Source organism: Pseudomonas cistanchae (assembly GCF_054483635.1).
In genome coordinates, this window is record NZ_JBTLWN010000004.1 from 112257 (window position 1) to 168263 (window position 56007).

Here is a 56007-nt window from a genome sequence, read left to right on the forward strand (position 1 = left end):
CCGGCACCGTGCGGGTCGGCAAGCAGGTAATCAGCTGGGGTGAAAGCACCTTCATCGCTAACAGCATCAACTCGATCAACCCGGTCGACGTTGCGGCGTTCCGGCGCCCTGGCGCGGAGATCAAGGAAGGCTTGATCCCGGTCAATATGATCTACCTGTCGCAGAGCCTGACCGATCAGCTGAGTGTGGAGGCCTTCTATCAGCTGGAGTGGGACCAGACCATCCTCGATAACTGCGGCACCTTCTTCGGCTCCGACGTGGTGCAGGACGGTTGCGACAGCAATTACCACGCGGGTAGCAACGCGATTGCACCGTTGCAGGGCTTTGCGGCCGCCAACGGCATTGGTTTTGACGTGACCAGCGAAGGCGTGGTGGTGCCGCGCGGTGGCGACCGTGACGCGCGCGACTCCGGTCAGTTCGGCCTGGCGTTGCGTTGGCTCGGCGACGAGACCGAGTACGGCGCGTACTTCATGAATTACCACAGCCGCACGCCCATCGTGAGCACCCATACCGGTAACGTCTCGCTGGCAAATGCGGCAGGCGTCGCCGGTGCACTGATCGGTGCGGGCCTTCCCGCAAGCCTGACCGGCGGCATCCTGCAAAGTGCGGCACTGGGTAACGGCGAGTATTACCTGGAATATCCGGAAGACATCCAGCTGTATGGCGCCAGCTTCTCCACCACGCTGCCCACCGGCACGGCCTGGGCCGGGGAAATCAGTTATCGGCCCAATGCCCCGGTGCAGATCAATACCACCGACCTGACCCGTGCACTGCTCAACCCGCTTGCCCCTGGCACATCGCCGGTCGAGAGCGCGGTGAATACCGATAACCGTGGCTACAACCGCAAGGAAATCACCCAGGTCCAGAGCACCTTCACCCACTTCGTCGACCAGGTGATGGGCGCTGCTCGTCTGACCCTGGTGGGCGAACTCGGTTATGCCCATGTCGGTGGGTTGGAAAGTACCAGTGAATTGCGTTACGGCCGGGATTCGATCTACGGCACCCCGGACGACGCTGCTCAGCTGGCCGCCTATGGCACCCATGGTTACGTTACCGCGAACTCCTGGGGTTACCGCGCGCGCGCCATCCTCGACTACAACAGCGTGTTCGCCGGTATCAACCTCAAGCCAAACCTCTCCTGGTCGCACGATGTGGACGGTTACGGCCCCAACGGCCTGTTCAACGAAGGCTCCAAGGCGGTCAGCGTTGGTCTGGATGCGGACTACCGCAACACCTACACCGCCAGCCTGGCCTACACCGATTTCTTTGGTGGCGACTACAACACCGCAGTGGATCGCGACTTCCTGGCGCTGAGCTTCGGCGTCAGCTTCTAAGCCGCTATTCGGAACAATTGAGGATTGATGATGAAAACAACAAGAAATTTGATCGGTGCAATGGCGTTGTCGCTGCTCGCGGGCAGCGTGCTGGCGGCGGTCTCCCCCGAGGAAGCGGCGAAACTGGGCAGCAGCCTGACGCCGTTGGGCGCAGAAAAAGCCGGCAATGCCGACGGCAGCATTCCGGAGTGGACCGGCGGCCTGCCGGTCAACGCCGGCGCTGAAGACGCACGCGGCTTTCTCGCCGATCCGTTCGCCGACGAGCAGCCGCTGTTCGTGATCACCGCGAGCAACGCCGAGCAGTACAAGGACAAGCTGAGCGCAGGCCAACTGGCGATGCTCAAGCGCTATCCAGAAACCTACCGTCTGCCGATCTACAAAAGCCACCGCACCGTTGCGCTGCCACAGAAGATCTACGAGGCGGCCAAGATCAGTGCGTTGAACACCTCGCTGGTAGAGGGCGGCAATGGCCTGGCCAATTTTGCCAAGAGCCGCAACTACGCATTCCCGATCCCGCAGAACGGCCTGGAAGTGGTGTGGAACCACATCACCCGTTATCGCGGCGGCAACCTGAAGCGCACCATCGTCCAGGCGACGCCCCAGGCTAACGGCAACTTCACCCTGGTGCACTTCGAGGACGAAGTGGCATTCCCCAGCGGTATGCCTGACCTGGATCCGGAGAAGGCCGAAAACGCTTTGCTGTTCTTCAAGCAGCGGGTAACTGCGCCCGCGCGTCTGGCCGGTAACGTGCTGTTGGTGCACGACTCGCTCGATCAGGTCAAAGAGCCGCGCATGGCGTGGGTCTACAACGCCGGTCAGCGCCGCGTACGTCGCGCACCGCAGGTGGCCTATGACGGGCCGGGTACCGCTGCCGACGGCCTGCGCACGTCGGACAACTTCGACATGTACAACGGCGCGCCCAACCGTTACGACTGGAAGCTCATCGGTAAGCGCGAGCTGTACATTCCGTACAACAACTACCGCCTCGACTCGCCGAAAAACAAGTACAGCGACATCCTCAAGGCTGGCCATATCAACCAGGACCTGACCCGCTACGAGCTGCACCGCGTGTGGGAAGTGGAAGCAACCCTTAAGGAAGGCGAGCGCAACATTTACGCCAAGCGTCGTTTCTATGTCGATGAAGATTCCTGGATCATCGCCATGTCCGAACATTACGACGGTCGCGGTCAGTTGTGGCGTGTCGGCGAAGCGCAGCTGGTGCACAACTATGTGCAGCAGACCCCGGTGTATGCACTGGAAGCGCTGTACGACATCATCGGTGGCCGCTACCTGGCAATCGGTATGCGCAACGAAGAGAAGAAGCCATTCGTCTATGGAGCTGAAGCGTCGGCAGCTGACTTCACGCCCACAGCGCTGCGTAACGCTGGCGTTCGCTAAGCTTATGCGGTGATATTCAGGCGGCCTACGGGCCGCCTTTTTTCGTTGTCGAGGCGTAGGCTGGAGCATGCGCTTGCATGCTCGTAAAACAACAAGAAACGGGAGGCAGCTTCATGTCCAGGCTTTCTCAGTACCCAGAGAGCGGTAACCATGGCGGCAACGTGACCCCGCTCAAACCGCCGGCCCGGCAACTGCCCCGTCTGCCGGCACAGCACGTCGCCCGCGACCGCCTCAGTACCTCGTTGTTGAACAGCGACTGTCGCCTGCGCCTGCTCTGCGCACCCGCCGGCTTCGGCAAGACCGTGCTGCTGCGCGAGTGCATGCGCCATGTCCCGGCCGATACGCGGCTGGTCTGGCTCGACCTGGCCGGACGCCGAATGGACGCGGCGCAGTTGCTCGCCCGCCTGGGCGCGGCCTTAGAGATGCCGGTAACCAGCGAAGGCGACGCCAGCGAGGCGCTGCTGGCGTTGTTGCAGCGGCTCGACCAGCGTCTGTGGATCGTGCTCGACGACTACCCCCGCATGCCGGAGCGCGATGGCCAACTCTGTGAACTGGACGCCTGCCTGGATCTGCTGCTGGAGCAGGGGCCGAGCACGGTCTGCTGGTGGGTCAGCAGCCGCCGGCAGCCGGTGTGCAACCTGCCGCGGCTGTCGTTGCAGGGCGACCTGCTGGCGCTGGATGCCAGCGCCCTGGCACTCAATCAGGAGGAGTTCGAGCGGCTGCTGCACGGCTACCCGCTGCACTTGCCAAGCGCCCAGGCCGAGCAGCTGTTCCAGCAGTGCGCGGGCTGGCTGGCCGGTATCTGCCTGCTGCTGTTGAACGCCGATGAACAATCGCTGGCGGGTCGGCTGCGCAGCGGTACGGCGTTCTTTGATGACTATATCCAGCGCGAACTGCTGGGCCTGCTGGATGACGAGGTGCGCGCCGCCCTGGGGTTGCTGGCGCACATGCCGCGTTTCACGGCGGAGTTGTCCGAGCATGTGCTGGAAGCGCCGCATTCCCAAGTGTTCGGCGTGTTGCGTGACAGTCAGCTGCTGGTGCGGGCCGACGAAAGCGACGCGGAATGGCTGACCGTCTGGCGGCCGCTGGCATTGCTGCTGCGCCGCCTGCCCGATGCGGCGCCGGTCGCTCCGGTGCACCTGCGCGCGTGCCGCTGGTTTGCCGAGCGCGGCGAACTGCGCGAAGCAGTGGAGCACGCCTTGCTCGCCCATCAGCCTGAAGTTGCGGCCAACTACCTGCAGCGTTTCGGCCAGGAGCAATTGCTGATCGGGCGCAATGTGTCGCTGTTTCTGCAATGGCGTACCGAGCTGCCGCAAACCCTGTTCGCCAGCACACCGCGGCTGATCATTCTGCACGCGTGGGCGCTGCTGACGTGCGCCAGGCTCGATGAGGTCGAGCAGTGCATGACCGACCTGCGGCATTTCCTGCCACAGCCCGATGCGCGTCGGCAGCGGGTGTTGCTGGCCCATGTCCAGGCGCTCAACGGCGCCCTGTCGCGCCAGCGCGGGCAGCGCTCGGCCACCGAACATTGCCTGCAGGCGCTGGAGGTGCTGCCGGAGCAGGCCTGGTCACAGCGCGTGCTCTGTTATCAGGCGATGAGCCAGCAGGCCATGGCGGAAGGGCAACTAAGCCGCGGCGAGTATTACAACCTGGAAGGCATCAAGCTGGCGCGCCAGTGCGCCAGCGTAATCTACGAAAGCCTGTTGAGCGTGGACCGGGTGCACTGGCTGGAAATGGTCGGCGAAAGCACCCGCGCCCTTGAACTGGTCGAACACACCCTGCTACTGCTGCAGGCGAGCGTACGTCACAGCCCGGTGCTGGGCCGGCTGTTACTGCTGCGTGGGCGTCTGCTGGCCAGTCAGGGCCTGCTCGAGGAAGCGGTGGTGGCTTATCAGTGCGGCTTGGCCGAGGCGCAGGATTGCGAAGATGCCTACACCTTCTTCGGCTACCTCGGTCTTGCCGGGCTGGCCTCGACCCAGGGCCAGACAACCCAGGCGTTCCAGTGCCTGCGCGAGGCCGAGCGCCTGATGCAATGGCGGCATGTGCCGGAGGTGCGCTACCGCGGCGTGCTGCAGCTCACGGCGGGGTTGTGCTGGTTGCGCGAAGGAGCGTGCGAGAAAGCCCGCGAAGCCTTCGAACAGGTCCTCAGTCATTACCAGGCGGTCGACTTGCTGGCCCCGTCCGGCGCCTTCGATCTGCTGCCGCGCATCCACCGTTACCTGGCCATCTGCGACCTGCTGCAGGGCCGTTACAGCGAGGCACTGGCAGCGCTCGGCGAACAACTCGTCGCCGCCGAAGCCAGCGGACATGTGAGCCTTGCTTGTGAATGCCGCTTCGGCCTGGCTGAAGCCCTGTACGTCAGCGGTCAGGGCGAGGAGGCGAATGCGCAACTGACGGATGCATTGGCGGAAGCGGCGCGGCTGGTGCTGTTGCGTCCGGTGCTGGAGCTGCAGCAGCGCCACGGCCGCTGGCTCGATCAGTTTCTGCCACCGCAGGCGGGGGCGACCTTGCATGCGCGGTTGCTGCGTCAGTTCGGTGACGCGCCGCTCGAACCGGTTGCTGCTGCCTCGAGCGGGTCGCCATTGAGCGGGCGTGAGCTGGCGGTGCTCGGGTTGATTGCCCAGGGATTGTCCAATCAGGAAATTGCCGAGCAACTGTTCATCTCGCTGCACACGGTGAAAACCCATGCCCGCCGAATCAACGGCAAGCTCAGTGTTGCCCGTCGGACGCAGGCGGTGGCACGGGCCAAGGCGCTGGGGCTGTTGTAAACGTCAGGACTAATGCAGCGCCGGAATGGCGTTCAGCTGGCGCAGACGCTCACTGAGCAGCATGCGCTGGGCCGGGTCGTCGCACAGCAGCAGAGCGTGCTGTACATCGAAGCGCTCCGCTTGCGGACATTCCAGCCGCTGGTAGAGCTCGGCGCGGGCCAGGTGGTCAGTCATCGCCGGAGGACCGAGTTGCAGGACGCGCTCGGCATCCTTCAGCGCCGCAAGAAAGTCATCGTTGAAGTGATGCAGCTGGCGCAGGTTGCGCGACAGCCGCTGCAGCATGCTGCGCGCATCGCAGCTTTGCAGGTGCACGGCGCTCAACTCGGCATCGCCACCGTGGTGACGCTGCAACAGTTCGCGGCAGTCGCGGGTGTAGAGTCGGCGCCCGCCGCAGGGGTCGAGCAGGTGATCGGCACCGGGTACCCGCAGCATGAAGTGCCCGGGGAAATTGACCCCCTGCAAGGGAATACCCAGCCGACGAGCCAGTTCCAGGGCGATCAAGGCGAGCGACAGCGGTTGCCCGCGACGGCGTTGCAACACGCGGTTGAGCAACGCCACCTGCGGGCGCAGTGGCAGCTCGTCGTCTTCGTGAAAATCCAGTTCGTTGAGGCGACGCAACAGCGGTTGCGCCAGTTCCTGGGCGGGCAGTTCCGGCAGGCCGACGGCTACCTGATGCTGCAAGCCGCCAAGGTCGCGCAGCACCTGGGCCGGTTGCAGCGAGGGGTCATGTTCGGCAGCGATCCACAGCGCTGCCTCGAACAGCGCGGGTGGATCTTGTTCAAGACAGGCAAGGCAGGACTGACGCGCGTTCATGATCACCTCCGGACGTAACTGTTGTAACCGGCCGTTGTCATCGCGTCTAGCCCTGGCTCGCTGGAGCATGAGCGGTAATGCAAACGACCAGGCCCCTGAAAAGGGGCCTGGTGGTGAGGTGGGTTGAGTGAGCCAGTTATTCGGTTGCCGTCTCGCCCAGCTCGCTGAGTGCGTCCGGCTGATTCTTGAAGGCCTTGGCGAAGATCTCGCGGTTCTTGGCCATGAAGATACCGAGCTCTTCGCCTTGCGCCTCGTTCAGCGAAGGAACGGCTTTCTGCAGGACCTCGGTCAGCAGCTCGGCCAGTTCGAGCATCTTGTCGTGACGATCGGCTTCGGCCTTATCCATAAACAAGCGCTCCAAGTCTCGACTGCTGCGGTACACCACTTCGACGGCCATTCATCACCTCTACGCCTTCACGCTGATAGGTTGCAGGAAACTGTTTATATGTACAGTGTTGGCGAGCATAAAGAACTCGCGTGCATTTGACCAGCTGAACATATGACCAGCTGAACATAGCCGATTGTGCCGCAGTTGGCGCAGCGCCGGGCAGTGCGCCCGGGCTGCAGCCGCTTGCTCAGCGATCGCTGCGAATCGGGCCGAACTCGCTAGGCACCCAGGCATAACCCGCGCCCTCACTGCGAACGTGGCCAATACCGGGAAACGGCATGTGCGCGCCCGCTACCCAGAGCTTGTCACGGGCGGCGTCGGCAAAGATTTTCTTGCGCGTTTCCAGGGCCTTGGGGCTGTCGACGTCGAACTCGATCACCACTTCGGGTTTGGCGAACTGCACCGCATGGCTGTGCACGATATCGCCCCACACCAGCAGGCTCTGGCCCTTGGAGCTGAACAGGTAAGAGGTATGTCCTGGGGTGTGGCCATTGGTTGGCACCAGCGTCACCCCCGGGATCAGCGTGCTGTCGGCGGCGTAGGGTTTCAGCCGGTCAGCGGCGGCATAGGGCGCGATCGCGCTCTTGGCCATGCTGAACATGCCTTGCATGGCTTTAGGCGCCTTGCTGGCTACCTCGTCGCTCAGCCAGAAATCCGCCTCGGCCTGGGGCACGTGCACGGTGGCGTTGGCGAAGGCCGGCTTGCCCTCAGGGGTCAGCAGGCCGCAGGCGTGGTCCGGGTGCAGGTGGGTAAGCAGCACAGTATCGACCTGATCGAGGCGGTAACCGGCGGCCTGCAAATTGTTTTGCACCACGCCCAGGGTCGGGCCGAAGCACTGGGCGGCGCCGCTGTCGACCAGCACCAGGTTGCTGCCGGTGTTGATCAGGTAGGCGTTCACCGCGGTCTGCATGCCCTTGCTCGACTCGACGAACATCCGCGCCAGCAGGCTCTGGATGTCCTCTGCGCTGGCGCCCTTGAGGATGCTGCTGTCGAGGTCGACGTAGCCGTCGTACAGCGCCGTTACCTCGAAGTCGCCCAGGGCCATGCGATAGAAACCGGGAACCTGAGTCTGTTGTTTCGCCACGGGCGCAGCCTGCAGGCTGAGTGGCAGCGCCATGCTGAAAGTGGCGGCAAGCAGAGCCAGTCGGCTGCGGATCGAAGGTAAGGCCATTGCAGATCTCCATCGGGATAGGGACGGGGTTGACCGCAAGCAGCGCGGCCAGGCGTCGGTTATGCATTTCTGGCGGCCTGCTGTCCAGTACGCACGTGGTTGTCGCTTAGTTACGCTGCGGTAAGTACTGCCTGGGCGCCGGCGTTTTGCGGCCCCTGCGGCGTTTAGGCCTTGCGCTTGGTCTTTTTCCTGCATAACGCACCTGCTATAAGGGCGCGCACCGCCGCTCTCGGACGGTTTCAAGGAGTTTCACACGTGAATAGCAATTGGGCCGAGCGCACGCGCGAACGCATGCATGGACTGGCCGAGTCACTCGGCAATCTGCTGGTGGAAACCTTCCATTACCTGGCGCTGTTCGCCATCGGCGCGGTCACTGCCTGGGCCGCCATCATGGCGTTTCTGGGGATGGTCGAGACTGGCCACATATCGGTCGACGACATTCTGCTGCTGTTCATCTACCTCGAATTGGGCGCCATGGTCGGGATCTATTTCAAGACCAACCATATGCCGATTCGCTTCCTGATCTACGTGGCGATCACGGCATTGACCCGCCTGCTGATTTCTGATGTGTCGCACCATCACCGCCCCGATTGGAGCGTGGTGATGGTTTCCGGGGCAATTCTGCTGCTGGCGCTGGCGATTCTGGTGGTGCGCTACGCGTCGTCGCGCTACCCCTCGGTGCAGGCCGACGGGCCGCGCAGAAAGCGCAACAAGGCCGATGAAGCGTCCGAGAAGGACGACCTGCAGGGCGATGACTGAGTGAGCCGCGCGCCGCTTGGCCTCAGTTGCCGAGCGGTGCGAACAGCGCCTGCAGATCCTCTTCGCTGAGCTGCCACTGCGCTTGGCTGCCGCCTTCCAGCACGCCGCGGGCGAGGTTGGCCTTGGCCTGCTGTAGCTGCTGAATCTTCTCCTCGACACTGCCGCGGGCGATCAACTTGTAGACGAACACCGGCTTGTCCTGGCCGATGCGGTAAGCGCGGTCGCTGGCCTGGGCTTCGGCAGCAGGGTTCCACCAGGGATCGAAGTGAATCACCGTGTCGGCAGCCGTGAGGTTAAGGCCCGAGCCGCCGGCCTTGAGGCTGATCAGGAACACTGGATACTCGCCGGCCTGGAATTGCTGCACGGGGGTGCGTCTGTCCTGGGTGCTGCCGGTGAGTTTGACGTAGCCGATGCCGCGCGCCTGCAGCTCGGTCTCGATCAAGGCCAGCATCGACGTGAACTGGGAGAACAACAGCACCCTGCTGCCGCCGGCGATCAGCTCCTCGAGCATTTCCAGCAGCGCGCCGAGCTTGCCCGAGTCGCTGCTTTTCAGGTGCGCCGGATCGTCGCCGAGCAGGCGCAGGTCGCAACAGGCCTGGCGCAGGCGCAACAGGGCTTCGAGGATGACGATCTGGCTGCGGGCGAGGCCCTGGCGGGCGATCTCCGCACGGACTTTCTCGTCCATCGCCAGGCGCAGGGTTTCATAGCGGTCACGCTGCGTGGCGCTCAGTTCGACCCAGTGGGTGATCTCGGTCTTGGGCGGCAACTCGCGGGCGACCTGTTCCTTCTTGCGGCGCAGCACGAACGGCTTGATCCGCCCGCGCAGATGGGCCAGGCGCTGCTCGTTGGCCTGTTTCTCGATCGGCGTGCGGTAGTCGCGGGTAAAGCTCTGGCTATCGCCAAGCCAGCCGGGCATGAGGAAATTGAACAGCGACCACAGCTCGCCCAGGTGATTTTCCAGCGGCGTACCGGTCAGGCACAGGCGTTGCCGCGCCTGCAACTGGCCAGCGGCGAGGGCGGCCTTGCTGCGCGGGTTCTTGATGTTCTGCGCTTCGTCGAGAATCGCCAGGTGGAACGGTTGCGCGGCCAGTACCTTGAGGTCGCGCGGCAGCAGCGCATAGGTCGTGAGCACGATGTCGTGCTCGCCGATCCGCTTGAACTGGCTACGCCGTTGCGGCCCGTGCAGCGTCAGGACGCGCAGGCTCGGGGTAAAGCGCGCGGCCTCGTCCTGCCAGTTCGGGATCAGGCTGGTCGGCATCACGATCAGCGCGGGCTGGGTGAGGCGTCCGGCGTGTTTCTCGCCAAGGATATGGGCCAGGGTCTGCAGGGTCTTGCCCAGGCCCATGTCGTCGGCCAGTACTCCGCCCACCTGCAGCTCGCCGAGTGCCTGCATCCAGCCGAGGCCCTGCAGCTGATACGGCCGCAACTCGGCGTGCAAACCTGGAGGCGGCTCCACTTGCCGCTCGCCTTGGGCCTGCAGGCGTTGACCGAACTCGCGCAGCTGTTCGCCGCCTTGCCATTTCAGCCAGGTACCGCCCGCCAACCCGGAAAGACGCGCGGCGTCGGCGCGGGGCAGGCGCAGGCCCTGGCCCTGAGCGAGTTCGTCCGGGTCGCGGAAGAACAGCTCGCCCAGGGTACCGAGCAGCGGCTTCAGACGCGCGAAGGGCAGGGCGATGCGTTTGTGACTCTGCGGCAGGCTGACCAGCAGCACCTCGCCTTCCTGGCGCTGGGCCAGCGCATCGCTGGTCAGCAGCCAGGGCGTGCGACGGATCGCCTGAAGCAGAATGGGCAGCAGGCTGATGCGCTGGCCGTCGACTTCGATGCCCAGTTCCAGATCGAACCAGCCCGCTTCCTCCGGCTCGTCGATCTCGACGTACCAGTCTTCGACCTCGGCCAGGTTGAACTGGAAATCCGGCTGCATGTGCACCTGCCAGCCCTGCTCGCGCAGCAGTGGCAACTGACCGTTAACGAAAGCCAGCCAGGCGCTCTCGCCGTTCAGTTCGAACGGCTCGCCGGCGTCCTCGGGTAGCGCATCGCTCTGCCGCAACGCGCTGTGCAAACCGGTGTCGAGCAGGCGCTTGCGCAATGCCGCCTCTGCCTCGGCATCGCGGATGATGCGCAGCCTGTGGTTATCGGCCTGGCGTACCAGCAGGTCCTTGACGGTTTTGCCGAAGGTGCGATGGCCCTGGTAAGCGAAAGCGAGGGCGGCGCGGTGCTGGGGCTGTTCGTGCATGCGGCCCTTGCGTGCATCGAAATGCACGCGCACGTGGCTGCCAAGGGTCAGGATCGGTTTCGGCTGCACCCCTTCCAGACGCTGCTCGACGACTTCCGCGCGGGTTTCTATCAATGGGCTGAGGTCGATACCGGCCTGCTGCTGGCTTTGCAGCGCGAGCAGGGCGGCGGCCACGTGTTTGCAGTTTCGCCCCACCGGGCAATTGCAGTGGCCGGCGACGTGCCACCTGTCCGCGGCCGGGGTTAGCAGGATGCGTTGCTGGTAGGTATTGGCGCCCGAGCCGCGGCAGCTGGCGAGCAGGGTGCCGTCCTTGATGCTGAGCAAGGTGCTGCGGCCCTGTTCGGCATATTGCTGACCACGGGTGAGGGCGCCCTCGGCGAACGCGGCGCGCCAGTCGGCCTGGCGCAGGCGCAAGATCTCCAGCGTCATCGGGCGGCTCGTAAGGCGATATAAGCGAGGTCGGACATGCCAGGACCAAATCAGGGAAAGCCGCTGATTCTGGCACAGCGCTGGTGGATTAGCAGCCTGTAACGCGGGTGCGGCTCAGCCTGCGAATGCCTGGCGGTACTGGCTCGGCGTGGCGCCGATGGCCTGGCGAAAACGGTTGCTGAAATGGCTGGCGCTGGCGAAGCCGCAGGCCAGGGCGATCTCGCCGAAGGGCAACGGGCTACGTTGCAGCAGATGACGCGCGCGTTCCAGGCGCCGCGCCAGCAGATAACGGTGCGGCGGCACGCCGAAGCTCAGGCTGAACATGCGCGCGAAGTGGTATTCGGACAGCGCGCACAGCCCGGCCAACTGGCCAAGGCTCAACGGCTCGGCCAGGTGCGCCTCGATGAAGTCGCGCAGCCGCTTGCGCTGCCCCGGTGCGAGGCCGCCGGTCACGCGCAGGCTGTCGCGTCGGCGGACTTGCGAGAGCAGGGCATGGTCGAGCAGGTCATGGGCCAGGCTGCTGGTGAGCAGTCGCTCGCCGGGCTCCTGCCAGTTGAGCTGGCTGAGTTGACGGAAGCGCTGGGCCTGACAGGAGTCATCGAGAAAGGTCGTTTCGTGCAGCTGCAGCTCGCGCGGTTCACGGTCGAGCAGACGCACCGCGCCCAGGGCGAATTGCGCTTCGCTGACATACAGATGGGCCAGGTGGATTTCGCCGTTGATCACCCAGGCGGACTGATGCCCCGCCGGCAGGATGCACAGCTTGTCCGGCGCGCCTTTGCGTTGCGGCCGTTCCCGGCGAAAGGTGCCGGTGCCGCCCGCCAGGTAGCAGGACAGGGTGTGATGGGTCGGTGCCTGATAATCGCGGGTGTCGTGGCGGTTGCTCCAGATCGCAGCCGCCAGCCCGTCACCGAGTTCGGCGCTGTGCAGCAGCCTGGAGTTGGGCGAGCTGCCCATGGCCTGGAATACCTGACTTTGATCGAGCTGCGACATGAGTTCTCCTTACGCCGCGCCCATGCTAGCGCGCCCTCGATCATCTGCCAGCCCTCGGCTGGCGAATAAGCGCAAGTTTAGACAAGTGCTGCGCGCGGCGACTGCGCTCGCCGCGAACGGGTCAGGGCGTGGGGAGGGTTAGAAACGCCTGCTCGATCTGACCGACGCTGGTCGGTCTGACCAGCCGCGCTACTTCCTGACCGTCGTGAAAGAAGATCAGCGTCGGCCACAATTTGACCTTGAACGAGCGACCGAGGCGACGGCCGCTGCCGTCCTCGATCTTCAGGTGACGCACTTGAGGGTGCCCAGCGAATACCTCGGCAAGCAGCGGTTGCGCCGCCTGGCAATGGCCGCACCAGGGTGTGCCGAACTCGATCAGGGTCGGCCCGGACAGCGCGTCGAGCGCCTCGCGGGTCGGCTCGCTGGCAAGGTATTCAGCGGTCATGCTCATGGCGTTCTCCAGGTGAAGGTGTGGGTTGCCGGTCACGCCCGGCTGCCCCAGGCGCGGGCAAGGGCACCCTGGCTGCCCAACAGCGGATCGGCTTGCGGCGTCTCTACCCGAGCGATGCGCTCCAGCGAGGCGGCAAGGGTGCTGGCATCGGCGCGCTGGATATCGTAATCCTCCTGGCCCACCGGGTACGCACCAACTACCAAGAAATCATCGCTCTGCTCGAGGCGGCAATGGCCGGTGCCTGCGGGCAGGATCACCAAGTCGCCCGCTTGCAGGTGCAGCGCCTGGCCATGTTCGCCACCAAGCATGACGTGCGCGCTGCCCGCCGCGACTCCCAGCGCTTCATGGGCGTTGGAGTGGTAATGGTGATAGTCGAAAATGCCGTCGCGCCACTGGGGTGGCCACCCGTTGGCAGCGAACACCCGCTCGAACGCGGCAGCCAGATCGCCGTCGAGCTCGACCTGGCGATAGATCAATACCGGCAGCGGGCTATTGGGAATCATGTCGTCGCTGTCGAACAGCAGTTGTTGCGGCTGCTCCTGGGGCTCAGTCGGCGCGCGCATCGGTCCACTCCTAATTAGTGTCTGTTGGCAGCGGCGGCGTCCATGCGGCGGCTTGCATAGGGTTGGGAATAGACGCGGCGGCACAAAGTTCCTCCACGCTGGCTCGCCGCGTATGCGCTAACCGCATATCCGGAACCCAGGAACCAGGCCGAGTGATTTGCTGAACGTGCCCGCAGCGCCAGCGGTCCACCGCTAGGCAAGCCCATAACCCTTTGGAGAGACAGAGATGAACAGGCTCAAATTCCCGATGCTGGTGTTGGCAGTAGTGGTATCCCAGGCGGCGCTGGCAGACAGCGGCGGCATGACCCTTGAACAGCAGCGCGACCAGATCGGCGAAAACATGGTCCGCGAGCGCACCGGCCAGCCAACGATCAATAGCGCTGACGCCGGTCAGGCGACCCAGTCATCGCAGAATTCCAACGCACCCGCAGCTGGCAACAACGGCCAGCAGTCGGGGCAGACCAATAATTCAGGTGCCTCTGGCCAGGGGCAGCCGAACAATGCCACGGGCAACGCCACCTCGGGTCAAGGTCAATCGACCACGGCTCCAGGTTCGTCCACCACCGGCCAGGGCCAGTCGACCACCGCCCCCGGCACATCGACTACAGGTCAAGGGCAATCGACCACTGCGCCAGGTACGTCTACCACCGGCCAAGGCCAATCGACCACTGCCCCTGGTACCTCGACCACCGGCCAGGGTCAGTCGACCACGGCACCCGCGACCGGCAACAGCTCAGGTTCGCGTAGCACCCAAGGGGGTGGCACAACAGGTGGCGCATCGGGTGGTGCTACAGGTGGTGGTGCAACAGGGGGCAGCACCGGCACGTCCGGTTCTGGCGGTGGTACAGGTGGGACCGGCGGTGGATCCAGCTCCGGCGGCGCGGGCGGTGGCTCTACAGGCGGCGCAGTAGGTGGTGGCGGCAATTAAGTGCTAGCGCTGATAGCGATACGGGAAGGATTCGCTGCCTCTAAAGTCCGCAACTTTATGCAAGCGCGGACCCGAGGCGAGGTACAGACTTCAGTGATCCACTGGGGGCTGTCCGATGAACCTGTCGCTTTATCTGCTTACCGTACTGATCTGGGGCACGACCTGGATCGCGCTGAAACTGCAGCTCGGCGAGGTCGCAATAGCTGCGTCCATCGCCTACCGCTTCGCCCTCGCGGCTGCGGTGTTGTTTGTCGTGTTGTTGCTCAGCGGCCGTCTGCAAAAGCTCGACGGCCGCGGCCAGCTGATCTGCCTGGCTCAGGGCCTGTGCCTGTTCTGCATCAACTTCATGTGCTTCTACACCGCCAGTCAATGGATTCCCAGCGGGCTGGTTGCGGTGATTTTCTCGACGGCTACGCTGTGGAATGCGATCAACGCCCGGCTGTTCTTCAAGCAGAAAGCCTCGTTGAATGTGCTCGGCGGCGGCGCTCTAGGCCTGGCCGGCCTTGGCATGCTCTTCTGGCCCGAGCTGGCTGGCCATGAGGCCAGCCGGGAAACGCTGATGGGCATTGCCCTGGCACTGCTCGGCACCCTGTGTTTTTCTGCGGGCAACATGCTCTCCAGCCTGCAGCAGAAGGCCGGCCTAAAGCCGCTGACGACCAATGCCTGGGGCATGCTGTATGGCGCATTGATGCTGGTGGCGATCTGTCTGGTCAGCGGTACGCCGTTCGGGTTCGAATGGAATACCCGCTACATCGGCTCGCTGCTGTACCTGGCGATCCCGGGCTCGGTGATCGGCTTCACCGCCTACCTGACGCTGGTCGGGCGCATGGGCCCGGAGCGCGCCGCCTACTGCACCGTGCTGTTCCCGGTGGTGGCGCTGAATATTTCGGTGTTCGTCGAGGACTATCAGTGGACGCTCACCGCGTTGTTCGGTCTGGTGCTGGTGATGCTTGGCAACGTGCTGGTGTTTCGCAAGCCAAAGGTCGAACCAGTTGCAGGCACTCCGCTGACGGCTCGTTAGGCGAAGCTGAGCTCAGGCGCTGGGGCCGTCAGCGTTTAGCCAGCTGGGTGAAGATCAGCCATGCGGCGAGCGGGTAGCAGAGGTAGTGCAGGGCGAAGATAAACAGGCCCATTGGGCTGGGTTCGTCCTTGAACAGCATCATCAGCAACAACCCGCCGTACAGCAGCGCCAGTACGCCGCCGTACCACCCGAGCAACTGGCGCCGCTCGCCTGGCAGCGGCGCGCGTCCCTGGCGCCAGGCGAACCACAACGCCATGGCGCCGGCGACCACCAGGGCGATCACCAGCGTCGCCAGCGGGCCGCCGAGTTTTACCAGGCTGCGCAGCAGCAGGTTGAGCACGACAACTGCGGCCACGCCACCCAGGGCCAATCGGCCAATTGCCACGCTGTTCAGCGGCGTTGTCATTGCGGCTCTCCTACAGGCTGCGGTTCAGCCCGAAGCGCTTTTTCAGCACCGCTTCGAGTACGGCTTTCGGCAGCAGTGCGGCCATCAGCGGCAGCGCGCGGCTGCCATTGCCCAGACGCAGCAGGCGCGGGCGCTTGCTGCCTTGCACGGCGGCCAGCAGGTTGCGAGCGAAATGGCTGGCGGGGGTCGGGTGGTCCTGCGAGGCGTTGGCGCGGGCGCGAATGCTGTCGCGCAGCGGCCACCAGGCGGAGCGTTCGTCGATCAGTTGCTCGGCCTCCTGGCTGGCATTGGCACCGAAGCTGGAGGCGATCGCGCCCGGTTGCACTTCCATCACCTCGATGGAGAAGGGCGCCAGCTCCAGGCGCAGCGCATCGGACAACGCATGCACCGCAGCCTTGGAGGCGCAGTAGGCGCCGGCGAACGGTGTGACCAGCACCCCGGAAACGCTGCCGATATTCACCACCAGGCCCCGGTTGCGCCGCAGCAAGGGAAACAGCGCGCGGGTCACACCGATGATGGCGAACACGTTGGTCTCGAACTGCCGGCGCATGCCCTCGACGCCGCCGTCGAGCAGCGGACCCATGGCGCCATAACCAGCGTTGTTGATCAGCACATCGAGCCCGCCGATCTGCTCGCCGAGCTGTGAGGCCATTTGTTCGACCGCCACCGCGTCGTTGACGTCCAGCTGCAACGCATTGAAGCCGGCGGCCTCCAGCACGGCGAGGTCGTCGGCTTTACGCGCGGTGGCCCACACCTGATAACCCGCCGCCTTGAACGCGTCGGCGAGGGCGCGGCCGATTCCGCTGGAGCATCCGGTGATCAGGGCGGTGAGCTGGGTCATGAAGGATTCCTTCGGGTAGATGAAAGTGTTCAATGGCCGGTTAGCGGCTGAAGGTGCCGTGAAGGCGCTCTGCACGAAACTCCAGGGTGCTGGCGCGGTAGCCGCTGCGCAGGGTCGGCAGGGGCAGGCAGTCCTGCCAGGTGGCGCCCGGCAGCAGATTGCCGGGTCCGTTGTAGCGGGGCGATTCGTAGAGGCGCTCGGCCAGGTTGACATTGTCGCCAGGGCGGTAGGCCGCAATCTGCCAGCGCAATTCCGTCAGGGCGGCGGGGCTGCCATTGGTCAGGGTCAATGCCAGGGGTTGCGGCGGCGGGCAGCGTTGCTCGTCGTAGCTGATGCGCAACTGCAGATGAGCAAGGTGGCGGTTCTCGCGACTTTCCTGCCAGAGCACCCAGGTGGTGACCAGACCCAGGCCGATCAGGGCAGCGAGGGAAACGGGCAAGGCTTTACTGGGGTAGCGGATCAGCAGGACCAGCCAGCTGAGCAGCAGAATGGCACCAAATAACATGGAGCGAAGGCCTCGGCCGATGAACAGGATTTCATCCTACACAAGGCTAGGCGGGTGGGCATGTGCTTTGAGTATCGCCGTACCCTCAGGACCTAGCTTACGATTTGCTGCGCTTTGGCCATCCGGCGTTAAAAGCAGCCTCGGAATGCTCATTTACAGCACGTAAACTCCGCTTCCTTGGCTGCTTTTGCCTTGTCTGGCTCTAGCTCGCTAAATCGTAACCAGGTCCTCAGGACGAGGGCACGGCCGACTCAGTTTCAGTTTGTAGCGAGGGCGCGTGCGGCTACGTCGCTACGGCCGTAGACATCCTCAAAACGCTCGATGTCGTCTTCACCAAGGTAACCACCGGATTGCACTTCGATTATTTCCAGTGGGATCTTGCCTGGGTTGCTCAGGCGGTGGACCGCGGTCATCGGAATGTAGGTGGACTGGTTTTCCGTGAGCAGGAACACCTTGTCGTCGCAGGTCACTTCAGCAGTGCCGGAAACCACGATCCAGTGCTCGGCACGGTGGTGGTGCATCTGCAGCGACAGGGTCGCGCCCGGGTTGACGGTGATGCGCTTGACCTGGAAGCGGCCGCCCATGTCCACCGAGTCATACGAGCCCCATGGGCGGTAGACCTGGCAATGGTTCTGGGTTTCGCTGCGGCCCTGGGCGTCGAGCTGGTTGACGACCTTCTTGACGTCCTGCACGCGGTCCTTGTGGGCGATCATCATGGCGTCCTTGGTTTCCACCACGACGATGTCTTCCAGACCGATGATCGAAACCAGCTTGCCGTTGCCGTGCACCAGGCAGTTGTGGCTGTCATGCACCACCACGTCGCCCTTGATCACGTTGCCGTTCTCATCCTTGTTGTGCACGTCCCAGATCGACGACCAGCTGCCCACGTCGTTCCAGCCGGCGTTGAGCGGTACCACGCAGGCACGGGTGGTTTTTTCCATCACGGTGTAGTCGATGGAGTTGTCGGGGCAGCAGGCGAAGGTGGCGGCGTCGATGGTGATCTGGTCACCTTCGATCTTGCTGCGCTCCAGGGCCAGCAGGCAGGTGTCGTAGATGTCGGCGTCATGCACCTTGAGTTCTTCGAGGAAGCGGCTGGCGCGGAACAGGAACATGCCGCTGTTCCAGAAGTATTCGCCGGAGGCGACGAATTCGCGCGCACGGGCTTCATCGGGCTTCTCGACGAAGCGCTCGACGCGTACCACGCCTTCTGGCAGTTCGTCGTCGGCTACCGACTTGATATAGCCATAACCGGTTTCCGGACGGCTGGCGGGGATGCCGAACAGCACCATCTCGCCTTTTTCAGCGGCCGTGGTGGCTACTTTCAGGGCGTTTTGGAATGCCTGCTGGTCGTCGATCACGTGGTCGGCGGGCAGGATCAGCAGCAGGTCGTCGCGGCCTTCACCGACCAGTTTCATTGCCGCAATGGCCACGGCCGGGGCGGTGTTGCGGCCGAACGGCTCGAGCAACAGGGCCTGGGTGGTCAGCTGTTGGGTTTTCAGCTGCTCCTGGACGATGAAGCGGTGTTCCTTGTTGCACACCAGTACCGGGGCCTGCATGCCGTCGAACTGCAAACGCTTGATGGTTTGCTGAAACAGGGTGTCCTTGCCCGTGAGGGCGAGAAACTGCTTGGGGTACTGCTTGCGTGAAAGCGGCCACAGACGCGAACCACTACCACCGGAAAGAATTACTGGAATCATCTCTGCACTCCTAAAGCGCTTATGCGTTTGGTTTGGCGTCCCCCGGTTCAGGCGGGGGAGGGCCCAGTTGCCCAGGCTGCAACAGCACTGGGGGCATCACTCCAAAACGCCTCCTTGATGAAGACGCTGCTACGTCGGTCTAGCTGCCGACCGTGCGGGTCGCTCGAAACTCCAGCGGCGTTGCCACCGTGATCAGCCTGCGAGCGGCCCTTTCTTGTTGTTCGTGTTTGGTTAGTCCAGACGCGGCGGGCGCTTGACCCAGACTGGCGACAACTTGTCGCCGCTGCCGGTGATGTACAGGCAGACCACTTCACCGCGGGCCAGGGTGACCGGTTGCAGGTCGCTGATCTTCTTGTCGCCATCGAACAGCGCGAGGTTGACCTTGAGCGGGTTTACTTCGCGCTCGCCATTGCTGTCCGGCTTGACCGCATCGACCACCGCAGCCTTGCCGTCGGCGGTTTTCAGGCTGAGGGTGCTGTCGCTGAGGTTCTGTACGCGCAGCAGAGCCTTGCGCTTGTTGTTGAACGGCGCTTCTTCGACCAGCTTCGGCGCAGTGCCCGGCTGGCTGACGAGGGTGTAGTAGCTGTCGGCATCCAGTTTCACCGGCAGCGTGCTGCTGCCGACCTGGGCGCTGTAGCTGCCCGCAGGCAGAAAGCTGAAGTCGCTGGAAGCCAGGGGGGCGATGTCATCGAGGTCGGTGTTGCCGACGGTGACGCTCACTTCGCTGTTGCTGGCGTTGAACGCACGGACGAATGCGGAGCCTTTCGGTGCGCTTGGGCCGTACAGGGCGGCCTCGTCGGCGTGAACCTGCAGCGCGCCGACTGCCAGGGCGATGGCACCAATGCAGGAAGACCAGCGTTTGATGGATGTATGCATACCTAAAACTCCTCTGAATTAACAAGATCGGGGCGGTAACCGAAACGTGCGAAGCACGCTCAGCGATTCGCCGCGCTGGCCAGTCGTTGACCGTTGGTGCTGCGTTTCAGTTCAGCGATCCATTCGGCATCGAAGCCGCTCAGATCGTTGGCCATCGGCAGGTAGCGCTCGGGGAATTCCCAGATCACCAACTGCGGTGGGGTATTTTTCAGTTCGTCGCTCTGCAGGAACTTGAGCATCGGAATGATTGGACCCAGGCCGTCTTCGGCGTGGTTGCTCAGGTCGCGCTGCAGGTGCTGGCGCAATGCGCCGTCGAAATTCCACTTGGGGTTGGCGCTGTAGCTGGTGCCCACCAGTGCTACCGGAATCTCGCTGTCGCTGAACAGGGCATCGGCGCCCTCAGCCGGTTCAGGTGCACGGGTAACGTGCTTCTGCAGCTGATCCGGCGCCGGCATCAGGTTGGCGAACAGCGGGTCAAGCGGCAGAAAGCGGGTCAGGTCGCCCATGTATGGCGCGCTGCCTTCAGCTTCGGTGACAAACACCTGCGGCTCGCCGTCGAGCGTGGTGGCGCGGTTGACGGTTTCGCTCAGCTGACGTGCCACCAGGTCGGCGCCCAGGGGCGTCCAGTGCGTGTCGGTGCGCAAAAACACTGGGCCATTGCTCTTGCCCGCCTGCAGGATGCTCAGCAGGTCGGGTGCGGCGATGCCGGCATTGCGGGCTTCGTCGAGGAAGCGCTGATAGAGGTTTTCGCGAATGCTGCTGAGCTGGTTGTCGCCAACGAACTCGGGATACAGCCGCGATTTCGACGGCACTATCGCGAGCACCAGCAGCACATCACGTTCCGCCAGCTCGTCGCGCACGCCTTTGATCAGCGCCATATTGTCGTTGAGCTGCTGCTGGCCGTCGGCCACGGCGTCGAACTCTTCGTCGGAGTACAGCCATTCGCGTTCGCCGATCAGCACGCCAGGGCGGCCCTCGTTGAACAGCAGGTAATCCAGCGCAGCCCAGACATTGGTGCCAATGTTCTTAACCGGAAACTGCTTGTCGTAATGGCTTTCGAAGGTTTTCGCCAAGCCGCCGTCAAGCACGGTGAACTGCTTGGGTGCGTCGTAGCTCAGCACCCCGCGCATGGACCACACGAACAACAGGAGCAGCACACCGAGGAACAGTGCGACATAGAGTTTGCGTAATGGACGCGTCATGGTCGGCCTACTCAGAATTGGAAATAGAGGAAGGGCGAGTAGCTCTGCGCGGAGAGCTTCAGCACCGACACGCAGAACAGCAGCAACAGCGCACCACGAACCAGGTAGCGGGGAATCGCCACGCTCCAGGTCGGTTGTTGCACCAGCACGCCGCCGCTGCCGACTACCAGACCAGGCTCGTCACCCGGTACGGCTTTGACGATGCGCGGCTGATCGGTCGCCGGGCCGTTGGCACGGGCGTCAGCAGCGTTGTGCCGGTAGAACTGGCGCAGACCGCAGAACGCCAGAACCACGTACGCCAGCACCAGGGTGGCGATCTGCAGGTCGGTGATGCTTGCGCGGTTGAGTTCGCTGAGCTGCCAGCCGTTGAAGCTGAACATCGCGCTGTACATGCGCCATGCCACGTCGAGGTTCTCGGCGCGGAAGATCACCCAGCCCAGCATCACCAGGAAGAAGGTGAACAGCCATTTCAGTGGGTTGAGAACCTTGGGGGCAGCGTTCACGCCCAGCGCGCGCTCGATGGCCAGCCAGGTGCCGTGCCAGGCGCCCCAGATCATGAAGGTCCAGTTGGCGCCATGCCAGAAACCACCCAGCAACATGGTCAGGAACAGGTTGCGGTAGGTGTTGAAGGTGCCGTTACGGTTGCCACCCAGGGGCACATACAGGTAATCGCGCAGCCAGGTCGACAGGCTGATGTGCCAGCGCCGCCAGAACTCGGTGATCGACTGACTGATATAGGGCTGGTTGAAGTTTTCCATGAAGCGGAAGCCCATCATCAGGCCCAGGCCGATCGCCATGTCGCTGTAACCGGAGAAGTCGAAATACAGCTGCGCGGTGTAGGCGATCATGCCCAGCCAGGCGTCGCCGGTGCTCGGGTTGCTGAGCGCGAAGCAGTGATCGACCAGTGGCGCCAGGCTGTCGGCGATGAACACCTTCTTGACGAAGCCCTGCATGAAGCGCGTGGCGCCTTCGGAGAACTTGTCGATGCTGTGCGTGCGGTCGGTGAACTGGTCGGCCAGGTCCTTGTAGCGCAGCACGGGCCCGGCAATCAGCTGCGGGAACAGGGCGATAAAGGCGGCGAAGTTGATCAGGTTCTCGGTCGGCTCGGTGTCGCCGCGGTACACGTCGATCAGGTAGCTCAGCGACTGGAAGATGTAGAAGGAGATGCCGATCGGCAGGATCACATGGGTCAGCAGGAACGGCTCGAAGCCCGCCCCCTCAAGGACCTTGTTGATGTTCTCCACACCGAAGTTGGCGTACTTGAAGTAGGCCAGGGTCGCCAGGTTGCCCACTATCCCCCATAGCACCCAGCGCTGCGCGGCCTTGGTCCGCACGCCGGCGCGGTGGATGCGCAAGCCGAAGCCGTAGTTCCACAGAGTGACGGCCACGAACAGCAGGAGGAAGTCCACCCGCCACCAGGCATAGAACACATAGCTGCCGATTAGGATCAGCAAGTTGCGATAGCGATTACTGCTCAGGTAGTACAAGCCGAGAAATATCGGCAGAAATAAGAACAGGAATACGTTGGATGAAAAGACCATTGCCTGTGTCCCTTACGAAACTGTTATCAGGCCCACCGTGGGCCCGCCGTTTACCCCGAATTGCAAATTCAGCCCCTCTACCCGGCCACCTCTAAGCGGGCGGTCGTGGGTTGCCTTGCGGCCGGGCGCCCGCAGGCGCCGTCTTTCATTCAGTTCTGCTCGGTCTCCTCGGGCTCGAACACCGCACTGATGTCGCCGCCCAGGCGGAAGCTTTTCAGTGGCACCAGCGATGCCTTCCACTCCATGGTTTGCGCGGAGCAGCTGTAGAGCGTGCAGTAGGGTTCCAGCCAGATGAACTTGCTCTTCTTCTGCAAGTCTTCGAGGTTCTGCTCGGCGCCCGCCTTGTCGGCGAACAGCTCCGGCTCCTCGATCCCTTCCATCACGCGGCTGACCAGGCGCTGCAAGGCACCGTCGTTCTCGCCGCGCACATCCACGCCATTGGCCTGGGCAAACGCGGCCAGCATGGTCAGCGGCGGCAGGCTGTAGTTGTGGTATGCCAGCGCCCGCGGTTTGCGCTTCAACTCGTTGGGCAAGTAACCCTGCTCATCGACCTGGTTCGCGGCGACCCGGTACTGATCCACTGCCCAGTCGAACAGGTCGCGCCGGTCGGTAATGACCGCAGTGGCCATGACTGACCAAGCGGACCAGTAGCTGTGGTTGTTGATCTTCTTCAGCGGCAGGTCGCTCCAGTCTTTCACCGTGTGCTCGGCGAGCTTCGCGAACCAGGCTTCGATCACCTCGGTCTGCTGCTTGTAGGGCGCCAGCGGTTGCGACTCGGAGAACTTCAACTTCAGGTACGCCGATGCCATGCTGCCCAGGGCCCATTTGCGCATCGACTTGCCGGTGTGGTTGTACTCGTCGGACAGCAGCGCGCCAGCCTCGGCCCAAGTGCTGAGCCATTTCAGGCTGCACTCGAGCTCTTCCCGATGGCCGTGACGCATGTAGTGGAACACCAGCTCGCTGACGCCTTTTTCCATCTCCCGGATGTCGCCGGTCATGCGCCGGTAGTGCTTGTCGGCGACCACGTTGAGGGTCGCGCGCGCCGCATCCGAGCCGCTGTATTTGCTCGGGAACACCAGCTTGTCGGTGTAGGGGGGCGGAACGCTTTCGCAGCGCTCGGGTTTGCCGTCGTCCTGGCGCACCGGTTCGTAATAACCCGCTGGTGGAACCAGCCTGTCTGCCTGGGCAGTGCCGCATAACAGCGCGGCACTCAGCAGGCATAGGGTAAGAGGGTGGCGCATGGCGAACTCCCGTTTAGTCTGCATGGGCGGTCAGCTGGCCCAGGGTGCCGCGCTTGCACAGCTTGGCTTCGACCGTCAGTGGGGTTTCCGGCATGACTTCCGGGCTCTGCACTTCCAGCGAGAGGAAGGTCAGATCACCCCAGTCGGCGGCGTTGCGCAGGTTGAAGACGAAGCGACCGCCATCCTGAACAGCGGAGGATTGATCGGCCTTGAACTGCTCGCGGCGGCCGGTCATGTACCAGATCACCGCACGCAACTCGTGCACGGATGGGTCGCTGAAGCGCACATCCACCAGGTAGTCACCGCCGCGGATATCCTGCAACTGCTTGTGCTTGCCGTTGACCAGCACTTCGTTCATGCCCACCCGCACCGGTACGCTGTTGCTCAGGGCGACCGTTTCGCGGCCTTCGCAGCCGTTTTCCAGCAGGGCGATGGTCTGGCGATAGAATTTCTCCTGCGCCAGGTCGTAGTGGGTTTCGAATTCCCAGATCAGCACCTTCGGCGGCGCGGTATGGAATTCCTCGCTCGACAGGTACTGCATCAGCGAGCCGTCGTAACCGCCACCGGCGAACGAGACATTGAGCAGGTCGGCGCCCAGGTGTTCCTGAAGGAAGCCAGGGAAGTTGTAGGCCTCACCGCTGTTACTGGTACCCACCAGCACGATCTGCGGATCGCTCTGGTCGCCGAACAGGTCGTCGCTGCTCACTTCCTCGCCTACTGGTTCGGTCACGAAGCGTTCGACGTATTCGTCGGCGTAGCTGGTGCCGCAGATATTGCCGGCAGCCTTGTGCAGCGTGCCGCGCTTGCCCAGCAAGCCGGCGATGCGGCTTTCATAGGCCTTGCGCGGTACGTCGGCGAAAGCCGGTATCTGCTTGACCGTTTCGGCCACCTGAAGCGCGGTGCGTTCGGCCCCATAGGGCGTCCAGTGGTGGTCGCCGCGGAAGAAGTAGGGCTGTTCGCTCTTTTCGGCGAGCAGCGGAGTCAGGTCCGGAACCCAGATGCCCTGGTCGCGGAATTTCTTCAGGGCGGCGCTGTAGTTGGCCCGCGCGCGTTCGTAGTCGAAGTGCTTGCGGTCTTCCGGGCGCAGCTTGTCCGGGTGCACCAGGCCGCGGGTCGGCTGATAGACGATGACCAGTTCGGTACCCTTAGCCTTCAGCAGGTCGCGCAGGCGGCCGAGCTGTTCGTAGCCGTAAGGCGAAGGACCGAACTCGGTGCGCAGGTCGTTCTCGGTACGGAACAACCAGTCGTTGTCGGCTTCCACTAGGGTGGTGAAGAAGTCCAGGTACTTGGTGTTGTAAGCCGCCGGGTTGAGGGCGGCAGGGCACAGCTGGCAGCAGGGTTCGGCGGTGAAGTCCGATACCCGCTCTTCGGCCTTGAGCGCGGAGGTGCTCAGCAGCAGAGCGGCACCGAGCAGCGAGTAGGCGAGCCCGCCACGCACGAATGGGCTGCGGAAAACGTTGGCGCGTACATCTGTCATTGCAAAAGCTCCTGCTGGCTTTCGACTGGGTCGATCAGCACGGCCTGCTGCTTGCGGATCAACATGTCGAGAATCAATTCTTGGTTGAGGCCGAGTACGCCACCCATGGTGATGCCGGTACTTTTGGTCGGGGCCAGGAGTTCGACCTTGTACATTTCAAGGCTGAGCGGGGAGTCCACCGATATCGGCCCCGAACCGTTACCGGCCAGCTTGCCGCCCACCACCAGCAGCGATACCTGGGTATCGAAGGGGTCGAGCTCGATGTCGCGGTCGGTACCGGTGAGGTCCTTGATGTGGCCGTAGACGCCGGTCAGCTGGTTGCCGATCGACAGGTTCTCGTACAGCTTGATGTCGGTGCTGTTACGCACACGGATGCCGTGGCGCATGTTGTTCATCACCTGATTGCCCCAGAACAGGTTGGAGCCGCTCTCGTAAACGGTGATGCCGTCGGAGTAGTTCTGGTAACTCTCGTTGTAGGCAATCACGTTGTTGACGCTGCTACGGTCGATCACGATGCCGGAGAGCTTGTTGTCGTAGCTGCGGTTGTTGAAGATCCAGCTGTCGTTCACTTCCCGGGAAATGATGATGCCGTGCTTCTGCACCGTGCCGTGGGCGGTGTTGTGGCCGATTACCAGGCGCTTCGAACGGTCGTGCGGGTCGATGCCGTAGACGATGTTATTTTTGTAGGTGTTGCCCAGCAGCACCACGTCGTCGGCCTCATAGCAGTAGAAGCCGTACCACATGTCATCGAACGTCGAGTTGAGCAACCAGCCGGTCGGGTGGCCGCGCTTCATCTTCGGCGCCATGCTCGGGCTGTACTGGGAGATGGAGAAACCGTACGACTTACTGCCGCTGTAACCCAGGCTGGTGATGGTGCTGTTGACCACGTAGGTCTCGGTGCCACCCCAGGAGTTGAGGAAAGGCCGGAACTTGCCCGTATCTGCCTTTTTCCACCAGGCAGGCGCCTTCTTGGCCTCGTTCCAGGCGGTCAGCTTGGTGTCGGTAATGAACAGCTTGCCGTCGTTGATCAGAAAGCTGCCGCGGTCCTGGGACAGGCGGAAATCCTTGACCTTCTCGTCGATGTGCAGCGTCGAGTCATTGCCGACGATGACCGGCACCCGGGCGATGAACACGCCCGGCGCGGTTTCTTCGAAATAACGGGAAGGCACCTGCTTGGCAATTTCCCGCGGGGTGATGTAACCCCCTTCGATAAAGATCGCCTGGGGCATTTCACGCTGACGCTTGACCCACTCACGCAGACGTTCGTCGCCGCCGGTGAACTCCTTCAACGTATCCTGCTGGAGCATGCGCTCCATGCCGGCACGCCCGGTACGCTTGCGATCGATCTTCGCCTGCACCGCGGCAGCGGTGAATTGCGAGATGTCAGGCAGCTTGGGCGGGTCCATGTGCAGCGGCTCGGTTGGCGCACTGACGATGGTGTAGTTGTCGGTGGTACGTAACTCCTGGATCGGCGTAGGTTCCTGCAGCTGCAACGCGGCCAGCTCGGGCGTGGTGGCCGCGGCGTCCGTTTCGGCATTGACCGAAGAGGCGATGGAGAGCCCCCCGATCAACAAGCCGGTGATCCATGTAAGCGATGTGGCGTTCATATAGTGTCCTGCCCCGTTTGCCGGCCTTAGAAGCGCCAGATGGCGTCGATGAAGGCGCGGTGCATCAGCGAGTCGGTGTCGCTGCCATAGGCGTCGCCCGGCTTGAATACGCCACCGCGGAAGCGCAGCAGCGCCGAAGGCTCTTCGAACGACTGGCTGAGCGAAGCCGGTAGCAAGCCCTGCTTGAAGTAGCGGGTCACCACGAAGTCGACTTCCTGGCCGATGTCCTTCTCGCCATCCACCAATGCCACCTGCGGGATGGAGCCGCCGCCGGTGTAATTCGGATCGTCGAAGCGTGCGTTGACGCCGCTGCCACCGATCTGCTGCTGGTCATCGACCCGCCAGAACTTGTGGTAGACCAGGCTGGCGTCGTAGTCCTCGCCCATCTGCCAGGAGCCGAAGAGGGTGGCGGTCTGCAGGTTGCTCTGCTCGCCACGGAAGGCTTCGCCGAAGCGGTGGACGCTGGTGCGCGTGCCGGTGAAGTTCGAACGGTTGGTTTCCAGGCCGGTCTGGCGGAAATTGTCGGTACCGTCGCCGTCGCTGCCACCGCCGCCACTGGCGCGCGCATAGGCAGCGCCAACTTGCCAGCTCGGGTCCAGACGCAGGCGGATGCCCAGGTCGGTGGCCCAGGCGCTGACGTCGGTACTGTCTTCTTCGAGGCCGCCCGCAGCCGGTGAAACCAGGCTGTCGCGGTCGCCGCTGAGCAGGGTCAGGCTGGCCCAGTAATTCACGGTGTTGGTGTTGCGGAAGTTGTACGCATCGCTGTGGGCCTGCACGCCGAGCCAGGTCAGGTCGCCATTGGCACGCTTGTCCAGTTCGTCGATCGGCTGCGTCGGATCGGCGATATCGCCGTCGTCACGGGAGTGGTGCGCACGCACGCCAACCCACTGGCCTGGACGCCATTGAGTGGACACGTCGGCGAACAGGTGCAGGCGATCTTCGTCTTCCGGCGCCAGGTCGTCGTAATCGGTGCGGTAGTCGCTGAAGCGTTGGGCGATACCGGTGCTGGCACGCAGCAGGGTGGTGTCGAAGGTCCAGTTCAGCGCTTCGATGTTGGTGTCGCGCCATTGGCCATCGTCGTCGCGTAGACGCTGGCGGCCCAGACGCAGGCTTTCGCCCGGGTAGGCAGTCAGGCCGGCGTAATCGACCCAGAACTCGCGCATTGCCAGGTAACTCTTGTCCGCTTCGCGGCTGCCGGTCTGGCCGTCGGTCTGGCTGGCGTCCGAGTCCAGGGTGTCGGTCTGGATGGTGTCGGTGGCCGCTACGGCCTGACCCATGGCAAAGGCGCTCCAGTCACCGCTCTGGACGAAAGCCCAGGGGCGAACATCCACGCCGATACCTTCAACTTCACCCTCTTCGCGGGTGCCGAGGTCGCGGTCGGCTTCCGACTGCGCGGTGATCTTGATATCGGTGCCGAAGTCCATGTCCGTCATCTGCACGGCCCATGCAGGGCTGCTGGCCAGCAGCGATAAACCTAGACCAGTGCCCATCCATTGATTCAGCTTCATAGGGTGTCCTGTACCTTGTTGTCCTGTTCGGTTGCCATCAGATCGCTTTGACCGGCTTGCCAGTTCAGGCCCCGATCATTCAGCTCGCGCTGCAATACCTGCTCGGCTTGCTGCTTTTCTGCGGCGCTCATCTGTGTTTCGAGCACGCTGAGCAGCTCGCTCGCATGGGGGTTCTCGGTTTTCAGGGCCAGCTTGGTGAACGCATAGGCGTTGACTCGGTTGACCTTGATGCCGCGACCTTGCGAATAAAGCTGCGCCAGGGCGAAGTCGGCGCTGGTCTGGCCTCTGCGGGCGGCGATCAGCAGGTGATCGACGGCTTTCTGCGGGTAGACCTTGCCGAGGTAGCCGCGGCGATACAGCTGACCGAGGAAGTAGTGGGCGCTGTTTTCGGTGGCGGTGGCCTTGAGCAGATGCGCTTCGGCCACTTCCGGATCCTGAGCGACCCACTTGCCTTCGTAATACAGGCGACCCAGCAGCAGATCGGCCCGCGGTTGCGAGGCTTCCTGACCGCGCTTGAGGTACTCGAACATCTTTTCGCTGTCGCCCAGCGCCGGGTAGTCGTAGAGCAGACGAGCGAGACTGACCCAGGCAGCCGGGTAGTTCGGCGTGATCAGTTCGAGCAGGCCTTGCGCGGCTTCTTCGTTCGGCTTGCCCAGTTCGGCATCGGCCAGCACCTGGGCAACCTTCTCCAGCCGATCCGCCGGCACGGAGCCGAACTGATAGCTGCTGCGCAGACGCTCGAGCAGGGCCTGTTGCTGTTCCGCCTGGCCACGCATCTGGTAGACCGTTGCCAGTTCGACGTAGCACACGTCCATCTGCTGAAGACCTTTCTGGCAGATCTGCTCGATCTCATCCAGGTGCTCGGCATAGGTGCCCTGGGTGCGATAGATCAGAATCTGCGCGAGGTCCGCCTGCGGATAACCCTGGGCGCGCCAGTGGTCGACCCGTTGCTGGGCATTCATCGACGGCCAGTGCTGTGGGTACTGCACATACAGCATGGTCAGTGGCATCAGCGCACTGGGTTCGCCAGCCGCCATCGCCGCTTCCAGCAGCTGAGCGGCTTCACGCCGTTCAGCTTCGGTGGCGTTTGGCTTGCTGGCCAGCAGGCGGCCCAGGCGTGCTTGCGCCCGCGGGGAGTCAACGGCCGCAGCGCGATAGGTCTGTTCAGCCAGGCGCATTTTTTCCGGGTCACCGCTGGCAACCTGAATGTCGGCCAGGCCGACGCCAGCGTCGCTGTAGCCAAGCTCGGCGAGTTGACGGAAATGACGCTCGGCAGTGGCAATGTCGCCAGCCTCATAGGCTTCGCGGGCCAGTTGCTGGTCCGGCAGGCCTGCGCAGCCCGCCATGCCCAGGGCAATGGCGGCGGCGAGCAGCAGAGTAGGTTGAGTCCTGATCACGGCCATGTCCCTTAGAGGCCAGCCGCGACGGCTTTGTTGATCAACCCGTCGAAGGATGGACCACGGGAAATGGTCACTTCGACCGGACGGCCTGCCAGTTCGTTGCTCAGGCCCTGATCCGGCTGAATGGTCACGCGAATGTCGGACGAGAGGCCGCCTTCATGCAGGCTGCTGTTGACGATGGTGCCGGTGCGGGCGCCGTCTTCACCGGCAACCTTCAGGGTCACAGGGGTACCAGGGCGAACGTTTTCGAAGTTGCGGTAGCGGAAGCGCGCTTCGACCATGGCCTTGTTGTCACGCGGTGCAAGTTCGAAGATCACCGAGCCCTTGCTGGCGAACTGGCCGTCGGCCACGCGCTGCTGGATCACGGTGCAATCGCACGGGCTGGTCAGGGTGCCGGTCAGCTGCTTGCCGAAGAACAGTTCGATGTTCTCGGCGGTCAGCTGCTCGTCGGTCAGGCTGCCCTTGAGCATTTCCAGCATGGTCGCCGAGAAGGTCGCAATCGGTGCGCCCTTGGCGATGACGCCGTTCTCCGGCACCAGGCTGGTCACGGTGCCTTCACGCGGCATGGTCACCTGCATGCTCGGCACGGAGACATGGCCTGCTTCGGCGTGGGTGACGAAGTACAGGTCATACAGCGATTTGGAGATCATGCCGAATGCCGCGAGACCGACCAGGAAGATCGCCAGGCTGAAGGTGACCGCGCGCAGGCGATCGACCGAACCCATGCCACCGCCACCAGCTTTGGTCTTGCGCGCTTTGGTGAAGTTGTCGCGCTGCAGGGTGCTGAGCAGGTCGCCAGCGGTTACCAGCTCGCCGCCCAGATAGGCGCTGATCAGGTAACGCAGGGTGGATTGCTCGCGGGCCTTGAGATTGTGGTACTGGCAACCAATGCGGTTGTTTTCGCTGTCGACGACACGTACCTGGAATTCGATGTCGATGCCTAGGTCGAGGCTGTCCAGTTGGAATTGCAGGCGACCTTTATAGTAGTCACCCACCTGCACCGGTACTTTGTTGGTGGCGAAGCTGAAGCCGCCTGCGGACAGGTCAAGCAGACGGGTCTCAACGAATTCGTTGTTCTTTGTCTGGAAGTGCACCATGCAGGGCAGTTTGACCCGCGCATGCTGACGCTGGGCTTCGGCTTCGTGGACCATATTGAGGTTTACGGCTGTATTCATGCTTGCAAATTCCCTATCAAGGTTCTGTTCAAACCAACGCTAAAAGCGCGGCTACGAAGACGCTGGCGGCAGAAAAAGTCATCGCGCGGGAAGACCAGGTGTTGAACCAACGCTGGAAACTTCTGAGGCCGCGGTCGAGCTTGGTGTCCTGGCGTGTCCATGACTGCTGGTCAAGGCGGAAGAACACGTAGATCTTCACCAACGCACCGACGATCTGGTTGTAATAAAGGATCGCCGGGTAAGCAGGCCCTACACGATGGCCCGAGAAGGCCAGCAGGAGGGTCAGAACCAGGCGGGTCAGGCCTATCCACAGCAGGTACACCATCATGAAAACGATGCCGTACTTGAGGCTGGCGATGAGCGCCACCGATAGCCCCAGGATCGACGTCCACATCGAGACGCGCTGGTCGAACAGCACCACGCTGGTAAACCAGCCCAGACGCCGAACGCCCAAACGCAACGCGCGGGAGTTTTGCCGCAGATTGTTGCCATACCAGCGGAACATCAGTTTGCGACTGGCCTTGATGAAGCTCTTCTCCGGCGGATGCTCGACCGTATTGATCGTTGCATCGGGCACGTAGAAGGTGTCGTAGCCCAACCGCATCAGGCTGTACCAACTGGATTTGTCGTCGCCGGTAAGGAACTGGAACGTCCCCAGGCGCCAGTGATTCAGGTGGTCGCTTTCGACGTCGGCGATAAAGCCTGGGTCGGTGACCACCTTGGCGCGAAATACCGACATGCGTCCGGTCATGGTCAGCACGCGTTTGGACAGCGCCATCGAGCACATGTTGATGTGCCGCTGAGCGAAGCGCAGCTTGTGCCACTCGCTCATGATGTAGCCGCCGCGTACTTCGCAGAATTCGTTGGTGGTCAGGCCACCGACATTGGGGAACAGCTGGAAGTAGGGCACGGTCTTGCGCACCACACCGGCGCTGAGCACGGTGTCGCCATCGACCACCGCCACGACCGCGCGTTCGTCAGGCAGGTAGCGCGAAATGGCGCGGAAGCCATAGGCCAGCCCATCGCGTTTGCCGGTACCGGCGATTCGTACGAATCCCAGCTTGACGTGTTCGGGTGGGTTCAACTTGGCCCATAGGCTTTTCACCAGCAGCTCGTCTGACATCTCGACGATGGAGCACACCACCGTGGTCGGGTAACCGCAGCTGATCGCTTCCTGGATCACCGAGCTGTAGACCTGAGCGGTGGTCAGCGCATCGATACGGAAGCTGGTGACGAGCAGATAGACGTGCGAGGGATCAGCCGCAGGCCCTAGCAGACGCGCCTTGCGCCGATACATCGGGTAGACGACATAGAGGAACAGCATGCCGCGTACGAAGTGGATGGCACCCATGGAGTAGCGCCATATCCCGATTGCACCGATCAACAGCAAATAGTTTCTCGAGTCCGGGTCGAACACCGAACCGGGTAAAGCTAACGCCATTACGCCCAGCAAGCTGAGGTAAAAGAGCCAACCACTGGCCTCGAGAAGGCCACGTTTTAGCCTATCCATAGTTTGTTTCCGTCAGCGCTGCAGAACACGACTCGGGACGATGCGCACACGCGTCATCGTCCCAGTCGGTTCGAGTTGTTAAGGCTTGAAACCAGGTTTACCAGCAGATGCCTTCGGCGCCCGCACGGGAAGCCGTTGGCATGAAGCCCACCAGGTCAACCACCTGCTTGCCTTCCAGAGCATGCTGCGCCAGCGTGGCGAAATGCTCGTCGCTGTTGCCCAGGACGATGATGTCGGCATTGGCGACTACCGCATCGAAGTCGCTGTTGAGCAGCGAGGACACATGGGGAATCTTCGACTCGATGTATTCCTTGTTGGCGCCATGGACGCGGGCGTATTCGACATTGCGGTCGAAGATGCTCAGGTCGTAACCCTTGCCGATCAGCATCTCGGCGAGTTCCACCAGCGGGCTTTCACGCAGGTCGTCGGTGCCGGCCTTGAAGCTCAAGCCGAGCAGGGCAACCTTGCGCTTGTCGTAGCCGGAGATGATGTCGAAGGCGTTCTGCACCTGAACGGTGTTGCTGCGCATCAGCGAGCCAATCAGCGGCGCTTCAACGTCCAGCGAGCTGGCGCGGTAGGAAAGGGCGCGCACGTCTTTCGGCAGGCAGGAACCGCCAAAGGCGAAGCCGGGTTTCATGTAGTACTTGGACAGGTTGAGTTTGTGATCCTGGCAGATCACGTCCATCACTTCGCGACCGTCAACACCTACCGCCTTGGCGATGTTGCCGATTTCGTTGGCAAAGGTGACCTTGGCGGCGTGCCACACGTTGCAGGTGTACTTGATCATTTCGGCGACATCGATGTCCTTGCGGATGATCGGTGCGTCGAGTTCGCTATAGATGCTTTCCAGCAGGTCGCCAGAGGCTTTTTCCAGCTCGCCAATCACGGTCATCGGCGGGAAGTCGTAGTCCTTGATCGCGGTGCTTTCGCGCAGGAATTCCGGGTTGACCGCGACGCCGAAGTCGACGCCAGCTTTCTTGCCGGAGCAATCTTCCAGCAGCGGGATGACCACGTTCTTCACGGTGCCCGGCAGAACCGTGCTACGTACCACTACGGTATGGCGTTCGGCCTTGTCGCGCATGGCGAAACCGATTTCACGGCAAACGCCTTCGATATAGTCGAGTTCCAGGTCGCCGTTCTTCTTGCTCGGCGTGCCGACGCAGATGAAGGAGACGTCGGTGTCTCTAACAGCGGCTGCAACATCAGTAGTGCCGCGCAACTTTCCAGTACTTAAGCCACGCTGCAACAGCTCTTCCAAGCCGGGTTCAACGATTGGCGATTTGCCGTTGTTAATAAGGTCGATCTTGGTAGCCGATATATCCACGCCTACCACTTCGTGGCCACGAGCAGACAAGCAACCTGCGCACACCGCGCCAACATAACCTAAACCAAAAATACTGATTCGCATTGCACTTTCCTCGTCCATTTTTTGCGCATTAAAAGCGTGACCTTGCGGCCACTGCCGTTTGTTAAATGCACTGCATAAGCGCAGTTGCACTAAAATTTGGCATGAAAGTAGTCGGACACTTAATTAAGTGCCGATGTGGGCTTGTAATATGAAGCGTGCCCTTCGGAGAACTCGGCCGAGCGCTTAAGAGGCTCTGGCTAGAGGGTTTCACATATCAATTGCGTATACGGAAAGTGCTCCTTTAATCCGTTAACATTTTCGATCGGGCAAGCCTGCCCGTCGGACTGAATCCGGTATGTCTGGGCAGGTTTAACTCACGCGCAAGGAGGCGTGAAGAAAGATGTTACGCGGTGTAAGAGTGGGCTTGGTTTCGAATAGTTCCTACCATTCATCCTCTTTTTTTAGAGTGTGAGCGATTAGGCAAAACGCCAACAATTGCAGTTGGCCATTATTCGTCTGGGAATGTTTGAGCGGCTGAGCAGTTAGTTGCGCATCAAGGCCGATGAGTCATTAAATTGTAAGACAGAAGGAGGGCGAAGTGCCCTCTTTTATAGTTGAGTTATTTATTTGGCGCCAATCACATGGCAGTTAGGCTGTTAATTAAGTTCAACTTAATTACTCTGCTTGTCTTCGTCACGAAGGAAAACCAGCTTGTTTGGTGTCGATAGCGCTGAAGAATAGGCATAGCCCTGATCGTTGAAGTCCTTTAGGCCCGTCGGGTCGATCAGGCGCTCCTTGATTACATAGCGTGCCATCAGGCCCCGAGCTTTCTTCGCATAGAAGCTGATGATCTTGTATTGGCCATTTTTCAGGTCCCTGAATTCGGTATCGATTACCCGCGCGTTCAGCGCATGGCGTTTCACCGCCGCGAAGTACTCATTGGATGCCAGGTTGATCAGGGTGTCGTCACCTTGTGCCGCCAGCGCCTCGTTCAACCAGCCGCTGATTTGTTCACCCCAGAACGCATACAGGTCCTTGCCGCGCGGGTTGGCTAGTTTGGTACCCATTTCCAGTCGGTATGGTTGCATCAAATCGAGCGGTCGCAACACGCCGTACAGGCCTGACAGCATGCGCAAATGATCTTGGGCAAAATCGAAATCCGCCTCGCTGAAGTCCTCGGCTTTCAACCCCGTATAAACGTCGCCTTTGAAAGCCAGCAGCGCCTGCTTGGCGTTCTCGGGCGTGAATGTGCGGCTCCAGCTCCCGACGCGCGCGGCATTCAACCCGGCGAGTTTGTCCGACAGATGCATCAGCTCGGCAATCTGAGCTGGGCTCAGGTCGCGCAACTGGTTGATCAGGTCTTGGGCATGGTCCAGGTGGGCGGGCTGGGTGTAGCGCTGGATAGCCGGTGGGGTTTCGTAATCAAGGGTCTTGGCGGGTGAAATCACCATCAACATATGAGCTGCTCCTGAAATCGTGGTCGGATTCTAGAAGCAGGGCGCGAGCAAGACCACCTATAAGCTCGATTGGCATAGTTGATTCAGACGAGGTTCATCACGATATGGCAGCGCTGCGGATTGACGTGTTGCTATTAGAGCGAAGTTTTCTGTGGCGTGAACGCCGATGTGACTTCCGACTTTAACGGCGGTAGGGCTGAGCGCCAAGCGCTATTTGCCGTGCTGAAAAATAAATCGGCAGCGGCCGAAAAAAACGTTTTTCTGTTACCTGTTTTGGAGTATTAAAAAGTAAGACCGCCGAACCCTGCAGACAGGTGGCGGCCATTGGCCCTCACCTACTTGCAGCCAATCTCAGCCCCCGCCTGAGAAGTCGACGGTTTACCGCGGCGGAGCGCTGCTCTGGCATTCCGTCGCTTGGCTCCTACAAGAAGGTGACCGAGTATGGATGACCACGGACGCGCCAAGCCCACCGCCCCAACCCTCTACGCCCTCGATACCAATGTGCTGATCCATGACCCCAACGCGCTGCTGAATTTTCAGGAGCACCATGTTGCCATCCCGATGACCGTACTGGAGGAACTGGACAAGCTGAAAACCGGTAAGCAGGGCGTGGCCGCAGAGTGCCGCCAAGCCATCCGTCTGATCGACAAGATTCTCGGCAGCGCCAACCCGGAGGAAGTGGAGCACGGCGTCGCCATCCAGCGTGACAAGAGCGGCCCCTGCGGTTTCCTGTCGATCCTGATGAGCAAGAGCGCAGCGCCGATCACCTGGCTGCCGGAAGACCTCAACGACAACAAGATCATCAACCAGCTGGTCGAGCTGAAGTCCCGCCGCCCCGGGCTCAATGTGGTGCTGGTGACCAAGGACATCAACATGCGCCTCAAGGCGCGTGCCTGCGGCATCGATTCGGAGGATTACCACACCGACCAACTGGTCGACGACGTATCGCTGCTGTCCCAGGGTTATCACAACATGGACGGCTCCTTCTGGGACCGCGTGAGCAAGGTCGAGACCCGCCAGGATCACGGGCGCACCTGGCACCGCGTGCAACTGACCGACAACCTGCCGGCGGTGCATGTCAACGAATTCATCATCGACGAGCAGGGCTTCGTCGGCTGGATCAAGGGCATCAAGGAGGGCGAACTGCTGATTCTCGACCTGCATCAGGAACCCTTGATGCATCAGGAGGCCTGGGGCCTGCGGCCGCGGGACATCTATCAGTCGCTGGCGCTGTATGCCTTGCTTGATCCGGATATCCACCTGGTCAACCTGTCCGGCGCGGCGGGCTCGGGCAAAACAATCCTGGCCCTGGCGGCGGCCATCGAGCAGACCATGGTCAGCAAGCGCTATCGGCGGATCATCGCTACCCGTAGCGTGCAGGGCCTTGATCAGGAGATCGGCTTTCTGCCCGGCACCGAAGCGGAGAAGATGGAGCCCTGGCTTGGCGCCATCACCGATAACCTCGAAGCCCTGCATATGGACGACGAGAACACCCACGGCAGCGTCGACTACATCCTGCAAAAGGTGCCGTTGCAGTTCAAATCCCTCAACTACATCCGCGGGCGCAGCTTCCAGCAGAGCCTGATCCTCATCGATGAATGCCAGAACCTTACGCCGCACCAGATGAAAACCATCATCACCCGTGCCGGCACCGGTTCCAAGGTGGTGTGCCTGGGTAACCTGGCGCAGATCGATACCCCCTACCTGTCGGCGCCCAGTTCAGGCCTGACCTACCTCACCGAGCGTTTCAAGGATTTCTCCCACGGCGTGCATATCACCCTGCAAGGGGTGCCGCGCTCGATCCTGGCGGAGTACGCCGAAACCCACATGTAGCTTTCTGCGTGACCCCCGCCCCGCAGATATTTCGCTGCAGGGCGGGGTTGTCAGGCATCCGTTTACGATGATCGTTCGGCAATCGCAGGTGCCGAAACCTGACTCGCGGGTTTACACTCGGCGGACATCCATCAGGAGTCTGCTCGTGCTAACTCATCTCGATTCCCAAGGCCGCGCCAGTATGGTCGATGTCAGCGATAAAGCCCTGACCGTCCGTGAAGCCGTGGCCGAAGCCATGGTGCGCATGCGCCCGCAAACCTTGCAGATGATTGCCCAAGGCGATCACCCCAAGGGCGATGTGTTCGCCGTGGCGCGTATCGCCGGCATTCAGGCGGCGAAGAAAACCAGCGATCTGATCCCGCTTTGCCACCCGCTGATGCTCACCAGCGTTAAGGTTGAACTGACGCCTGACGGTGCGGATGCCGTGCGCATCACCGCGCGCTGCAAGCTGACCGGGCAGACAGGGGTGGAGATGGAAGCCCTGACCGCCGTCAGTGTCGCCGCACTGACCATCTATGACATGTGCAAGGCGGTGGACCGCGGCATGGTGATCGAAAGCGTGCGCCTGCTAGAGAAAGTCGGCGGGAAAAGTGGCCACTTTGTCGCGGGAGAAGATGCATGATCCGCGTGCAGTATTTCGCCCGTTACCGCGAGGCGCTGGGCCTGGACGGTGAGCAGCTTAGCGGCGAGTTCGGCAGCCTTGATCAACTGCGCCAGCACCTGTTGAGCCGCGGCGGCGTGTGGGAGGTGTTGTCCGAGCAGAACCTGATGTGTGCGCGTAATCAGGAGCTCTGCAGCCTTGATGAGCCATTGGCGGCCGGCGATGAAGTAGCATTCTTTCCCACTGTGACCGGTGGCTAGCATGAGCATTCGCGTTCAGTCGCAACCCTTCGATCCGGGCGTTGAGCTCAACGCCTTGCATGCTGCCAACCTGGGCATTGGTGCGGTGGTCGGCTTTGTCGGCTATGTGCGTGACTTCAATGACGGGCGCGAAGTCGGCGGCATGTTTCTCGAACACTTCCCTGGCATGACCGAGAAGGCCCTGGCCAAGATCGCCGAGGAAGCCCAACAGCGCTGGCCGCTGCTGGGTATCGAGGTCATCCACCGGGTCGGGCGCCTGGAGCCGGGCGAGCCGATCGTGTTTGTCGGCACCACAAGTGCCCATCGTCAGGCAGCCTTTGATGCCTGCAACTTCGTGATGGACTACCTGAAAACCCGCGCACCGTTCTGGAAGAAAGAGGACACCGCCGAAGGGCCGCGCTGGGTTGAAGGACGTTGCAGCGATCAGGCCGCCGCCGAGCGCTGGTAGCAGCCCTAGGGAGACCCGCTCAGCGGCGCAATGCCGGTAGGAAAGCAAGCCAGCTGGCGGGCAGCCGGTTGCGGAGGGTTTCGGAAATGCTGTCGCGGCGTTTCTGGTAGCACAGCCCCAGGCCGATCACCGCCAGGCCGATCAGGCTGACGATGATTGGGAACAGCAGCGAATCCTCGAACACCTGATGGGCGAGATAGCCCATATAGGCCGCCACTCCCAATGCGCCAAAGACCATGAACACGCTGCGTCGCAGCAGCACGGCGACGCCCATCAGCAATAGGTTGATCAGGCAATAGAGGGCCTTGCCCAGCTCGCTGTTGCTGTCCATGGCGGTTAGGCCGCCCCAGAATGCGGTCAGCCCGGCCAGATAACCCCAGAAGGCGAAATCCCGCGTGCTACGCCCGTCGACCCAGAGACTTGCGAGCAACAGCACCAGGCCAAACCAGAGCGATACCCAGCGCCGCTCCTCCCAGCTGAAGCTGCTGCCGTACAGCGCTTCGCTCACGTCCATCGACATGAACCACAACGCCACGGCAATCGGCATGACGATAAAGGGGAAGGGCAGCATGCGCAGCATCAGCAAACCCACCAGAACGGTTGTGGCTTCCATCGCCAGCCAGCCGCCCTGCACGTAACGGTAGTAGTCGTTGTAGTCGGCTTGCGCATCATTGAGCGGCCACAGACCGAGCAGGCGTTGCAAGGCGAACACCAACAGCGGCGTCAGGCTCACGGCCACCGCACCGAGCAGACCTCCAGGGATGATGTGGCCACGCTGCCAAAGTGAGCGGGCGCAGAGGCTGAACAGCGCCATATAGGCAGCGCTGGCCAGGAGCAGCGCGCCTTCGCCGACTCGCATCCAGGCTTCGGTCAGCATCCAGCCCATGGCGCCGATGATCAGCAGGGCGCCAAAGTAATAGGCGACGTGAGCCAGTTGAAAGCCGACCAGTTGCGGTGCCTGTTGGCGCAGAAATGCCAGCAGGGCGTGGTCCTGGCCGGGTTGCAACACGCCTGCCTGCACGGCGCGGGCGAGGTCGGTATCGTCGATTTTAAGCGTCATCGTTCATCTCCACGGCGAAGGGTGGTTAGCTGATTGACGCAGTCTGGCGTCGCTCCGGCACAGCGATTCCCGAACACGCGCTCCGCATACGCTTGATGCGCCTGTGGACGAGCTCTTGCATACCATCTGCAGAAGCGCGCAAAAAAAAGCGAAGCCCCTGGGCTTCGCTGTTTTCCCGTGCGACTCAGTGCTTGCGCGGCACCGGCTTGAGCAGCTCATCGGGCGGCATTTCGCAGGCGATCTTGCGGCCCATGAGCGCTTCGATGGCCGGCAGGGCGTAGGCATCGTCTTCACCGGCGAAGCTGATCGACGTGCCGTTGGTGCCGGCCCGACCGGTACGACCGATGCGGTGCACATAGTCATCCGGGGTCTCCGGCAGGGTGAAGTTGATCACGTGGCTGATGGCGTCGACATGGATGCCGCGGCCGGCCACGTCGGTGGCCACGAGCACGCGAATCTTGCCTTCGCGGAAGCCTTCCAGCACCTTGATCCGCTTGTGTTGCGGCACGTCGCCGGACATCTGCGCGGCGCTGATGCCGTCGCGGGTCAGGCGTTCTTCGATGCGCCTGACTTCGTCTTTGCGGTTGGCGAATACCATCACTCGGATCCAGTCATTCTGCGCGATCAGGTTGTACAGCAGCTTGTACTTGTCGCTACCGGCCACGGCATACACATGCTGCTCGACGGTGTCGCTGGCCACGTTCTCCGGCTCGATCTCGACGATGGCCGGATCGGTGGTCCACTGCTTGGCCAGGTTCATCACGTCTTCGGTGAAGGTTGCGGAAAACAGCAAGGTTTGCCGTTCGGCCTTCGGGGGCGTCTGGCGGATGATCTGGCGTACCTGCGGGATAAAGCCCATGTCGAGCATGCGGTCGGCTTCATCGAGAACCATCACCTCGACCATGTCCAGGTGCACTTCGCCACGCTGATTGAAATCGAGCAGGCGGCCCGGCGTCGCCACCAGGATGTCGCAGAAGCGCGATTCAAGCAGCTTGAGCTGTTTGTCGAAGTCCATGCCGCCGACGAAGCTCATCACGTTGAGGCCGGTGTACTTGGTCAGGTCCGCGGCATCCTTAGCGATCTGCACCACCAGCTCGCGGGTCGGGGCGATGATCAATGCCCGTGGCTCGCCCATGTAGCGCTCTTTCGGCGGTGGCGTTTGCAGCAGCTGGGTGATGATCGAGATCAGGAACGCTGCTGTCTTGCCCGTGCCGGTCTGGGCGCGGCCGATGGCATCCTGCCCCTTCAAGGTGAAGCCCAGCACCTGGGCCTGAATCGGCGTGCAGTAGGGAAAGCCGAGATCGTGGATGGCGTGCATCAGCTCGGGGGCGAGCTTGAAGTCATGAAAGCGGGTCTTGCCTTCGGCTGGCTCGACCTTGAAATCGGCCAGCGTCCAAGTATCGACCGGCTTGGCGGCGCGTTCGCGGCGAACTTTCTTTTCCGGGGTGTTGCGCGCGGGTTTCTCGGCGCTGGCAGCGCTGTCGGAAGCGGGGCTGGGCTCGCCAGCTGCCTGACGCGGTGTATTGCGGCTGCGGGGTTCGCTGGAGTTGGCGCGTGGCGTTGCGGGCGGGCTTGCTGGGCTGGGCTGCTCGCCCTCGGTTTTGCCGAATATTTTCTTGAGTGCTTTGAGCACGGTCATCTCGTCAATTGGTTAAGGAGTGAACGGCCGCCAGTGTAAAGCAAGAAACCGGCGCGGCGAAGTGCCGCGCAGGCTGGCATGACCGATCCTCATGGCTAGCGCTGCGGCAAGCTTGCCAGCAGCAGGCGCTGCACGTTGCCGCCCATGATCGCGGCGATGTCGTCCCGGCTGAACCCGGCCTTCAGCAAGCCCTCCGTCAATTGCGGCAGGCCTGTCACATCGAATGGCGTATGCACGGTACCGTTGAAGTCCGAACCCAAGGCGACATGCTGCACGCCAACCAGGTTTGCGGTGTAGCGGATCGCCTTGACGATGGCCTCGACCGAGGTGGCGCAAACGGCCGTCTCCCAATAGCCGATGCCCACCACGCCGCCGGTGGCGGCGATTGCCCGCAGGTGGTTGTCGCTGAGGTTGCGCGTGCCTGGGCAGGTGCCTTCCACGCCGGTGTGGGAAACCAGCACCGGGCGTGTGGCCATCGCCAGCACATCGTCGATCAGCGGGCGCGAGGCATGGGCAAGGTCGATCACCATCAATTTTTCTTCGAGGCGCTTGATCACCTGACGGCCGAGCGGCGTCAATCCGCCTTTTTCCAGGCCGTGGGCCGAGCCGCCGACTTCGTTGTCGAAGAAGTGGGTCAGCCCGGTGATGCGAAAACCGGCTTCGTACAGGCGGTCGATATTCGCCAGCTGTCCTTCGATCGGGTGCAGCCCTTCGGTGGCAAGCACGGCGGCGGTGCGCCGCGGGTCCTGCCGCCAGGTGTCGATAAAGGTCGCGAGGTCAGCGCGATTTCTGATTAGGGTCAAACGGCCATCGCTGGCTGCGCTGGCCTGCTCGAGTTTTTCGGCCTGGTACAGGGCTCGCTGCAGCAGGCTGTCCCAGGTCGCCCGGGGCCAGCGCTGGGCCATCGCCAGCAGGGTGATGTTGTCGGTTTCGCCGCTGTTGCGCTCGTAGTTGATGCCGCGTGGCGTCTTGGTCACGGTGGAGAAAACCTGCAGGGCGACGCGCCCTTCGAGCATGCGCGGCAGGTCGGAGTGGCCGAAGTCGTAGCGCTTGAGCAAGTCGCGTTCCCACAGCAGGACATCGTCATGCAAGTCGGCGACAAACAGGCTGTCATGCAGTTGTATGGCAGGTTCGCTGGCAGGGTAGGGTGCGGGAAATTCAACACTGTTCATCCGCCGATCAAGCAGCGAGGGCAGTGCGAACACTGTGCCGCAACCAAGCAGAATGAGGACCAGCAAGGTCAGCAGGAGTTTGCGCATAGAAACCGTCCAGGGCCGTTGTTATGGGCGAACTCTAGCAAGCGATTGCGACAAAGTGAGGCAATTGAAGTGGATAAAACGGCTCGTCGCAGTTTGGCTCAGCCGCAAAGGCGATTACGGCCCTGCTGCTTGGCTTTGTAGAGCGCGCTGTCGGCCCGGGCGATAAGGCTTTGCAGGCTGTCTTTCGGGCGCATCTGGGAAAGGCCGATGGACACCGTAACCCCTGGCAGAACACCGACCGGGGCATAGAACGAGCTGACGCTTTCCAGACTATTGCGCAGCCGTTCACCGATGCTGCGCGCTTCTTCGTCGCTCATTTCGGGCAGCAGGATGACGAATTCTTCGCCACCGAAGCGGGCCATGCTGTCCTTCGGCCGCAGTTGATTACGCAGGGTGTGCGCAACCAGGCACAGGGCATAATCGCCAGCAAGATGGCCATGCTTGTCGTTGTAGGCTTTGAAATGATCGACATCCAGCATCAGCATGCACAACGGCTGCTGGTTGAAGGCGCAGCGCGTGCTTTCACGCTCGAATACGTGCTCCAGCCAGCGGCGATTGAACGCGCCTGTGAGGGGGTCGATGTTGGCATTCTGCTCGCTGTTGATGATCAGCTGGTTGCCCTGACGTACCCGCTCGCACAACAGGCCGAGCAGATTCTGCATCACCTGCGGCGACTGCTGGAGCAGGCCGACCAGCGACTCGCGGTGCAGGCGCAGTACGCTGCTGGCTTCGGTCGCAACGACATAGGCCGAGGGCCGCTCGTTGTCGATGAAGCTGATTTCACCCGTGCAGTCGCCCGGCTTCAAGGTGATCACCGGCTGGCTGTCGAGGGAGCCGAGATAGACCTTGAGCTGGCCGTCGAGCAGCAGGTAGAGAAACTGATTGCGGTTGAAGGGCGACAGCAGGATTTCGCCTTCATCCAAATCGCACGCGCGAAATTCCCGCAGCAATGAATTCAGATTGCTGGGGGCGACGTTGCGGAACAGTCGCATTTGACGAATCACCTGCAGGTCAGCCTGCCATTGTGCGGTCTTCATCACAGCGGCAGACGGTGCTGACGGTAGGCAATACAGGGCATCTTGAACACTCCGTGTCGTTTGGACGATACCGCAATGGACAGTATGCCCGCGGTTTGGTGCTGACAATGATGGCGCCAGGTCGAGCGACCAGTGGCTGCCATATATGAACACCCAGTCACAAAACCGCGTTTTCGCGTGGGTCGGAGGTGTTAGGGAGCCAGTTTTGCGCTCAGCCAGGTGCCGATATCGCGGACCTCCTGGGGTAACACTTCATGCCCCATGTGATAGTGCTGCGAGTCGACTGCGACGCCGCGTTTCACCAGCCAGTCCCTGGCCGCTGCACCCATTGCTGGCAGTACCACGTCGTCGCGAGTACCGTGGAGGCAATAGACCGGCAGCTGTGTTTTGTCTGCACCGAGCTGCAGGTCGTCACTGAAGGTTGGCGCATAGGTGGACAGCGCAAGCACTCCGCCTAGCGGACCGTGCCAGCGCAGAAAGGCGGTGTGCAGAACCACCGCGCCACCCTGGGAGAATCCGGCGAGAAAGATCCTCGCGGGGTCGATGCCGCTATCGCGCTGCGCTTCGATCAGCGCGATCACCTGCTGGCTGGAAGCTTCCAGCTGCTCGTTGTTGATTGCCCGAGCAGGGCTCATGGCGAGGATGTCGTACCAGCTCGGCATTTCCCAACCGCCATTGATGGTGACGGCTTGCGTCGGCGCCTGGGGCATGACGAAGCGGGTAGTCGGCAGAACGCTCTGCAACGCTTCGGCAACGGGCAGAAAGTCGTACCGGTCGGCCCCCAGCCCATGCAACCAAATGACGCAAGCGTCTGCACCGAGTGTGGGCTGAAGGATCAATGGTTCGCTCATGTGTAGCTCCAGAATGGGGCGATGGCGCTGATTCAGTGCGCCGGTTTTTTCGCGCTGTGTTGGATATGTGAAGAAGATGTCGCAAGGCTGCAAGTTTTGCTATTGACCTGTTTGTTCAGGGCTAAAAAATTGCCTCTGGTACGGCCTTTGCTACATATCTTCGGGACTGATGATGTAGCCTGGCGGCGGTAACACTGCCATCGAACTGGGCACTCAACAGACTGGAACCACCCTTGGTTCCAACAGGTTCGCCAAGCGGTGTTTAATCTCTGGGCGATTAGTGATTGACGAGCCGTCTCTAGTCCATCAAACAATGGGCGGGTGCAAGTTTATGGCTGATGAGGTTATCGGCAACTAGACTCACGCTAAGGTTTTATTCGCTGATGATTGTCTCGCTTCGAAGCAATCAACGTGCCCCACAAGGGTAAGGCGAAAGGGCCGAGACTCCAACACAACAAAAGACACTGGAGGTTTTAATGAAGATGGTGAAATCCACCCTGGCTGTGCTCACTACAGCTGCTGTTCTTGGTGTTAGCGGCTTCGCACAAGCAGGCGCTACGTTAGACGCGGTACAGAAGAAAGGTTTCGTTCAGTGCGGTATCAGCGATGGTCTGCCAGGCTTCTCTTACGCCGATGAAAAAGGCAACTACTTCGGCCTCGACGTAGACGTTTGCCGCGCTGTAGCGGCTGCCGTGTTCGGCGATGCAACCAAGGTGAAATTCAGCCCGTTGACCGCCAAGGAACGCTTCACCGCTCTGCAGTCCGGCGAAGTCGATATCCTGTCTCGCAACACCACCTGGACCAGCTCGCGCGATGCGGGTCTGGGCCTGAACTTCGCTGGCGTCAACTACTACGACGGCCAGGGCTTTCTGGTTAACAAGAAGCTGGGCGTTTCCAGCGCCAAGGAACTCGATGGCGCGACTGTCTGCATCCAGGCAGGTACCACCACCGAGCTGAACCTCTCCGACTACTTCCGCGCCAATGGCCTGAAGTACACCCCCATCACCTACGATACCTCTGACGAGAGCGCCAAGTCGGTTGAAGCCGGTCGTTGCGACGTGCTGACCTCCGACCAGTCGCAGCTGTATGCACAGCGCATCAAACTGGCCGACCCGGATTCCTACGTGGTACTGCCGGAAGTGATTTCGAAAGAGCCTCTGGGCCCGGTCGTACGTCAGGGTGACGAAGAGTGGTTCGACATTGTCCGCTGGTCGCTGTTCGCCATGGTCAACGCCGAAGAGCTCGCCGTTAACTCGAAGAACGTCGAAGAAATGGCCAAGTCGACCAAGAACCCGGACATCGCGCGTCTGCTCGGTGCTGAAGGTGAATTCGGCAAGGACCTTAAGCTGCCGAAAGACTGGGCAGTGCAGATCGTTAAGCAAGTGGGCAACTACGGCGAGAGCTTTGAGCGCAACGTCGGTAGCGGCAGCGAGCTGAAGATCGAGCGCGGCCTCAACGCCCTGTGGAACAAAGGTGGTCTGCAGTACGCACCGCCAGTGCGTTGATCGTCTTGCGAGTATCCCGTTCTGGGATGCTCGCAGTGTTCTGACAATACGAGCCCTATGCCCGCTTCTGCGGGCATAGGAGTTCTATGAGGGCTCCTATGCAAACTACTGCAAACGCCTCTCGCCCTGGTGGTTCGGTATGGACCGATCCCAAGGTGCGTGCGTGGTTATTCCAAATCATTGCCGTCATCGCCGTCGTGGCGCTCGGCTGGTTTTTGTTCGACAACACCCAGAGCAACCTTGAGAAGCGAGGCATCACCTCCGGATTTTCCTTTCTTAACAACAGCGCCGGTTTCGGTATTGCCCAACACCTGATCGATTACGACGAGAGCAACTCCTACGGGCGGGTTTTCCTGGTCGGCTTGCTCAATACCTTGCTGGTGTCGGCGATCGGTATCGTGCTGGCAACGATTCTGGGCTTCCTGCTCGGCGTGGCGCGGCTGTCGCCAAACTGGCTGGTCAGCAAACTCGCTACCGTTTACATCGAGATATTCCGCAACATCCCGCCACTGCTGCAGATCTTCTTCTGGTACTTCGCGGTCATGTTGGCGCTGCCAGGGCCACGCCAGAGCCTTGGCATTGCAGACATGTTCTTTCTCAACAGCCGTGGCCTGTACATGCCGGCGCCAAGTCCCTCGGACAGCTTTGTCACCTTTATCGGCGCGGTGATAATCGCCATCGTCGGCGTGGTGCTGCTGTCGCGCTGGTCGAAGGCGCGGTTCGAGAAAACCGGCAAGCTGTTTCCGGTGTCGCTGGGTGCTGTGCCGCTGCTGCTGATCCTGCCCGGACTGGCGGTTCTGCTGACCGGCAACCCGCTGCAGTGGAGCACCCCTGAGCTGACCGGCTTCAACTTCCGCGGCGGCTGGGTATTGATCCCCGAGCTAATGGCGCTGACGTTAGCGTTGACCATCTATACCGCGGCTTTCATCGCCGAGAACGTGCGCTCGGGTATCCAGGCGGTCAGCCATGGTCAGACCGAAGCAGCGCGCTCCCTGGGCCTCCCGGCAGGCAAAACGTTGCGTCTGGTGATCATTCCCCAGGCCCTGCGCGTGATCATTCCGCCGCTGACCAGCCAGTACCTCAACCTGGCGAAAAACTCATCGCTGGCGGCGGGCATCGGTTACCCCGACATGGTCTCGCTGTTCGCCGGCACGGTGCTCAATCAGACCGGTCAGGCGATCGAGGTGATTGCCATCACCATGAGCGTCTACCTGGCGATCAGCATCAGCATTTCCATGCTGATGAACTGGTACAACAAGCGCATCGCGCTGATCGAGCGGTAAGGAGCAGCCATGCAAACTCATACGTTCAAACCTGATATGCCGCCACCCGCGATGAGCGTCGGGGTGGTGGGCTGGCTGCGGGCCAACCTGTTTTCCAGCTGGTTCAACACGTTGCTTACGCTGTTCGCCGTCTACCTGGTGTGGCTGATGGTACCGCCGCTGATCCAGTGGGCGTTCATCGATGCGGACTGGGTAGGTACAACCCGGGCCGACTGCACCAGCGGCGGCGCCTGCTGGGTGTTCGTGCAACAGCGTTTCGGCCAGTTCATGTACGGCTTCTATCCGACGGAGTTGCGCTGGCGCGTGGACCTGACGTTGTGGCTGGCGATCATCGGCGCTGCGCCGCTGTTCGTGCCGCAGATGCCGCGCAAAGCCATGTATGGCATTGCGTTCCTGGTGATCTACCCGCTGGTCGCCTATTGGCTGCTGCACGGTGGTTTCCTCGGCCTGTCCACGGTGCCCACCAGCCGCTGGGGTGGTCTGATGCTGACCCTGGTGATTGCCGCAGTCGGAATCGCCGGGGCACTACCACTCGGCATCTTGCTGGCATTGGGGCGGCGCTCGGACATGCCGGCGATTCGGGTGATCTGCGTCACCTTCATCGAATTCTGGCGCGGCGTGCCGTTGATCACGGTGCTGTTCATGTCCTCGGTAATGCTGCCGCTGTTCCTGCCCGAAGGTCTTTCCTTCGACAAGCTGGTGCGGGCGCTGATCGGCGTGATCCTGTTCCAGTCGGCGTATATCGCTGAGGTGGTACGCGGCGGGCTGCAGGCGATTCCCAAGGGTCAGTACGAAGCAGCCGCAGCCATGGGCCTGGGGTATTGGCGAGTGATGGGGCTGGTGATTCTGCCGCAGGCCCTGAAGCTGGTCATTCCCGGCATCGTCAACACCTTTATCGCGCTGTTCAAAGACACCAGCCTGGTGATCATCATTGGTCTGTTCGACTTGCTCAACAGCATCAAGCAAGCCACCACCGACCCGGAATGGCTCGGCATGGCGACCGAAGGCTATGTGTTTGCCGCGCTGATTTTCTGGATTTTCTGTTTTGGTATGTCCCGCTACTCCGTACACCTGGAGCGCAAGCTGGACACCGGCCATAAGCGTTAGGAGTCATAACCATGTCCGAAGCAAATAAACAAACCAGCGCTGAGCCGATGATCCTGATGCAGGGCGTACACAAGTGGTACGGCCAGTTCCATGTACTCAAGGACATCAACCTGAGTGTCGAAGCGGGCGAGCGTATCGTGTTGTGCGGGCCTTCGGGTTCGGGCAAATCCACGGCGATTCGCTGCCTGAATCGTCTGGAAGAGCATCAGCAGGGGCGCATCGTGGTGGACGGCACCGAGCTGACCCACGACCTCAAGCACATCGAAACCGTACGCCGCGAAGTCGGCATGGTGTTTCAGCACTTCAACCTGTTCCCGCACCTGACCGTGTTGCAGAACTGCACGCTGGCGCCGATGTGGGTGCGTAAGATGCCCAAGCGTCAGGCTGAGGAAATTGCCATGCACTTCCTCGAGCGCGTGCGCATTCCTGAACAGGCCCACAAGTACCCAGGCCAACTCTCCGGCGGCCAGCAGCAGCGTGTGGCGATTGCCCGCGCGCTGTGCATGAAACCGAAGATCATGCTGTTCGATGAGCCGACCTCGGCGCTCGATCCGGAAATGGTCAAGGAAGTGCTGGACACCATGGTGAGCCTGGCTGAAGACGGCATGACCATGCTCTGCGTGACCCACGAGATGGGCTTTGCCCGCACCGTGGCGAACCGGGTGATCTTCCTCGACAAGGGCGAGATCGTCGAGCAGGCCGACCCGGACACCTTCTTCACCAACCCGCAAAACGAGCGCACCAAGCTGTTCCTCAGTCAGATCCTGCACTGATCACGCTTGGCAGTTGAAAAGGGAGCCTTCGGGCTCCCTTTTTTATGCATGTTTTTTGTGGCGTGTTATGGGCCATGCAACTCGGCCGCTGGTGGTCGCTGCATCCGACGGCGAAAGGCGCCCGGCGTTTCCCCGCACAGTTGCTTGAACAGCTTGGCGAAGGTGGCCCGATCGGCGTACCCCACCTGCGCCGCGACCTGCTCCAGCGAACGGGCAGGATTGCCCAGGGCACGCTGCGCGGCGCTGATGCGCAGACGTTGCAGGTAATCGTTGGGTGTCAGCCCGGTGCTGACCTTGAAGCGTCGCAGCAGGGTGCGCGGCGAGCAGTTGGCCTGGGCGGCCAGACGCTGCATGTCGATGACCTCGCCATGGTGAAGTTCCATCCAGCGCAGCAGCGGTTTGAGCTGCGCGGCATTCTCCGCCGCTTGCGGTAACAGCGGGGCGAAGCGCGCCTGGCCGCCGCGCTGCGTCTCGAACACCAGCGTATTGGCCACCTGTTTGGCCAGCCACTCGCCGGCATGCAATTCGATCAGGTACAGGCACAGGTCCAGGCCGGCGTGGGCGCCACCTGAGCTGAGCAGGTGGCCGTCATGGCACAGCAACGCATCGATGCACAGCTCGACCGCCGGGAAGCGCTGGCGGAACTGCGCCTCCAGCGCCCAGTGCGTCGTTGCCTTGCGGCCATCGAGCAAGCCTGCGGCGCCGAGTAGAAAGGCGCTGCTGCACAGGCTGGCGACCGGCTGGGCGGCGCCGCGTTTGGCCAACCACGGCAGCAAGGCGGCATTCGCCTCGAGCGCTGTCGCAACCGCGCTACCGGTTGCCGGCAGCAGGATCAGGTCGGCACGTTCGGCAAGTGTCAGATCGCCATCGACCTGAATCCGGGCGAAGTCGAGGTCGACCGGTTGCCCGTCGAGGCTGACACGCTGCAGGACGAATTCCGCCGATGCGGCCAGGCGATTGGCCAGGGCGAAGGCGTCCTGCGCCATCGCCAGGCTGGAGCAGACCGTTTGCGGGCAGACATAAAGCGCGATGGTGATCATTGGCGGGCTTCCTCTGTGGCGATTATTGACACAAGGTTGTCTTTTACGCCAATCGCCGAATGGCTCATTTGCCGCAATACTGATTGCAGCCCAATCAGGAGTCCGTCATGCACCCCGCCAACGCCGAGTTGATCACCCGCTTTTACCAGGCCTTCCAGCAACTGGATGCCGAAGCCATGTGTCGCTGCTATGCCGCCGACGTGCACTTCAGCGATCCGGTTTTCACTGATCTGCGTGGACAGGACGCAGGTGATATGTGGCGCATGCTCTGCGCGCGGGCCAAGGACTTTTCCCTGACCTTTGACGGAGTCGCAGCGGATGAGCATTCCGGTACGGCACGCTGGATTGCGACCTATGTGTTCAGCCAGACCGGCAATACGGTGGTCAACCGCATCGAGGCGAGCTTCCGCTTTCGCGACGGCAAGATCATCGAGCATCGGGACCGCTTCGACCTGTGGCGCTGGTCCAGTCAGGCGCTGGGTTTCAAAGGCGCGCTGCTGGGCTGGACGCCGCTGGTGCAGAGCGCCATTCGCGCCCAGGCGGCGAAAGGCCTGGCGGCTTTTCAGGCGGGACGTTGAGCCTTTCATCTGAGCCTCTGTTAAGCTCGCCGCCACCTGCCGCCAAGCCGTCCGTCATGCCTGATAACAACGCTGCCATCGCCTGCGAAAAGCCCGTTAAACCCTGGTTCGTCTACCTGGTCCGGGCAGCCAACGGCGCGCTCTATTGCGGCATCAGCGACGATCCGCACAAGCGCTTCGCCAAGCATCAGAGCGGCAAGGGCGCGCGCTTCTTCCATTCCAGCCCGGCGCAGGCCTTGGTCTATATCGAAGCCTGCATCGATAAAGGCGATGCGTTGCGGCGCGAACGAGCGATCAAGGCAATGACCAAGGCTGCCAAGGAAGCACTGGTCGCAGCGACTGGCTATCGGTTCGGTTGATAGCGCAGTATCAGGCTAGGCGGGTAGGCCGCCACGCGCCGCGCGGTTAAGCTGCGGGTCTACCTAATCGTTGCGGAGCCTGACATGCACGAGTTGATCCTGCACCATTACCCGACCTCGCCATTCGCGGAAAAAGCCCGCCTGCTGCTGGGTTTCAAGCAGCTGTCCTGGCGCTCGGTAACGATCCCGCCGATCATGCCCAAGCCTGACTTGACCGCCTTGACCGGCGGCTACCGGAAGACCCCGGTGCTGCAGGTCGGTGCCGACATTTATTGCGACACGGCCCTGATCGCCCGCCGTCTCGAAGCCGAAAAAGCGACCCCGGCGCTATTCCCCGAAGGTCAGGACTTCAATGTCGCCAGCTTTGCCCAGTGGGCCGACTCGCAAATGTTTCTGCACGCGGTAAGCCTGGTCTTTCAGCCGGAATCCATCGCCGCACGCTTCGGCAAGCTGCCGCCGGAGTTTCTCAAGACCTTTATTGCCGACCGCTCGACGCTGTTCTCCGGCGGCCTGGCCACCCGCGTGCCCTTGGAGCAAGCCAAGCACCAGTGGCCGACGCTGATGGCGCGATTGCAGCAGCAGCTTGAGCGCGAGCAGGGCGACTACCTGTTTGGCGAGCCATCCATTGCCGACTTCGCCATGGCCCATCCGCTCTGGTTCCTGCGCGGTACGCCCGTCACCGCTTCGCTGGTGGATGACTACCCGGCGGTGGCCGCCTGGTTGGCGCGGGTCCTGGATTTCGGCCACGGCTCGTCCAGTGCAATGAGCGGCGAAGAGGCCATCGACGTCGCCCGTGACGCAACCCCTGCGGAGCTGCCAGCGGGATCGCTGACCGACCCGAACGGCTTCGCGATTGGCCAGCGGGTGGCCATCTCCGCGGTCGATTACGGCGTCGATGCGGTCGAGGGCGAACTGCTGTTCAGCGGCAGCGAGGAACTGATCCTGCGCCGTGAGGACCCACGCGCCGGCACGCTGCATGTGCATTTCCCGCGGTTCGGCTTCCGTATCGAGGCGCGCTAGCCCGTCGCGCGCTGCAACTGAAACGCCCGGCTTCCGCCGGGCGTTTTACTGTGTGCCGGGCTAGTTCTTGCGGCGCTTCAGCTGGTCGGTGAGTTGGGTCGGCAGGTTGCGGATGGTCAGGATGTCCTGGCTTTCGTCGTATTCGATCTTCGAGCCCAGCAGGTGCGCCTCGAAGCTGATCGACAGGCCCTCGGCACGGCCGGTGAAGCGGCGAAACTGGCTCAGCGTGCGCTTATCCGCCGGGATCTCCGGGGACAGGCCGTAGTCCTTGTTGCGGATATGGTCGTAGAACGCCCGCGGCCGTTCTTCGTCGATCAGCCCCGACAGTTCCTGCAGGCCCATGGGTTCGCCCATCTTGGCTTGGCTGGTGGCGTAGTCGACCAGGGTGTCGGTCTTGGCGCGGGCCTGCTCTTCCGGCAGGTCCTCGCTCTCGACGAAGTCGCTGAAGGCCTTGAGCAGGGTGCGGGTTTCGCTGGGCGAGTCGACGCCTTCCTGGCAGCCGATAAAGTCGCGGAAGTATTCCGAGACCTTCTTGCCGTTCTTGCCCTTGATAAAGGAGATGTACTGCTTGGAGGTGGCATTGTTGCGCCACTCGGAAATATTGATGCGCGCAGCCAGGTGCAGTTGGCCGAGGTCCAGGTGCTTGGCTGGGGTCACATCCAGCGCATCGTTTACCGCCACGCCTTCGCTGTGATGGAGCAGGGCGATGGCCAGGTAATCGGTCATGCCTTGCTGGTAGTGGGCGAACAGCACATGGCCGCCGACCGAGAGGTTGGATTCCTCCATCAGCTTCTGCAGATGCTCAACCGCCTGGCGGCTGAATGCAGCGAAGTCCTGCCCTTCATCGAGGTAATGCTTCAGCCAGCCACTGAACGGGTAGGCGCCGGACTCGCCGTGGAAGAAGCCCCAGGCCTTGCCCTGTTTGGCGTTATAGCTCTCGTTGAGGTCGGCGAGCATGTTCTCGATGGCCTGCGAGGCGCCCAGTTCCGTGTCGCGGGCATGCAGCACGGCCGGGGTGCCGTCGGGCTTCTTGTCGATCAGGTGGACGATGCAATGACGGATCGGCATGGCGGGTCTCTTGAAAAGCGGGCGATAAACGCAGCCGGACGACGTCGCCGGGCCGGCCTGCAATGCCGCGCAGTTTACCTGACTGCCTTGCCCAAGGTCGCCCGTCGCAGTTGTCAGCCGACACGTCTGCGGCTGCCGGCAGCATGTCAGGCGGCTGGCCGGTTGGTCAGCCGGCGACCACGCAGGCTGCGCCCATAATCGATCAACGCGGTCAGCGCGAGCAGGCCGAGCGCGTACCAGGCGTCGACGCCAAGGGTCAGCAGTACCGCACCGCAGAGCAATGCGCTGAACGCCGCCACCCAGCGCCACGCTCCGCGCAGCAGCACCCAGCCGGCGGCCATGCTGAGCAGGTAGATCACCATGAAATTGCCATTGGCATAGCGGATCAGCTGATCCAATGGGATCGATAGCAGCCAGATCAGGCTGGTGCACAAGGCGCAGGTCACGACCACCACCTGCAGGGCGCGGGCGGGCACGCCGTTGCGGTTGCGCGCGGCCAGACCCGACGGCAGCTTGCCTTCGTCGGCCAGGCTCCAGAGCAAGCGGGCGAAGCCTTGCATGTACACGTTCATCGAGGCGAAGCAGGCCAGGTAGCCGATCACTGCACTGAGCCAGCGCGCGTGCTCGCCCAGCAGCAGGTCGAGCATGCGCGGCAGCGAAGCCGCGTCGCTGCGCACATCGCCGTAGGCGCCGAACGTCAGCACCGCCACCGAGCAGGCCCAATACACCAGCCCGGCCAGCAACACGCCGAACAGTAACGCCAGGGGAAAATCGCGCTCGGGGTTTTTGAATTCCTCGCCCATATGGGTAAAGGCTTCGATGCCGACGAAGCACCAGAACATCACCCCCAGCGCAGCCGCCAGTGGTTGCCAGGCGCCGTCGATGGGCGGCAGCAGCGGTTGCCCGCTGGCCGGCAGGTCGCCGAGCCACCAGATCAGGCCGACGGTCGCGACTATCGCCAGGGCAATGGCGCTCTGCACCAGGCCGGATGCCTTTGCCGGGCGCTGCCCGAGCAGCAGAATCGCCGCCAGGGTCGCAAGCTGGATGGCCAGCGCGTGGCCGGACTGCAAGGCGAACAGTGCCTGCCAGAAGCCACTGGCAATATTCAGCGCCGCCGGCAGGCCAACCGGCAGTACGGCGAGAAACAGCAGCGCACTGAGCCGCTCGGAGCGTGCGCCGAAGGCCTTGCCGATCAGGTGCGGTGCACCGCCCGCGTGGGGAAAGCGGCGCCCCAGCTGAGCAAAGGTGAAGGCGATTGGCAGAACCAGAGCGATCAGGACCATCCAGGCCCATAACGAGGCTGCCCCGGCAGCGGTGGCGGCCAGCGCGGGAATAACGAAAATGCCGGTGCCGAGCAGCGACGTGCTCAGCAGGCCGATACCCTGCAGCAGACCCAGTTCCTGATTGAGGCGACTCATGATGTATGCTCGTGCAGCCCTGATTGGCGCCTCCATGTTAGGTCGCCGGCGGGGTGTGCGGCGCCGGCGAAATGCCGGCTTTGGCCGGCAAAATGGCGGCATTCGCCGTCACTCTGTTCTTTGCGTGAGAAACCCGAGTGGACAAGTTCGATCAGCAGATACTCGCGCTGTTGCGCGCCGATGCCCGGTTGGCGGTAAGCCAGATCGCCCGGCAGATAAACCTGTCGCGCTCGGCGGTAAGCGAGCGCATTCGCCAGCTGGAGCAGGACGGCGTGATCAGCGGCTATCACGCCCAGGTCAGCTCGCCCGGCGCCACGCTGATCAAGGCCTATCTCGAACTGTTCTACCAGGGTGGGCGCTGCGAAGCCTACGTCGAGCGCATGCGCGCGTTCGCCGAGGTGCGGCGCTGCAGTGGCATCAGTGGCGAGACCGACATGCTGGTGTATATCGAAGCGGCGAGCATGCAGCGCATCAGTGAAATTCGCGGCCACATCGAAAACTTCCCCGGCATGCAGAAGGTGAAAACCCACATGGTGGTGAAAGACTGGTCGATGTGATGCCCGCCCGTTTCGTTCAAGGCAGGACGTCGGCCGCCGGCAGGTAGCTCAGCCGCCTCACCAGCGCCGGCAGCTCGCGCATATCGCCGATCAGATGCTCGACACCCAGCTGGCGCAGCGTTTCGCCGTGCTCCGGCGGAATATGGCTGGCACCGAGAAAGCCGATCACCTGCATGCCCGCGGTCAGTGCGGCAGTGGCGCCGGTAGCACTGTCTTCCACCACCAGGCAGCGCTGCGGGGCAACCCCTGCGGCCTTCGCCGCCAGCAGGTAGACATCCGGCGCGGGTTTCGGGCGCTCGACCTGCTCGGCGGCGAAGATGCCGATATCCACCCGTTCGCGCAGTTCGCTGCGTTGTAGCGCATGCTCGACCGCGGTGTAACGGCTGTTGGAGGCAATGGCCAGCGGCAGGTCGATGCTCAGTAGGGCGTCGCGCACCCCGGCGATGGCGTTGACCTCGCGGTGGATGGCCGCTTCGCTGCGCGCCCGTTGCTGCGGGTGAAAATCCTCCGGCAGGCGAATGCCGAAATGCGCCTCGACCCGTGCCAGGATGTCGCGGCTTTGCAGGCCGAACGTGCCGTTCAGCAACACCTCGAGTTCCTCCAGCGGCACGTACTCGGCGAGCGACTCGCGCAGCACGCGACCGGAAATGATTTCACTGTCGATCAATACGCCGTCGCAGTCGCAGATCAGCAAATCGATGGAACGGACTGGGGTCATAAGCTGGGGCTCCTGGCAGGCGAGGCGATTGTTTAACACAGAAGCGACGACAATTGAGCGGCGCTCGCGCATTGCTTCGACCGGGCCGAACAGGCAAGGTTGCCGAATCACACTTCAGCGGGAAACGATGCGAGATGCGCATTCTGCACAGCTCCGACTGGCACCTTGGCCAGCACTTCATGGGCAAGACGCGCCAGGCCGAACACCAGGCGTTCTGCAGCTGGTTGGTGGAGCAGGTGCGCCTGCATCAGGTCGATGCCGTGATCGTCGCCGGTGACATCTTCGATACCGGTGCGCCGCCCAGCTATGCCCGTGAGCAGTACAACCGCTTTATCGTCGAGCTGCGCGGCACCGGCTGTGAGCTGGTGGTGCTGGCCGGCAACCACGACTCGGTGGCCATGCTCGGCGAGAGCAAGGCGCTGCTGGCGCAGCTCGATACGCGGGTGATCCCGAGCGTGAGCGCCGACGCGCTGGAGGAGCAACTGCTGGTGCTGCACGGGCGCGACGGCCAGCCCGGCGCGATCCTCTGCGCCATCCCATTCATCCGCCCGCGCGA

The 56007-nt window shown here is 62.2% G+C and carries 51 protein-coding genes (2 of these 51 running past the window's edge); 19 read left to right on the forward strand and 32 right to left on the reverse strand.

Annotated elements, in window-relative coordinates; genetic code table 11:
- From ACX0MV_RS12905 to ACX0MV_RS12915, 3 genes are all read left to right on the forward strand, one after another.
- Positions 1-1334: the 3' portion of a DUF1302 domain-containing protein gene (locus ACX0MV_RS12905; RefSeq protein ID WP_458982915.1), read on the forward strand. 475 nt of this gene lie to the left of the window's left edge; only the last 1334 of its 1809 coding nucleotides appear in the window; the start codon falls outside the window, past its left edge; its stop codon occupies positions 1332-1334.
- 30 nt (positions 1335-1364) lie between these two features.
- On the forward strand, positions 1365-2732 hold the full coding sequence (locus tag ACX0MV_RS12910) for a DUF1329 domain-containing protein (protein ID WP_458982916.1): 1368 nt from the start codon (positions 1365-1367) through the stop codon (positions 2730-2732).
- Between the two features lie 113 nt (positions 2733-2845).
- A complete protein-coding gene (locus ACX0MV_RS12915) occupies positions 2846-5500 on the forward strand; it encodes a LuxR C-terminal-related transcriptional regulator (RefSeq protein ID WP_458982917.1) in 2655 nt (884 codons plus the stop codon).
- A gap of 9 nt (positions 5501-5509) precedes the next feature.
- Here ACX0MV_RS12915 and ACX0MV_RS12920 read toward each other — a convergent pair whose 3' ends face one another.
- From ACX0MV_RS12920 to ACX0MV_RS12930, 3 genes are all read right to left on the reverse strand, one after another.
- Complete coding sequence (locus ACX0MV_RS12920; protein WP_458982918.1) at positions 5510-6313, reverse strand: SirB1 family protein; 804 nt, start codon at positions 6311-6313, stop codon at positions 5510-5512.
- A 136-nt stretch (positions 6314-6449) separates the two neighbouring features.
- Positions 6450-6710, reverse strand: a complete 261-nt coding sequence (locus ACX0MV_RS12925) for a YebG family protein (RefSeq protein ID WP_458982919.1) — start codon at positions 6708-6710, stop codon at positions 6450-6452.
- A 178-nt stretch (positions 6711-6888) separates the two neighbouring features.
- Entirely contained in the window at positions 6889-7872 is a 984-nt protein-coding gene (locus tag ACX0MV_RS12930) for an MBL fold metallo-hydrolase (protein ID WP_458982920.1), read from the reverse strand.
- A 255-nt stretch (positions 7873-8127) separates the two neighbouring features.
- Between ACX0MV_RS12930 and ACX0MV_RS12935 the strand changes: the two genes are divergently transcribed.
- Positions 8128-8631, forward strand: coding sequence for a phosphate-starvation-inducible protein PsiE (locus tag ACX0MV_RS12935; protein ID WP_458982921.1), 504 nt, complete (start codon positions 8128-8130; stop codon positions 8629-8631).
- 22 nt (positions 8632-8653) lie between these two features.
- Here the strand turns inward: ACX0MV_RS12935 and ACX0MV_RS12940 are convergent, their stop codons facing one another.
- The 4 genes from ACX0MV_RS12940 to ACX0MV_RS12955 form a co-directional block, all read right to left on the reverse strand.
- Complete coding sequence (locus tag ACX0MV_RS12940) at positions 8654-11293, reverse strand: DEAD/DEAH box helicase (protein ID WP_458982922.1); 2640 nt, start codon at positions 11291-11293, stop codon at positions 8654-8656.
- A gap of 114 nt (positions 11294-11407) precedes the next feature.
- The gene (locus ACX0MV_RS12945; RefSeq protein WP_458982923.1) at positions 11408-12283 is read right to left on the reverse strand and encodes a helix-turn-helix domain-containing protein; all 876 of its coding nucleotides are present in this window, start codon (positions 12281-12283) and stop codon (positions 11408-11410) included.
- Between the two features lie 121 nt (positions 12284-12404).
- On the reverse strand, positions 12405-12728 hold the full coding sequence (locus tag ACX0MV_RS12950; protein WP_458983200.1) for a thioredoxin family protein: 324 nt from the start codon (positions 12726-12728) through the stop codon (positions 12405-12407).
- A 38-nt stretch (positions 12729-12766) separates the two neighbouring features.
- Positions 12767-13297: a hypothetical protein gene (locus tag ACX0MV_RS12955; RefSeq protein WP_458982924.1), complete on the reverse strand. Its 531-nt coding sequence runs from the start codon at positions 13295-13297 to the stop codon at positions 12767-12769.
- 226 nt (positions 13298-13523) lie between these two features.
- Between ACX0MV_RS12955 and ACX0MV_RS12960 the strand changes: the two genes are divergently transcribed.
- On the forward strand, positions 13524-14225 hold the full coding sequence (locus ACX0MV_RS12960; RefSeq protein ID WP_458982925.1) for a hypothetical protein: 702 nt from the start codon (positions 13524-13526) through the stop codon (positions 14223-14225).
- 115 nt (positions 14226-14340) lie between these two features.
- The gene (locus ACX0MV_RS12965) at positions 14341-15246 is read left to right on the forward strand and encodes a DMT family transporter (protein WP_458982926.1); all 906 of its coding nucleotides are present in this window, start codon (positions 14341-14343) and stop codon (positions 15244-15246) included.
- Between the two features lie 28 nt (positions 15247-15274).
- Here ACX0MV_RS12965 and ACX0MV_RS12970 read toward each other — a convergent pair whose 3' ends face one another.
- The 16 genes from ACX0MV_RS12970 to yaaA all read right to left on the reverse strand — a co-directional run bounded on the left by ACX0MV_RS12970 (position 15275) and on the right by yaaA (position 35037).
- Entirely contained in the window at positions 15275-15652 is a 378-nt protein-coding gene (locus ACX0MV_RS12970) for a hypothetical protein (RefSeq protein WP_458982927.1), read from the reverse strand.
- Positions 15653-15662: 10 nt separating this feature from the next.
- Positions 15663-16493 carry an SDR family oxidoreductase gene (locus ACX0MV_RS12975; protein ID WP_458982928.1) on the reverse strand — a complete coding sequence of 277 codons (831 nt, stop codon included), beginning with the start codon at positions 16491-16493 and terminating at the stop codon, positions 15663-15665.
- A gap of 40 nt (positions 16494-16533) precedes the next feature.
- A complete protein-coding gene (locus ACX0MV_RS12980) occupies positions 16534-16998 on the reverse strand; it encodes a multidrug transporter (protein WP_458982929.1) in 465 nt (154 codons plus the stop codon).
- 257 nt (positions 16999-17255) lie between these two features.
- Positions 17256-18695 carry a mannose-1-phosphate guanylyltransferase/mannose-6-phosphate isomerase gene (locus ACX0MV_RS12985; protein ID WP_458982930.1) on the reverse strand — a complete coding sequence of 480 codons (1440 nt, stop codon included), beginning with the start codon at positions 18693-18695 and terminating at the stop codon, positions 17256-17258.
- 231 nt (positions 18696-18926) lie between these two features.
- Positions 18927-19571 (reverse strand): alginate O-acetyltransferase AlgF, encoded by a 645-nt coding sequence (locus ACX0MV_RS12990; RefSeq protein ID WP_458982931.1) that lies wholly within the window; start codon positions 19569-19571, stop codon positions 18927-18929.
- Between the two features lie 59 nt (positions 19572-19630).
- Complete coding sequence (locus ACX0MV_RS12995) at positions 19631-20773, reverse strand: alginate O-acetyltransferase (RefSeq protein ID WP_458982932.1); 1143 nt, start codon at positions 20771-20773, stop codon at positions 19631-19633.
- Between the two features lie 11 nt (positions 20774-20784).
- Positions 20785-22314 carry an MBOAT family O-acyltransferase gene (locus ACX0MV_RS13000; protein ID WP_458982933.1) on the reverse strand — a complete coding sequence of 510 codons (1530 nt, stop codon included), beginning with the start codon at positions 22312-22314 and terminating at the stop codon, positions 20785-20787.
- 149 nt (positions 22315-22463) lie between these two features.
- Positions 22464-23555 (reverse strand): mannuronate-specific alginate lyase, encoded by a 1092-nt coding sequence (locus tag ACX0MV_RS13005; protein ID WP_458982934.1) that lies wholly within the window; start codon positions 23553-23555, stop codon positions 22464-22466.
- Between the two features lie 13 nt (positions 23556-23568).
- Positions 23569-25032 (reverse strand): alginate O-acetyltransferase, encoded by a 1464-nt coding sequence (locus ACX0MV_RS13010; RefSeq protein ID WP_458982935.1) that lies wholly within the window; start codon positions 25030-25032, stop codon positions 23569-23571.
- Positions 25029-26639 carry a mannuronan 5-epimerase AlgG gene (algG, locus tag ACX0MV_RS13015; protein ID WP_458982936.1) on the reverse strand — a complete coding sequence of 537 codons (1611 nt, stop codon included), beginning with the start codon at positions 26637-26639 and terminating at the stop codon, positions 25029-25031. The genes ACX0MV_RS13010 and algG overlap by 4 nt, the downstream gene beginning before the upstream one ends.
- Before the next feature lie 26 nt (positions 26640-26665).
- On the reverse strand, positions 26666-28147 hold the full coding sequence (locus ACX0MV_RS13020) for an alginate export family protein (protein ID WP_458982937.1): 1482 nt from the start codon (positions 28145-28147) through the stop codon (positions 26666-26668).
- Positions 28144-29550 carry an alginate biosynthesis TPR repeat lipoprotein AlgK gene (gene algK, locus ACX0MV_RS13025; protein WP_458982938.1) on the reverse strand — a complete coding sequence of 469 codons (1407 nt, stop codon included), beginning with the start codon at positions 29548-29550 and terminating at the stop codon, positions 28144-28146. Before algK ends, ACX0MV_RS13020 begins: the two co-directional genes overlap by 4 nt.
- 5 nt (positions 29551-29555) lie before the next feature.
- Positions 29556-30722, reverse strand: a complete 1167-nt coding sequence (locus ACX0MV_RS13030; RefSeq protein WP_458982939.1) for a PilZ domain-containing protein — start codon at positions 30720-30722, stop codon at positions 29556-29558.
- Between the two features lie 28 nt (positions 30723-30750).
- A complete protein-coding gene (gene alg8, locus ACX0MV_RS13035) occupies positions 30751-32232 on the reverse strand; it encodes a mannuronan synthase (RefSeq protein WP_458982940.1) in 1482 nt (493 codons plus the stop codon).
- Positions 32233-32329: 97 nt separating this feature from the next.
- Positions 32330-33640: a GDP-mannose 6-dehydrogenase gene (gene algD / locus ACX0MV_RS13040; protein ID WP_458982941.1), complete on the reverse strand. Its 1311-nt coding sequence runs from the start codon at positions 33638-33640 to the stop codon at positions 32330-32332.
- Positions 33641-34251: 611 nt separating this feature from the next.
- A complete protein-coding gene (yaaA, locus tag ACX0MV_RS13045; protein WP_458982942.1) occupies positions 34252-35037 on the reverse strand; it encodes a peroxide stress protein YaaA in 786 nt (261 codons plus the stop codon).
- 441 nt (positions 35038-35478) lie between these two features.
- On the opposite strand from yaaA, the gene ACX0MV_RS13050 reads away from it, so the two are divergent.
- The 4 genes from ACX0MV_RS13050 (at position 35479) to moaE (ending at position 38179) form a co-directional block, all read left to right on the forward strand.
- Positions 35479-36870, forward strand: a complete 1392-nt coding sequence (locus ACX0MV_RS13050; RefSeq protein ID WP_458982943.1) for a PhoH family protein — start codon at positions 35479-35481, stop codon at positions 36868-36870.
- Positions 36871-37015: 145 nt separating this feature from the next.
- A complete protein-coding gene (gene moaC, locus ACX0MV_RS13055; protein ID WP_458982944.1) occupies positions 37016-37492 on the forward strand; it encodes a cyclic pyranopterin monophosphate synthase MoaC in 477 nt (158 codons plus the stop codon).
- Positions 37489-37731 (forward strand): MoaD/ThiS family protein, encoded by a 243-nt coding sequence (locus ACX0MV_RS13060; RefSeq protein ID WP_458982945.1) that lies wholly within the window; start codon positions 37489-37491, stop codon positions 37729-37731. The genes moaC and ACX0MV_RS13060 overlap by 4 nt, the downstream gene beginning before the upstream one ends.
- Position 37732: 1 nt before the next feature.
- Positions 37733-38179: a molybdopterin synthase catalytic subunit MoaE gene (gene moaE, locus ACX0MV_RS13065; RefSeq protein WP_458982946.1), complete on the forward strand. Its 447-nt coding sequence runs from the start codon at positions 37733-37735 to the stop codon at positions 38177-38179.
- 19 nt (positions 38180-38198) lie between these two features.
- Here the strand turns inward: moaE and ACX0MV_RS13070 are convergent, their stop codons facing one another.
- The 5 genes from ACX0MV_RS13070 to ACX0MV_RS13090 form a co-directional block, all read right to left on the reverse strand.
- Positions 38199-39239: a DUF2157 domain-containing protein gene (locus tag ACX0MV_RS13070; protein WP_458982947.1), complete on the reverse strand. Its 1041-nt coding sequence runs from the start codon at positions 39237-39239 to the stop codon at positions 38199-38201.
- A gap of 184 nt (positions 39240-39423) precedes the next feature.
- A complete protein-coding gene (gene rhlB, locus ACX0MV_RS13075) occupies positions 39424-40872 on the reverse strand; it encodes an ATP-dependent RNA helicase RhlB (RefSeq protein WP_458982948.1) in 1449 nt (482 codons plus the stop codon).
- Positions 40873-40973: 101 nt separating this feature from the next.
- Entirely contained in the window at positions 40974-42137 is a 1164-nt protein-coding gene (locus ACX0MV_RS13080; RefSeq protein ID WP_458982949.1) for a dipeptidase, read from the reverse strand.
- Positions 42138-42235: 98 nt separating this feature from the next.
- Positions 42236-43174 carry a GGDEF domain-containing protein gene (locus tag ACX0MV_RS13085; protein WP_458982950.1) on the reverse strand — a complete coding sequence of 313 codons (939 nt, stop codon included), beginning with the start codon at positions 43172-43174 and terminating at the stop codon, positions 42236-42238.
- 191 nt (positions 43175-43365) lie between these two features.
- Positions 43366-44025 carry an alpha/beta hydrolase gene (locus ACX0MV_RS13090; protein ID WP_458982951.1) on the reverse strand — a complete coding sequence of 220 codons (660 nt, stop codon included), beginning with the start codon at positions 44023-44025 and terminating at the stop codon, positions 43366-43368.
- A gap of 476 nt (positions 44026-44501) precedes the next feature.
- Here ACX0MV_RS13090 and ACX0MV_RS13095 point away from each other — a divergent pair, with 476 nt between their 5' ends.
- From ACX0MV_RS13095 to ACX0MV_RS13110, 4 genes are all read left to right on the forward strand, one after another.
- A complete protein-coding gene (locus ACX0MV_RS13095; RefSeq protein ID WP_458982952.1) occupies positions 44502-45530 on the forward strand; it encodes an amino acid ABC transporter substrate-binding protein in 1029 nt (342 codons plus the stop codon).
- A 98-nt stretch (positions 45531-45628) separates the two neighbouring features.
- Positions 45629-46813 (forward strand): amino acid ABC transporter permease, encoded by a 1185-nt coding sequence (locus tag ACX0MV_RS13100; RefSeq protein WP_458982953.1) that lies wholly within the window; start codon positions 45629-45631, stop codon positions 46811-46813.
- A 9-nt stretch (positions 46814-46822) separates the two neighbouring features.
- Entirely contained in the window at positions 46823-47920 is a 1098-nt protein-coding gene (locus ACX0MV_RS13105) for an amino acid ABC transporter permease (protein ID WP_458982954.1), read from the forward strand.
- Positions 47921-47931: 11 nt separating this feature from the next.
- Complete coding sequence (locus tag ACX0MV_RS13110) at positions 47932-48693, forward strand: amino acid ABC transporter ATP-binding protein (protein WP_458982955.1); 762 nt, start codon at positions 47932-47934, stop codon at positions 48691-48693.
- A gap of 65 nt (positions 48694-48758) precedes the next feature.
- Here the strand turns inward: ACX0MV_RS13110 and ACX0MV_RS13115 are convergent, their stop codons facing one another.
- Positions 48759-49733: a GlxA family transcriptional regulator gene (locus ACX0MV_RS13115; RefSeq protein WP_458982956.1), complete on the reverse strand. Its 975-nt coding sequence runs from the start codon at positions 49731-49733 to the stop codon at positions 48759-48761.
- Between the two features lie 107 nt (positions 49734-49840).
- On the opposite strand from ACX0MV_RS13115, the gene ACX0MV_RS13120 reads away from it, so the two are divergent.
- The 3 genes from ACX0MV_RS13120 (at position 49841) to ACX0MV_RS13130 (ending at position 51690) form a co-directional block, all read left to right on the forward strand.
- Positions 49841-50311: a nuclear transport factor 2 family protein gene (locus ACX0MV_RS13120; RefSeq protein WP_458982957.1), complete on the forward strand. Its 471-nt coding sequence runs from the start codon at positions 49841-49843 to the stop codon at positions 50309-50311.
- A gap of 56 nt (positions 50312-50367) precedes the next feature.
- Positions 50368-50670 (forward strand): GIY-YIG nuclease family protein, encoded by a 303-nt coding sequence (locus ACX0MV_RS13125; RefSeq protein WP_458982958.1) that lies wholly within the window; start codon positions 50368-50370, stop codon positions 50668-50670.
- Between the two features lie 84 nt (positions 50671-50754).
- A complete protein-coding gene (locus ACX0MV_RS13130) occupies positions 50755-51690 on the forward strand; it encodes a glutathione S-transferase family protein (protein WP_458982959.1) in 936 nt (311 codons plus the stop codon).
- A gap of 60 nt (positions 51691-51750) precedes the next feature.
- Here the strand turns inward: ACX0MV_RS13130 and yejK are convergent, their stop codons facing one another.
- The gene (gene yejK / locus ACX0MV_RS13135) at positions 51751-52758 is read right to left on the reverse strand and encodes a nucleoid-associated protein YejK (RefSeq protein ID WP_458982960.1); all 1008 of its coding nucleotides are present in this window, start codon (positions 52756-52758) and stop codon (positions 51751-51753) included.
- A 146-nt stretch (positions 52759-52904) separates the two neighbouring features.
- Complete coding sequence (gene yjeH, locus ACX0MV_RS13140; protein ID WP_458982961.1) at positions 52905-54176, reverse strand: L-methionine/branched-chain amino acid transporter; 1272 nt, start codon at positions 54174-54176, stop codon at positions 52905-52907.
- Positions 54177-54313: 137 nt separating this feature from the next.
- Here yjeH and ACX0MV_RS13145 point away from each other — a divergent pair, with 137 nt between their 5' ends.
- Complete coding sequence (locus tag ACX0MV_RS13145; protein ID WP_458982962.1) at positions 54314-54733, forward strand: Lrp/AsnC family transcriptional regulator; 420 nt, start codon at positions 54314-54316, stop codon at positions 54731-54733.
- Between the two features lie 16 nt (positions 54734-54749).
- On the opposite strand, the gene ACX0MV_RS13150 is transcribed toward ACX0MV_RS13145, so the two are convergent.
- Positions 54750-55451, reverse strand: a complete 702-nt coding sequence (locus tag ACX0MV_RS13150) for an HAD family hydrolase (RefSeq protein ID WP_458982963.1) — start codon at positions 55449-55451, stop codon at positions 54750-54752.
- A 134-nt stretch (positions 55452-55585) separates the two neighbouring features.
- Here ACX0MV_RS13150 and sbcD point away from each other — a divergent pair, with 134 nt between their 5' ends.
- A protein-coding gene (sbcD, locus tag ACX0MV_RS13155; RefSeq protein ID WP_458982964.1) for an exonuclease subunit SbcD crosses the window boundary here: on the forward strand, positions 55586-56007 show its 5' portion. The gene runs 793 nt beyond the window's last position; 422 of the gene's 1215 nt are visible here — the first part of the coding sequence; it begins with the start codon at positions 55586-55588; its stop codon lies off the right edge, out of view.

What these genes read in the sequence shown, in the direction of transcription:
- ACX0MV_RS13095 (WP_458982952.1), top strand. Translation starts at nt 44,502, where the DNA reads ATGAAGATGGTGAAATCCACCCTGGCTGTGCTCACTACAGCTGCTGTT.
- yaaA (WP_458982942.1), bottom strand. Translation starts at nt 35,037, where the DNA reads ATGTTGATGGTGATTTCACCCGCCAAGACCCTTGATTACGAAACCCCA.
- ACX0MV_RS12960 (WP_458982925.1), top strand. Translation starts at nt 13,524, where the DNA reads ATGAACAGGCTCAAATTCCCGATGCTGGTGTTGGCAGTAGTGGTATCC.
- ACX0MV_RS13030 (WP_458982939.1), bottom strand. Translation starts at nt 30,722, where the DNA reads ATGAATACAGCCGTAAACCTCAATATGGTCCACGAAGCCGAAGCCCAG.
- ACX0MV_RS12995 (WP_458982932.1), bottom strand. Translation starts at nt 20,773, where the DNA reads ATGACGCGTCCATTACGCAAACTCTATGTCGCACTGTTCCTCGGTGTG.
- ACX0MV_RS13105 (WP_458982954.1), top strand. Translation starts at nt 46,823, where the DNA reads ATGCAAACTCATACGTTCAAACCTGATATGCCGCCACCCGCGATGAGC.
- ACX0MV_RS13060 (WP_458982945.1), top strand. Translation starts at nt 37,489, where the DNA reads ATGATCCGCGTGCAGTATTTCGCCCGTTACCGCGAGGCGCTGGGCCTG.
- ACX0MV_RS13005 (WP_458982934.1), bottom strand. Translation starts at nt 23,555, where the DNA reads ATGCGCCACCCTCTTACCCTATGCCTGCTGAGTGCCGCGCTGTTATGC.
- yjeH (WP_458982961.1), bottom strand. Translation starts at nt 54,176, where the DNA reads ATGAGTCGCCTCAATCAGGAACTGGGTCTGCTGCAGGGTATCGGCCTG.
- ACX0MV_RS12990 (WP_458982931.1), bottom strand. Translation starts at nt 19,571, where the DNA reads ATGCATACATCCATCAAACGCTGGTCTTCCTGCATTGGTGCCATCGCC.
- ACX0MV_RS13125 (WP_458982958.1), top strand. Translation starts at nt 50,368, where the DNA reads ATGCCTGATAACAACGCTGCCATCGCCTGCGAAAAGCCCGTTAAACCC.
- ACX0MV_RS13115 (WP_458982956.1), bottom strand. Translation starts at nt 49,733, where the DNA reads ATGATCACCATCGCGCTTTATGTCTGCCCGCAAACGGTCTGCTCCAGC.
- ACX0MV_RS12975 (WP_458982928.1), bottom strand. Translation starts at nt 16,493, where the DNA reads ATGACCCAGCTCACCGCCCTGATCACCGGATGCTCCAGCGGAATCGGC.
- ACX0MV_RS13100 (WP_458982953.1), top strand. Translation starts at nt 45,629, where the DNA reads ATGCAAACTACTGCAAACGCCTCTCGCCCTGGTGGTTCGGTATGGACC.
- ACX0MV_RS12965 (WP_458982926.1), top strand. Translation starts at nt 14,341, where the DNA reads ATGAACCTGTCGCTTTATCTGCTTACCGTACTGATCTGGGGCACGACC.
- algG (WP_458982936.1), bottom strand. Translation starts at nt 26,639, where the DNA reads ATGAACGCCACATCGCTTACATGGATCACCGGCTTGTTGATCGGGGGG.
- algK (WP_458982938.1), bottom strand. Translation starts at nt 29,550, where the DNA reads ATGGCCGTGATCAGGACTCAACCTACTCTGCTGCTCGCCGCCGCCATT.
- ACX0MV_RS13080 (WP_458982949.1), bottom strand. Translation starts at nt 42,137, where the DNA reads ATGCGCAAACTCCTGCTGACCTTGCTGGTCCTCATTCTGCTTGGTTGC.
- ACX0MV_RS13150 (WP_458982963.1), bottom strand. Translation starts at nt 55,451, where the DNA reads ATGACCCCAGTCCGTTCCATCGATTTGCTGATCTGCGACTGCGACGGC.
- ACX0MV_RS12925 (WP_458982919.1), bottom strand. Translation starts at nt 6,710, where the DNA reads ATGGCCGTCGAAGTGGTGTACCGCAGCAGTCGAGACTTGGAGCGCTTG.
- ACX0MV_RS12940 (WP_458982922.1), bottom strand. Translation starts at nt 11,293, where the DNA reads ATGACGCTGGAGATCTTGCGCCTGCGCCAGGCCGACTGGCGCGCCGCG.
- ACX0MV_RS12915 (WP_458982917.1), top strand. Translation starts at nt 2,846, where the DNA reads ATGTCCAGGCTTTCTCAGTACCCAGAGAGCGGTAACCATGGCGGCAAC.
- ACX0MV_RS13110 (WP_458982955.1), top strand. Translation starts at nt 47,932, where the DNA reads ATGTCCGAAGCAAATAAACAAACCAGCGCTGAGCCGATGATCCTGATG.
- ACX0MV_RS12955 (WP_458982924.1), bottom strand. Translation starts at nt 13,297, where the DNA reads ATGCGCGCGCCGACTGAGCCCCAGGAGCAGCCGCAACAACTGCTGTTC.
- ACX0MV_RS12950 (WP_458983200.1), bottom strand. Translation starts at nt 12,728, where the DNA reads ATGACCGCTGAATACCTTGCCAGCGAGCCGACCCGCGAGGCGCTCGAC.
- ACX0MV_RS13130 (WP_458982959.1), top strand. Translation starts at nt 50,755, where the DNA reads ATGCACGAGTTGATCCTGCACCATTACCCGACCTCGCCATTCGCGGAA.
- algD (WP_458982941.1), bottom strand. Translation starts at nt 33,640, where the DNA reads ATGCGAATCAGTATTTTTGGTTTAGGTTATGTTGGCGCGGTGTGCGCA.
- ACX0MV_RS13070 (WP_458982947.1), bottom strand. Translation starts at nt 39,239, where the DNA reads ATGACGCTTAAAATCGACGATACCGACCTCGCCCGCGCCGTGCAGGCA.
- ACX0MV_RS13090 (WP_458982951.1), bottom strand. Translation starts at nt 44,025, where the DNA reads ATGAGCGAACCATTGATCCTTCAGCCCACACTCGGTGCAGACGCTTGC.
- ACX0MV_RS12985 (WP_458982930.1), bottom strand. Translation starts at nt 18,695, where the DNA reads ATGATTCCAGTAATTCTTTCCGGTGGTAGTGGTTCGCGTCTGTGGCCG.
- ACX0MV_RS13050 (WP_458982943.1), top strand. Translation starts at nt 35,479, where the DNA reads ATGGATGACCACGGACGCGCCAAGCCCACCGCCCCAACCCTCTACGCC.
- ACX0MV_RS13020 (WP_458982937.1), bottom strand. Translation starts at nt 28,147, where the DNA reads ATGAAGCTGAATCAATGGATGGGCACTGGTCTAGGTTTATCGCTGCTG.
- moaE (WP_458982946.1), top strand. Translation starts at nt 37,733, where the DNA reads ATGAGCATTCGCGTTCAGTCGCAACCCTTCGATCCGGGCGTTGAGCTC.
- ACX0MV_RS13120 (WP_458982957.1), top strand. Translation starts at nt 49,841, where the DNA reads ATGCACCCCGCCAACGCCGAGTTGATCACCCGCTTTTACCAGGCCTTC.
- alg8 (WP_458982940.1), bottom strand. Translation starts at nt 32,232, where the DNA reads ATGGATAGGCTAAAACGTGGCCTTCTCGAGGCCAGTGGTTGGCTCTTT.
- ACX0MV_RS13000 (WP_458982933.1), bottom strand. Translation starts at nt 22,314, where the DNA reads ATGGTCTTTTCATCCAACGTATTCCTGTTCTTATTTCTGCCGATATTT.
- ACX0MV_RS13010 (WP_458982935.1), bottom strand. Translation starts at nt 25,032, where the DNA reads ATGACAGATGTACGCGCCAACGTTTTCCGCAGCCCATTCGTGCGTGGC.
- ACX0MV_RS12930 (WP_458982920.1), bottom strand. Translation starts at nt 7,872, where the DNA reads ATGGCCTTACCTTCGATCCGCAGCCGACTGGCTCTGCTTGCCGCCACT.
- ACX0MV_RS12920 (WP_458982918.1), bottom strand. Translation starts at nt 6,313, where the DNA reads ATGAACGCGCGTCAGTCCTGCCTTGCCTGTCTTGAACAAGATCCACCC.
- ACX0MV_RS13085 (WP_458982950.1), bottom strand. Translation starts at nt 43,174, where the DNA reads ATGAAGACCGCACAATGGCAGGCTGACCTGCAGGTGATTCGTCAAATG.
- ACX0MV_RS12980 (WP_458982929.1), bottom strand. Translation starts at nt 16,998, where the DNA reads ATGTTATTTGGTGCCATTCTGCTGCTCAGCTGGCTGGTCCTGCTGATC.
- ACX0MV_RS12910 (WP_458982916.1), top strand. Translation starts at nt 1,365, where the DNA reads ATGAAAACAACAAGAAATTTGATCGGTGCAATGGCGTTGTCGCTGCTC.
- yejK (WP_458982960.1), bottom strand. Translation starts at nt 52,758, where the DNA reads ATGCCGATCCGTCATTGCATCGTCCACCTGATCGACAAGAAGCCCGAC.
- ACX0MV_RS12970 (WP_458982927.1), bottom strand. Translation starts at nt 15,652, where the DNA reads ATGACAACGCCGCTGAACAGCGTGGCAATTGGCCGATTGGCCCTGGGT.
- ACX0MV_RS12945 (WP_458982923.1), bottom strand. Translation starts at nt 12,283, where the DNA reads ATGTCGCAGCTCGATCAAAGTCAGGTATTCCAGGCCATGGGCAGCTCG.